This is a genomic window from Pedobacter sp. R-06 (assembly GCF_049913135.1).
Classification (GTDB): Bacteria; Bacteroidota; Bacteroidia; order Sphingobacteriales; family Sphingobacteriaceae; genus Pedobacter.
The window spans coordinates 922,741-980,411 of record NZ_CP183977.1 but is presented as its reverse complement, the minus strand read 5'-3'; the positions used below and the strand labels follow the sequence as shown (position 1 = coordinate 980,411).

Genomic DNA, 57,671 nt, shown 5'->3' with positions numbered 1-57,671 from the left:
CTATATTATAACCCATCAATGTTTGAGGATATTCCAATTTACGGCGCGCCATTGAAGGGATCGAAAAAACATCAACTTTCTCAAGTGCATTACCATTACTTAAGGTGGTCTTGTAACGGTAAAAGCCAGATTTACATTTCAGGTAAATATTTCCGGATACGTCCTCAGAAAATGCTTTCACCATGATATCGCCTAATAAGGCACCAGGAAAATACGATGCCCCGATATGCTTAAAAATATACCTTTCGGGATGATCATAGAGGATTCCTTGATTTACGGTTCCGAGCCAAAATCCTCCCTGTTTATCATAAAGCAATGTGCTGATCTCTGTATTCAGCTTACTTCCATCGGTTTTGTTTAGCAGTGGCCAATACCGTTTTTCACTACTAAAGCAATCAATTATCCAAATCCCCCTGGCGCAACTGATCGATGCTTTGCCCTTTGCATCCACAACTAAGGTATTTAAGCTATATTTTGTTTCAAGGATTTTTCTCCAGGCCTGTTTTTGAAGATCAAAGAAAAAGAACCCGCCATGGGTTCCATTTCGCAACTGATAAAAACCATTGCGCCCTTTGACCACCAGGGAAGTATTGCCAAACCTAGCGTAATCAGTATCGGGATATGCAGCTGCACTGTACAACTTACGTTTCGAACTCAGATCGTAGCACATCACCTTTCCTGTACTGTAGAAAAGATATAGCTTTTCTTCATCAGCGCTCACATCCTGCAATCTTCCCCAATCCTGCGATAGCTCAAATTCAAAAGTATGATCGCTAAGCACAAGTTTATCACCAATAAGCAACCATAGCCGCTGCTTTGTATCCATGAAGAAATTATCTATTGGCTTTGGAAAACCTATCTTTTTGAAATAACTCGCTAAATCTTGTGTATACCTCTCCTTGCGCAGATCAACCTGCAAAAGCTCTTTGTAGTCCTTTATCCAAAGTATGGAATCGCCTCTCAGATAAATCCTGTAAAAACCATCATATGTTTTTAACGGATATTTGCGTTGTGAATCCCGGTGAATATACTTAAACCCCACTCCATCGTAGATATTGATATTACCGGTGGTTTTGAAAACCATACGTCCGTCAGGTAACTGAAGCATGTAACGAACTTGGTTGTCACTCAGTCCGTGAAGAACATTAAGCGGTGTGAATACAAACTCTTGTGATTTCGCACAAGAAAACAGGGAAAGAAAGATTGAAATAAGGAAAATCGTTCGCTTCATTCTGGCTTCAAAGTTCTCATGGAATATCGGTGCAATTATGAATAAATTTAATTGAATAAGAAAATAATTTACCGCTGACGATCAGCGAATAAGAGATATAAAATGGTATTTACGCAGTATTCACCAATTTTTGTGTCATCATCATCAGCGCAATTGATTCTTAGTGCCCCGCATATTTGGGTTGAATTAAAATATTAATATTTGGTTACACGAATTTCGCAAAATAATCAATTTAAGCAATCGATTGCGTAAAAATAATTTTAGTGAGCTCCGATCATGTATAAATCCAATGGTTAGCCTTCCGATTAGCTTTTGGTTTACTCAACCAACTGGCCATAACATTTCCAAGATGCGGGAATCCAGAAGATGCCTTTAAAGACTTTAGGCTTACTTAAACTTCCTAAACTTTGTTTGTATACCAAAGCGCAGGGTATTCCGAAGTGGATTATAACCCGATCCTACCAGGTATGAAAAATCAAGGGAAAGGCTGCTATAATGAACTCCAAGACCAAGGGTGAGATAAGAGGTATTAGCTTTTTCGGGGTGCTGGTACAAGTAGCCGGCCCTGAGGTATAAAACATCCTTGAAACTCATCTCTGCGCCCGTTGATATGCCAACCTCTTTTAATTCTTCGCGAAAGCCTCCCGGGGCCTCACTGAAAGAGCCAAAAATCCCCGATGGCACCGAACGGTCAGGATCCCGGCCCTTTACTATATTCCCATCCAAACCGTAAACCGGCTGCGTTGGAGCCATCAGTTTATTAAAATCAAGCAATAATGTAAGCTTGTTCTCGCCTTCGCCTATTTTAAGTGCAGATCCTATCCTCATATTGGCGGGGAGGAAGTAAGACTGGGCGGTATTGCGATAAGTCATCTTTGTACCTATATTGGACAGGTTAACACCAAAGCTCAAAACCGCAGGACTGCCTGCCAACGTTATATCCGATTTCTGAAAAGCAGAAATATCTACAGCCAGGGCTTTTCCCGAGCCTCTGCCTCCATTAACTGTTGCTCCGCCAAAAAGGTTACTGCTGATATACCGTACATTTCCGCCAAGGGCAAAATCCGGACCAAGCTTGAGCGAATAGCCAAGATCAAATGCAGCTTCACTGGGGCTATAAACACCTAGATTCTGAAAATTTTCGTCGCTGAAATTAACATCCCCCATAGAAAAATACCTAATGGATGCAGATACTGTATTCCGCTCGTTCATCCGATAGTACCCGCTAAGGTATGAAATACTCATATCAGGGGCCAGCTGCTTAAGCCAGGGGCTATAAGAACCGGCGATGCCCAAATCCCTCTCCTGGAGAAATGCCAATGCGGATGTATTCATAACAGTAGAATTGGCATCAGGATCAAGGGCCACCCCCGCATTCCCCATTGCTCCTGATCTTGGCTGTGGCGTAATCAATAGGAATGGCACCGCAGTATAAATATTGTTCCTGGCGCTGGCATCGGTCTGGATGCCGTTTATGGATTGCCCAGACACTGTTTGATGCAAAAGAATCAGAATTAATAAAGCCCACTTTTTCGCAGGCATATTGTTTGATCGTATTTTCATAGGGTTAGATATATAAATGTAGATCGGGTGCACATTAAGTTTCGATGAGCGTTTATTATGGTTATGGTTTTCTTTATTGGGGACTATTAGCCCTATCAATGGGGTTAGGCCTACATTCGCGACATCCTCAAACTCTACAAGCCTGCCCCTAATTCCACACTATTTCCTTCCATTATATTTTTTAATTGCAGCAGATAAAAATTACGGCACCACCGTTTATGAGAATTATTTTCTATTGTTAATTGCTTGCGGGTACTGCCAGAATGGGTAATGGCAAAGTGTGCCATGTGTTGAGCGGTAAGTTATAATTTACAACCTGTTCTGCTCCTCCATTTTTGATGGCATAACGCATTATATTAGCGCTTTTTAGCTGGTAAAGTGAACGTTTTCCCATAAGTATGTAATTTAGTTGGTTATACATCAGATTTTGAGAACTGATTTCCATAAGGACACATGTTATCAACTTTAATACTTAGGTATTTAAAAAAATATTGGAATAACCAGCTCTATTTATAATACATGAAAACTTTGCTCTATTATTCGACAAACAATAGTAAATGGGAGGCAATATGCATAACAATGCTTAAAATAATAACCACTGCGCCAATGATCATTGCTTAAGTAAGCTCAGGATATTATTTTTAAATTAATTAGATCAATCAATTTTTTTCTGTGCGCCATAATAGTTAAGCAAGCAAAGCTGGTACTTGCTTTTAAAATTAGCATGCATTTTACAAGGGCTCAGTTTATATGGCCTGTTGCTTAAGGCTTATGGCTGCTTATCCCTGTAGATTCACCTCAAGACAGGCATTGAATTTGCATTGTGTCCGATTTTTATATTTCTGGTTTTCCCTATATCAGAATGGTGGTATTGAGCAAAAACGCTTCATCATTGGTTCGATTTATCCGGAGAAATGGCGGTTTTTTGAAAATGATTGTCGAAACACCCGAATTAAGTCACAGCGTTTCCCTCCAAACCTTCCCGCTTGATTCAGATCATTAATTATCAGATTAACAAATGTTTAACAAAAAAAGTCGGAGTTAGAATTAAAGGCAGGCTTAATTCCTTTAAGCTAAGGACATGGGTATGGCAGAGCCAGCTTAAACAACTAAAATAGCGATCTTAAGGAAGAGGCGCTATTTTAGTTAATTTTTATTAAGGTTTTATTACTTAAAATCACGTAGCTTCATTAAGAGCATAGAGGCCTGAAACGGATAGACCTGCCAGCTTATATACAGTTGGCTTAGAGCCTATTTTATTTTAAATTATTAGTATGTCAGTCTGTCCAAAGGACTCCTGTGGAGAGCGTTGTCGAAGACCTGTTTTTAGATATATTAAAGCAATCGACTCCGCTACTATTGACAGATCCTATAGAAAGATCGTCATTGCTGTAAAGGTTTAGTAATTCGGTAACAGAATTACTAAACCTTTACAATTGCGAGGAACTAAGCAATCTTTCATGCTAGTGATCCTTTCCATAAAGATTGCTTCGTCGGCTGAAAAAGCCTTCTCGCAATGACGATAATCTGAGGAGATTTAATCTCTTAAATTCTCCTATCATTTATATTGATTTTTATACAATAAATTGTCCCTCAGGGTGACAAAAATGTTAGATAAGTAAAATAATTGTATCAAATCTAAACAGGCTCTTAAACTATTTAACTATAACCGTTGGTTCCCGATCGAGCATAAATGGAGAATACGGCCTTTATTTTACCGTCCAATAAGGCGAATCTGTTCTGGCGGTTAATAGATAATCCTCAATTTTCTTCACAATATCAGGATGGGCAGCAGCCACATCATTGGTTTCGCCAATATCCGTTTTAATGTCGTAAAGTTCGAGTTTATGATGTCTTTTCACCCCTTTCCACCGACCATAACGCACGCCCTGCTCAAAGCCCAATTCAAAAAACTCCCAATATAGAAAGCGGTCGGTTTTAACCTTACCCCCCTTAATAACCGGATATATGCTAGTGCCGTCTGTACGGAATCCGGCAGTTTTACCGGCAATCTCTCCAAAAGTTGGCATAATATCAGGGAAATACCCCGGCACATCACTTGTTTTCGGCGCATTTTTAATAAAGGGCGCCCATGCGATAAACGGAATCCTGATCCCTCCATCGTACATATCCCTTTTGTATCCTTTAAGTTTACCGTTCGAATCAAAGAATTCGGATACCGCTTTCAGCTGACTGGTCGGCTCAGACCTTGGGCCATTATCTGATGCAAAAAACACAATTGTATTCTCCGACAAGCCACTTTTGATCAGGTAATCTTTTATTTTACCTACCGACTGGTCTAAATAATACACCATAGCCGCATAGGTCTTCATATCTTCAGGCCAGTTTTTATTCTTATAGATGGCCTGGTCTGGAACATCCAGCGGTGAATGCGGATTATTAAAGTTCAGCATTAAAAAGAAAGGCTTTTTGTTATCTTTTTGGGTTTCCAGATAAGCAAGTGCCTCATCTGTACAGATATTGGTTTCATAATAGCTTTTTCTCGCATTGGTATTTGCTTCTACCGTCAGGAGCTTGCCATTTACATAACGGTGATCAGGCCAATAGGTGCTTGCGTAAGTTGAGGGAATATTAATCAGCCATCCCGAAAATTTATCGAAGCCCCTTTGTAAAGGTGTAGCGAGCGAATCATATCCATCTACATGCCATTTTCCAACCAGTGAAGTATTATAACCGGCATCCTGCATCAGGTTTCCTATAGTATAATCATCTTTGGTAAGATTGGCCCGGTACACCACATTTTTCCCTTTTTTCCCCGCAAGTCCTCCTTGTTCGGTTGCATTGCCCCTAATGGTAGCATGCCCGGTGTTGAGGCCTGTAAGGATGGATCCACGTGAGGGTGAACAGACCGGAGCACCAGCATAAAAATCGGTAAACCGTGTTCCTTCATTGGCCAGCTTATCGATGTTGGGCGTGAGGATCTGTTTTTGCCCGTAAACACCAACATCTCCATAACCCAGGTCATCAGCCAGAATAAAAACAATATTGGGCTTTTGCCCAGCCTTTCGCTGCGCAAATATTGCTCCATTATACAGCAACGAAAAACCAATGATGATTAAACTTCTTTTGATCATTTTATTGAATTGAAATCTTATTCTTCCCATAATATACTAGTGCTAAGTTAAGTATGAATTATCATTTTATACTCCCGCCGATTATGCGGAATACGCTGGTTTATATGTTCAGCGATTATCACTGAAATCAGCGGGAAAATAGAACCGCCATTTTACTATTAACACAACATTAGTTATAGCCCGGATTTTGAGTATAAAGGCCAGGTGCAGTCTGAATTTCTGCCGCAGGCACCGGATAAATAACATAGTTCGGTACAATTTCATTAATTTTCGTAATCGCATCGGCTGCTCTCCAGGCATTAATCTGCGAAACAGCCAGGCCTTCGCGCACAAGATCGTTCCAGCGGAGCCCTTCGCCTAAAAACTCCCTTTGCCGCTCCTGCATTAAGGTCTGAATATTTACATTCGATAATGCCCCTACGCCAGCCCTGGCCCTCACCCTGTTCACAGCCGCGTCTACATCACTTTGAGTGCCTGCTGCACCATGAAGGATACACTCGGCTTTCATCAGCAATATATCGGTATAACGCAGTACGATAAAATTAATCGGCCAATCTCTTCCCGATAAGCCCTTTTTAGCCACATCAATATATTTTTTAATAAAAGGACCAGCAGTATAGGTAGTCGCTACATTGAAAGGGTATCGCACATCGGTGCCGCTTACCGTATTGGTAGTGTAAGAATTGACCAAACTTTTTGATACCGGAAAAGTACTGGCTCCATAGCCGTTCCCAAAACTGTTAGAAATTCCATTGCTTGTCCAATAAGCTACAGGCACCAAATGGGAAGGAAAACCTGCTCCGTTTAAACTCGAAGCAAACTGTACATCAAAAACAACTTCACTATTATTTTCGTTGGTGTAAGAAAATATCGATGCATAATTGGAGGCAAAACTGTAAGGACTCCCGGTAAGTACTGCATCGAACAAAGCAGCAGCCTTATCATATTCATTGCTGTTAAGGCCAGGTCCGTTTATACCATAAGTAGGTCCGGATTTAGTAAGATAAACCAGTCCCAGCAGCCCTTTTGCAGCATAAGAAGTTGGCCTTCCAAGGTCAGTCCCTGTAAAAGTTGCCGGTAAATTGGCCACTGCATACTGCAGATCAGATTCGATCAATGCATAAACATCGGCTACCGGACTACGTGGAATGCTTGCTACTTCCACAGCGCTTTTTACCGTCGATATTAATGGCACCTGGCCAAAAGTCCGTACCAGGGAAAAATAGTAGAATGCCCGTAAGAACCGGACTTCGGCGGCATACCTTGTTGCATTTGCGGCAGTGAGCACACTTCCTTTGGTTTCTAATGCTGCCAGAACAGTATTCGCATTATATATCCCGTTGAAATTGGCTTTCCAGGCAGTTGTGATAAATCCTGTTGTGGTAATACTCGGTGTAAAATTATTGATCCCGTCCCAATCGCGGTTACCATCAGAAGTCGCATTTAAGTTGTCGCTGCGCATTTCACCAAGCCACAATGCCTGACTGGGATAATTGCTCAACTGGGAATACACCCCATTTACCGCCTGAAGAAAGTCGTTATTATTGGTAAAAAAATTCTCTGTAGCCAAACTCGACTCTGGCGTTTGATTTAATTGTTTTTCGCAACTGCCCAACAGTAGTATTGCGGAGAACAGGGTTAAGTATATTTTCGTTTTCATCTTATTCTACTAAAAGCCAATGTTTATTCCTATTGAAGCTGTTTTACTTAATGGTGCCGAACCGTAATCACCTGATATTGCATAGCTGGCATCGCCACTTACGTTTGTATTCTGCGCCTCTGGATTCGCTCCCCCTTTATATTTGTCATGGGAGAAATAGTTTTCCAATGCCACAAATATCCTTGCCGAAGAAATGCCATGGGTTTTAATCAATCCCTTCAGGTTATAGCCCAAAGTAATGTTCTGTACCCGAAAGAAATCGCTGGAGTAAACCCAATCAGAAGTTACGTTTGGATAGGTATAAGTAGCGCCCAGCCTGCCCCTTGGCGCATCCGGATTGGGATCTGCTGCCGTCCAGCGGTCTCTCCATACACCAAGTACATTTGCAGTTGTACTTCCCGAAAAGTCGATTGCACGCCCCAGATAAGAAAGTATCGAACCCCCATGCTGGCCATACAGCTGTATACCAAGGTCGAAATTCCCATATTTAAAATTGTTTGTCCATCCCCAGGTATATTTGGGAGAAGGCTGTCCACCAACTACCCTGTCGGCAGCACTGATTTTTCCGTCGCCATTGGTATCAATGTATTTCGCATCGCCAGCTTTCTGTCCGGATACTTTTGCTATAGCCGGATTGGCAATATCTGCAGTTGTTAAAATTCCATCAGTTTTAGTGATGTAATAGCTAAAAGCAGGGAGTCCTTCCCTTAGCAGATATGGCGCATTGCTACCGCTATAGGCAGAAGCGATTTCGATATCGGCATGTGTTGGACCAAGATCGGTTATGGCATTTTTGTTAAAGGCAATGTTGGCATTCATCGTCCAGGTGAAATTGGCTGTTTTTACGTTTACCGTATTCAGTCCGAATTCTAATCCTTTGTTCACCACCGCACCTATATTTTGTAAACTTGTACTGAAACCACTTGCAGATAATACCGGCAGGTTCAACAACAGATCGGTATTCTTTTTATGATAGGCATCGAACGTGAAATTGATTCTGTTGGCCAAAAGGCTGAGGTCTAAACCAAGATCATAGGTGTTGGATGTTTCCCATTTCAGCGCTTTATTGGCAAGGCCCGAAACCACCTGCCCTGTAGCCGTTGTTGGTGTATTGCCTCCAAATACGTAATTCGAATTTACCAGGGTGCTTATGGCATTATAGTCGCCAATGTTGTTATTGCCCGATTTACCCCAGCTTAATCTTAGTTTTAACTCACTGATGGCCTTAACATCCTTAAGAAAAGACTCTTCTGAAACTTTCCATCCGGCAGATACCGAAGGAAAGGTTCCCCAGCGGTTTTCGGATCCAAATTTAGAAGAGGCATCTCTTCTGATGGTACCAGATAAGAGGTATCTGTCTTTAAAAGCATATTGAAGTCTGCTATAGTAAGAAAACAGGGTGTTATTAGCTGCAGTTGAAGTTCCTGTAGTAGTTACCCCTGCAGCGTTGGCAATGGCATTACTAAGGGTTTTGATGATATCGTTGGCAAAACCTCCGGCCGTTGCAAGGCTTACCCCTTCGGTATGAACTATATTGTAAGACACCCCCGCAATGGCAGAAATCTTATGGACACCGGCAATTGTTGTGGTATAGTTAAGGGTATTCTCGTTAAGAAAGTTTTGTTTCTTGGTTACCGCGTAAGAGCCCGTTGAATAAAGACCGGGATTAGTTAACAAGGCCGATGCTGCACCAACAGTAACCTGATCGGATGTATATTTTGAAGTATTTCGATCAACATTATCATAATTTACGCTCGACCTTACTGAAAGGCCTTTAACTATTTGATAATCCGCATATATCGAAGCTAATAACCTTGAGGTTTTTACCTTGTTCATTGCGGTTTCAAGATAGGCATATGGACTGATTAATCTCGGGCTCGCCCAGGTGTACACACTGTTTCCGTAAGCCCCGGAATTTAAGCCTGCCGAACTTTCAACTACCGGTACCATCTGTAAAGCATTCATGAGCTGGTTATCCTTACCCTCGCCCGGAGGTGCATTATTAACAGAATAAGATGGCGCAAGATTGATCCCGAATTTAAGCTTCTTACTCGCATTGGCCTCCACATTGGCCCTTAAACCATAATTCTTAAAATTGGAATTAATCAATGTTCCGTTTTGGTTAAGTACGTTACCTGAAATAAAGTAAGTTACATTTTCTGCCCCTCCGCTTGCTGAAACCTCATAGTTTTGATAAGGTGCATTGGTAAAGATGGCATCCTGCCAGTCTACATAATCAAGGCCGGGGTGTCCGGGCTGTGCCCATCTCGGATCGGTCATAAAAGAGGTGTTAATGGTACCTGGAGCAAGGCCTAAAATAGCGGCTCTTTCTGCATTGGTTTGGGCAGCAGTTCTCCCGGTACCAGAAGCTACCCATGCAGCGTTGGCCAGTTCTGTTGCCTGGGCAACCCACTCATCAGCACTCAGCATATCGATCTTTCTGGCTACCGAACTAATACCTGCGTTGGCATTCACACTAATTCTTGGTTTGCCCGCAACACCTTTTTTGGTTGTGATAATCACTACTCCATTTGCTGCACGCGAGCCGTAAATGGCCCCCGCAGCAGCATCTTTTAATACCTGAACACTCTCGATATCGTTAGGGTTAAGGTTGTCGAGCGGGCTGTTCGAAATACCACCGGAGGCATTCTGACTGGCGACATCCAAAGGAAACCCATCCAATACGTAAAGAGGTTCATTACCTGCCGTGATTGAGCCGGCCCCGCGTACCTGGATACTTAAGCCTGCTCCTGGCGTGCTGCTTTGCTGCCTTACCTGAACGCCGGCCATCTGGCCGATAAGCGCCTGCTCAACCCTTGATATCGGCTTCTCTTCTACTGCTTTTGCATTAAAAGTGGCCACTGAGCCTAGTACATCGCTTTTTCTTTGCGTACCGTATCCTACCACAAGTACTTCTTCAAGCTTACTTTGATCAGGATCAAGTTTTATCGAGAGCGGCTGGCCTTTATAAACCACTTCCTGTGTTTTATAACCTACATAGGTAAAAACCAAAGTAGGCTGATTTAGCTCGGTAACCATTTGAAATTCGCCGTCGGGATTTGTTGATACCACCTGAGCAGTTCCCTTGAGCCTAACGCTTACCCCGGGCAGGGGAAGATTCTTTTCATCAGTTACTTTTCCTTTAATTGTAACAGCCCGCGAGCGTAGAACTGAGATATTTGAAATATCCAAAGAACTACCTGGAAAATTATATGTTATCAAATTTGCCACAACGGCTACCTTTGAATGAGAGTGGAGGTTAGTATTTTGTCCTTCGCCGCTTCTTTTTGCCCTGGCCTGCAGAACGGATGAAATCAGAAGAATTCCCGTTAGGCAGGGCAATAAAAGTATTTTTGACAGAGGTTTATTATGCGAGTCCTTCCAGGACTTTCCGCTTATTTTCATAATTTATATTGTTTTATGCCAATCATGAAACTGAAACAAGCTTCAGCAATATGAAAAATTCCCGTGCAGAATTCATAATTTTGACATGATCATTGAATGAACTGACCGGATGCAACGCCAATTGATCTCCGGCAATGGTCGAAATCTGGGGAGAATGCAGAAACGCATTTTCCCTTATTTATATTCAGTAACTATTCTATTTTTTGCAAGCTCCTTTCTATACCTTTGGGTATTGTATTTTATCATTGATTTAGATTTATCCATTCAACATTTCGCTTCCAATTCCGGTCAGCCACGTCTTTATTTCGGTTCACATCATGTTAAGATTATACAGATGTCATGACTTTAGCGTATCTACTTCCGTTCGATTATTGCCCCTCCACATGGTCATTAAAAAAAATAAAACCAGAGAAGAGACTAAAAACTAGAGAAAACCAGGTTCAACAGCAGCAACCAAAGTTATTACAGGCTGTATTAGAGATTGGATTAACGGGATAAGTAACTGTTTCGGACATTATAATATATCAAATCTATAGTATTAGTAGACAAAATTATATTATCTTAACATAGCCTACAAACATTTAACAAATTTTACGACTTTGATAATTTTTCAACTTCCGGCAACGATGGCATAACAATTTATACGCGTAAAAATTATTCGATTCGTAAAACAATCTGTTATTATTGAATGACCTCAAGAATGGCAAAAAGAGTGCCTACGAACAGGTATTTAAAAAATATTAAAAACCACTCGCGCTAAAAGCATATATGATTTCAAAGCTGCCTTTGCGAGAGATGACAATAGCCCCCATATTTTTAAGGAGGTGTTCATCCGGTTCTTGAGGGAACTCGATATGATATTTCTGAACGATGCAGCCACGAGAGCGAGATTTCAGGGATCAGACATAGCAAAAAGAAATGACATCTCTGACCTCATAAGTCAAAAAGCTCGATCTTTTCTATCTGAAATAATGGATAGAAATATCATGGTTCAATATCAAAATTAAATGTCCATTTTTAAGTATTCAAACCCAACTTGAGGGAAGACTTAGGCTTTTTCTTCCTTTTCCCCAACCAGATCAGAAACCCTGAAACCGGAAGGGAAGCACAGATCAAAGCAGCAAAAAAAGCCAATAGCTGTGTGCCCAGACCATATATTCTACCAGTATGCATCGGAAGATTCGAATTTCTCCATTTCATGCCCAGCGTTTTCTGTGAATGCGGTAAAACATCAATTATCTTTCCAGTCCTACCATCATAAAAATAATAACTAACACCCCGCCAGCCATCCTTATTGCTTTCGATACTCACGAATGATGTCGAAACCTTGTTGGCCTCAGTCGGGATGCCGATTCCGATCTCCGACCAGTCGCCTTTTAGTTTTTTCAGCAGATCGTAATGGATGAGGTCAATTTTGTTCAATGTCGAATCACTGGCATTGATGATGGGCAGTGTCCGCGCAAAACCAGTCTTCCCTTTGTCTCCCAAAAGTTTATAAATTCCCGTCTCCCACCATTTAAAAGACCATACCAAACCTGTAATGGCAATAAGCGTCGCCACTGGCAGAACATAAAACCCCAATGAATTATGCAGATCGTAATTTACCCGTTTCCATTTTGCATTCCATTTGATTGTAATACTTTTTTTAAACTGCTTGTAGTTTTTTGGCAGCCAAAGGATAAAACCACTGATGAGCATTACAAGAAATAGAAGAATGCAGGAACCTACTACAAGGCTTCCGATAGGTTTTACCAATAACAACTGCCTGTGCAGCTGCTCAACAATATTGAAAAATTCGTAACGGACATCAATTATTCCCAGAACCTTGCCCGTGTACTGATTTACATAAACATCATTTAAGTACTCAAATTGGCTAAAGTACCAAAGATTGATCTTATCCTTTTTATTAACCTTAAAACCGGAAAATACATAGCTTTTGTTGTTTGCTGAAATCTTCACATTCGACAGGACTTTACCAGGGCCAACCGCTTGTTGTGCATTGGCAAGCAATTCAGAAACTGGCTTTGGCTGGCCGGTTTTCTGAACATAAACAATATCCCGGTGGACGGTATCAAATATCTCCTCATTGAACACATAGATGCATCCCGTGATGGATACGATCACGACAACAACTCCCGTTATCAGCCCTATCCAAAGATGGAGCCAGCCGGTAATCTTTTCGAATTTACTTTTGGCCATTAAAATGAATATCCAACCGTTAGCATATAATTCTCTGGCTGCCCCGGAAATAACCGTAGATAATCGTATCCGCCCACCCAGTGTTTTTTATTTCCTATGTTATTTGCATTTAGCTGAAGCTGGAGTTTGCCGATATTATAGAACAGCCCGGCATTAATAAGCGTGAACGATGGTAAGGTAATCTGATCTTCAGGCGAGAACTTCGCATCATAGTTCAGGTTTCTTTTATCCACATAATTTATCCCCAATGCTATACCAAAACCTTTGGCAACCCCATCAATAAAGTTATACCGCGTCCACAGATTCGCCGTGTTTTTTGGTGCGTTCGGCTTTTGGATCCCAATCTCTCCTGCTGTACCGCTTTCAAGTATCTTTGCCCTGTTGTACGAATACGATGCAATTACATTCCAGTTCGGCATAATTTTCCCAACCACATCAAGCTCAAAACCTCTTGACTGCTCATCCCCTATCTGCCTTAGTACATCAATCACTCCAGGTGTTGCATACAGCGCTCCGGTCTGCTTGATTTGATACACAGCGGCGGTAATGCTTAGTTGATCCCTGAGCCAGTTGGTTTTTGCACCAAATTCGATCATATTGCTTTTCAAGGGATCAAATGGCCCACCTGCATTTGGGTTTGATATGGTGGCAGAAGTCTGAGGATTGTATCCCTCAACATAACTTCCATAAAAGTTGATATTTGAATTAATGGCATAAACAGCGCCTAATCGTGGCAACCAGGCATGTGAATTGGCTTTCGCTTCGGTTTGAGTTTTATAATTGGCAAAATCAGTATAATATTCATAACGCACTCCAAGTAAAACCTGCAGCGCGCCAATTTTTAACTGATCCTGAATATACCCTGAGTTAAGATAATAATATGCTGGGGCAACTACAGATTGAGCAAAGAAAAGTTTGCTGTCATCCTGCATTCTCTGGGATGACAACGGGTCGTTAAGATTGAAATGCGGAACATTGGGTACTGGGTTTCCTGCAGCATCAAGGAGATACCTGCTCTTATTAGCGACCACATAGTTCGGGATAGAACCGTTGTTCGCTGCATTTCTATAACCACTTGCTGTCATCTGCGAACCGCCTACTGGCGTCTTTTCACTCCCAAAATCATAGCCTGCTACGATCTTATGTAATATGGGTCCGGTTGTAGGCGTGTAGTTGATATATCCGGAGAAGTTATCGATAAAACGCTTGCGTTTCCTGATCTGAACATTCATTCCTGCAAGATTATTGATGGGCTGGCCATTGCCATCAAGACCATAAGAATTGGAAGTACGGTGCTCGTTCAGATCTTCTGAGTATCCTGTTTTAAGATATGAAGCATTCAGGCTTAACACATCGCTTACTTTATGGGTAATCGAGATCGTTGCATTATAGGTGAGCTCATTCAGGTAATCGTTTGCGGTGTTCAGGGATAGCGACTGCGGGGTCGAATTTAAATCGAAGCTACCAAAAATCGGCTGCCCCCTATCAAGCCTGCTTTTTGAATCGGTATATACCAGATCAAAGTTTATCCTCGTTTTTTCAGACGGGACAAAGGTAAGCGAAGGCGCAATAACAAAGTTCCTGTCAAACATTAAATCCCTGAAAGTTTCTGCATTTTCATAGCCAAAGTTTAAGCGGTAAAGCAATGTGCTGTCTTTTGACGCCGGTCCGGTAAAATCGGCAAGCCCGCGGAATGTATTGAAACTTCCCATAGTCATACTGATGGATCTTCTGGTTTCATCAAGCGGCTTTTTGGTTACCCGGTTCACCACACCACCTGGACTTGCGTTTCCAAAAAGTGCAGAAGATGGGCCTTTTAGCACTTCAACCCTTTCCAGATAATTGGCGAGCGACTGTTTCCAGAAACCTGTACTTGTTCTTAGTCCGTTCAGCAACTGGGTATTGCTCTGTCCATTTACACGAAAGCCACGGATGGTTAAGTCATCATAAAAACTGAACTGATTTACTCCACTAAAGTTTTTCACTACCTCACCAACGCGCATGAGGCCCTGATCGGCAATCAATTCCTTACTGGCATATGAAACAGATTGAGGAATGTCTTTGAGTTCATTTTCAATCTTACCAATAAAGGTTGCCTTGGTTTTATAGGCTTTTTCTTTACGCCCGGTAATTTCTACCTGCTGAAGATCTGAATTTGATTCGGTCAGAACAACATTCTCATCTGTATCCCCACTAATTTCGATCGTTTTGACCAACTGCCTAAAACCGATAAAATTGAAATGTAAAATTAGCTTGCCCTGGCTCACCTGTAACCTGTAATAACCTTTGTTATTTGTTGAGGTAGTTAATTTTGTATTTTCAACACTGATGGTAACACCAGGAAGTGGGTTTCCCTGACTATCACGTACATATCCCTGCAGTTTTGCATTCTGTTGCGCAGAAGCACTGTATGAGAGGAACAAAAAGAAAAAAAGGCATAACGCCGCATGGGTAAAGGCTATCTTCATGAAATAAGGATCAAATATTATTTAGACTTATTAAAAATAAAGCCACAAACATAATATTTTTTATCTGCTTTTTAAATAAAAGAATAGAATATAGGTTTGTGGAAAGTCTATCCATCCAGTTATCTGCTGTTGACATGACATTAAGAAACATTTTCATAAGCGTGAAAGAATATTGTAAACCTATTTTATAACCTATCCGGCAAAAATCTAGTATTAGTTGACATGACTTTTTCCATTCAAATTGTTCACCAGCTATTCATAATCATCCTGGTTTTACCTGGATTGACAGGCAAAAAAAATCCGGAGTAAAAACTTATAAAAGTGTTCACTCCGGTTAGTACCCGATCAACAGGAATAGTTTTAATATAAAAGCCTTTCGTTGTTCATTGAGCCAATAGCTGATGGTTTGAACGTGAAAGGCTTTATAAGATAGATTAAAGTATACTTGATTACAGTTCACAGAAATGGCGAACCAGATGAGGTTAGATTAGAATCGAAATTAATTTTACGATACAACCCTGAATTTAAGGATTATCTATAGCCTCCGTTTAAAAGGTTGCCAAAAAATATGGCATTTAAAAATAATCGCCCTGTTCCTAACCAATAGCCCCTATAGGTAGGGTCATCAGCAAAAAGAATCACTTCTCCACTACCACTCCCTGTTGCAATGATGGCTGCCGATCCGGCTACTTTAGCAATATTAGACTTTGAAGAATAGCCATTAATAAATGGTTTTGAGGTATACTGCGCTACTGTTTCATATTTATTCGAACTTGGCAACAACAATGTTGGTCCATTCTTATTGATAAAAAGCTTACGCGAGGTTACCCCAAAGGCAATAGGATGGGTGATATCGAGATCAGATTGGAAAATAGCACCATTGATTCTTTTTGAACCTTCTACATCTTCCTGCCTTTGATAATCAAGTCTTTCGGCTAGTGGTTTTATCGGTTTAACTGCATTTTCTGCCCCATTAAGCTTTGGTTCTTTTCTGGTTTCATCGCTGACTTTTGTTGCCGTGGTAGCAGGTAGGGTTGGCAGTTCTCCCCTTCTAAAAAAAGCATCTGTTTCAGCCAGTTTCTCTTTAACTATTTCTTGTTGTACTGCCCAGGCGGTAGCGGTTTGAAAAGTAATCAGCGTGCCACCTTCAGCTACCCAGTTTTTAATTTTATCAACAGTTGCTTTGTCCCAGGCACTATAATTGCCAGCCGGTAGCACCAAAACATTATAACGGTTTAATGGTGCCCTTGCAAAACTCTGAAGATCCAGTTTGGTTACCGGAAGATTTAATTGCTGGTTTAATAAAAACCAAACCTGTCCTGCTTCCGAAGCCGTTACACCCTGTCCAAAGGCCAGTACCACTTCTGGTTTGCGCACAGCTTTAATGTTGCTACTGCCCAGATCTATACCTTCGGCACTAAAACCACTGGCAACTGCAGTAATATCAATATTGGTAGCTTTAGCTACACTATTTAATGCCGCATAAAGTGAATCGGCAGAAACATTTTGCCCAATCACCGGAATAACCAGCGAACCCGGAAGATACGCTTTTTTACCCGATGCGGTATTGGCTACAAAAGATTTAAAAGCTGTTTTTACCAATACGTTTTTTAACTGCAACTGGTAAAGTGCTTTTGTAAAATTATAATCGCTCGAATTGATCAGATACGCATAACCCGATCGCTCTCCTGATACCTTTCCTGTTTCAGGAATAATACTTTTAACTGCTGCACCTTTTGAAAATGTACCATTCAATTTTGCATATTTTAGCCCATAGGCATGGATAATGCTCCACCCGGTATTATCATAAAATATGCTGTCTTTTAAAGTATTTTCTTCAAAAATAGAATGAACAATTAAAAAATTGGGCTGTGCTGAGGGAACAATATAGGATTTACCTTTTTCAAAGGTTTTACCTTCCTGTTTCAGATTATCCGGCACCTCAAAAACCTCTACATGGTGTGCGAGCAGTAATCCTAAAAATTTCTGGGTAAGGTTAATATCATTCTTATCTCCAAATACGAATCCCTTTGCCGGGTTTTTCTGTCCTTGCGCCAAGGCATATTTAAAAAAGTCTTTTTGCACCTTAAACAGTCCTGTTTTCTCTTCAACTGCCCCTTTTATTGTCGAAAAACTCGTTGCTAAGTGATTGCGGATGGTAAATGCAAAAGTCAATGGTCCGTTGCTCGATTCCTGTAAAATACCACGTGAACTGGCCTGCTCAAAAGTGGCAGCAACAGAGCCGAAGAATTTTGGATAGGTAGAACCATAAATCGGGGAAAGATTATCGTAATTCTCTTTGGTAAAATAAAATGAACCGATATCATCAAGTGCCTTTGCATGATATTTTGCCAGTATGACCTGGTATTCGTATAAAAACTGAGGAATAATCGGGCTTTCGTGGCTTTTTGGTGTTGGTTCAAAATAGTAAGTGGCATTAGTTCCCTGTTCATGGAAATCGATCTGTACATTTGGATACCACTTATGGAAAAAAGCCAAACGGTTACGGCTTTCTACCTGAACGAGGTTAAGCCAATCGCGGTTGAGATCAGTAAAATAATGGTTGGTTCTGCCGTTAGGCCAGGCTTCCTGGTGTTCTTTATCGAGTGGATCTCCTACCGCCGGGAACGAATGATAGGCATTGTGCCAGTTGGCAGCCCTGTCTCTTCCATCCGGATTTAAGGAAGGATCGATAAAAATGACCGATGCCGAAAGCCATTTCAGCGTCTCCGCATCATTACTTGCTGCAAGGTAATAACCTGTGAGCAAACTGGTCTCGGTACTTGAGCTTTCATTTCCATGTACCCCGTAGCCTAAATTAATAATAACCGGAGCATTACTGCCCAGTACAGGTTTCGACGGGTCTACCTGGTTTAAATGTTCCTGCCTGATCTGTTCCAATTTCGCGTAGTTGGATGGGGCAGTAATGGTTACAATAATCTGCTCGCGCTGTTCGTATGTCTTACCCAAACTTTCTACATGTACGCGGTCGGATACTTTTTCCAATTGACGAAAATAAGCTACCACCTGTTCATGTCTGGTAAAATAAGTTCCGATGGGATAGCCCAGAAACTGCTCGGGCGTTGGGATTTTTGTATCGAGCGAAGTCGCTTTAGGAAAGAAATAGCTATTCTGCGCGGAGGTTTTCTGAATCCAGATGATACTTAGCACCATCAGGATTTTTGCTGTATTTAAAAATGTTTTCATTTTTTGTTGATCGAAATTTTAATAACCTGGGTTTTGTGTTACATCTGGATCAGATTGCACATCTGAATAAGGGATTGGGAAAAGCCAGAAATTTTTATTGGTTATGCCCAATACAGCCCCTGCCCTTTCGGTACGTACAAGATCGAACCAGCGGTGCGCCTCGAAGGCAAATTCAATGGCATTTTCATCTTCAATAGCCTGGATAAGAGCACTCTGTGTAGTTGCCGAAGTTACACCAACATCTGCCCTTGTCCTTACCGCGTTAAGATCAGCTGCTGCATCAACCAGTTTGTTCTGCTGCGCCCTTGCCTCTGCCCTGATCAGATAAAGTTCGGCAATCCGGATGAGGTATGATGGATCAGTACTGGTTGCCGTGGTATTATAAAGCACGCCGTAAACTGTAGTTCCGCTCCCTGCTATCAATGCATTCCGAGTCCCGCCAATAGCAGGATTATTAAGTTTTGATACAAGGGCATCTGAAGGTTTTAGGGTAAATTGCCCTCCAGCCGAACTTGGATACCACAGGTTCCAATAACTATTGCGGTCGTTTACCGAGTAGGCCAGTTCGAGTACAGATTCTGCCGTTTGAAAAGGGGCAGTAAAGAACGACTTATAGGGTTTCACTAAGGTATATTTGGTATTTGCAATGACTTGTGAGGCATAGGTTTCAGCATCAACCCATTGTTTTCTATACAGGTGCAGCCTTGCGCGGAGTGCCCTTGCAGCACTTTTCTGTGCACGGTTTCTGGTTGTTGCATCTTCCGGAAGCAATTGCTCAGCCTGAATCAGATCAGCAAGTACCTGATCGTAGGTCTGATCGAGCGTACTGCGTTTAATCCCTTTTAAAATACTAAGATCAGTAGTTGGCTTAAGCTGAAGCTGGACACCTCCCCATCCCCTGGCCAGATCGAAATAAGATAATGCCCGGATAAAATAAGCCTCACCCAGGATCTTGTTTTTTTCTGTTGCAGTAAGTAATGGATCGCTTACCAATGGTACATAGGCGATAACACTATTTGCAGAATTGATAGTCCTGTAGATACCTTGATAGGCAGAAACAGTAATTACATTATCCGTAGGAATTGCATTTTGATCAAGCTGAAGATACTCACTCAACGTTCCATTAAAAATAACGTTATCGGTTGTGATGGTACCCAAAGTAGGGTAACTCGAAGCATAATAACCTTGTAATCTGTCGTATGTCCCGATAATCGCTGCCCTCGCTGTACTTGCATCCGTAATTGAACTTTCGGTTGGAAGGGAGTTATTGGGCACTTCTTCCAGGTATTTTTTGCAGGAAGCCGATAACAGTATAACGGCCAGTAAAACTGCATTTCTAAAATATGATGTTTTCATTTTTTTTAATGTAAATCGTTAAAAGGTAACACTGGCGCCGATCTGGAATGTTCTTGGTTGTGGAACGGTGGCCCAATCGTAACCTACCGTATTTTGGTTGTTGGACTGTGAACTTACTTCAGGATCTAAGCCGCCATATTTGGTAAAAGTGAGCAGATTTGTACCCTGGGCATACACCCTTAACTTATTTACCCCAATCTTTCTCAGTGCATCTTTCGGTAGTGTGTAACCCAGTGTAAGGGTTTTGAGCCTGATGAAAGAACCATCTTCCAGGTAACGTGAAGAAAGACTGGCCACATTACCGCCATAATTATTGGCAGCACCACCATTTTGTGTCGGATTTCCACTAAAAGTGGTCAACCTTGGAATATCGGTCACATCTCCTGGTTTTTGCCAGCGATCTAACTGACGGGGCAAGAAACCAATATTGGCCTGCGTACCACCATGTACCATGAAGAAATCGTTCATGTTCATGATTTTATTTCCTTGCTGGAAGTAAAAGAAAAAGTTCAGATCAAAACCCTTAAATGTGAAATTATTGGTCAATCCTCCTGTATAATTTGGAAGGGCATTGCCCACAATCTGACGGTCGGCAGAAGTAATCGCGCCATCACGATTTAAATCTTCATAAACCGCATTACCCGTTTGCTGATCAACATAAAGCTGTTTATACAACTGGAATGAATTGGTAGAATAACCTTGCCTTAGAATAGAAATATTTCTTCCCGATGCACCAAGACTAATATCAGAAGCCAGTTTTTCGATTTTATTGTTGTTAAAGGAAATATTAAAATTGGTTGTCCATTGGAAAGCATCGGTTTCTATGTTAGTTGAATTAATACCCAATTCGAAACCTTTATTTCTTACTGCCCCATAGTTCTGCAGGTAAGAGGCAAAACCCGACCGATAGGGTACCGGAACGTTCAATAACAGATCATAAGTATATTTATTATAATAATCTGCTACAATGTTTAAACGGTTTTTGAAAATCCCAAATTCTGCACCAACATTAAACTGACGGGTGGTTTCCCAGGTTAAATCAGGGTTGGCCAGCTGCGTTGGCGCAATACCTGGCTGTTCCAGGTAATTTGCTCCCGATGACCATAAGCCCTGAGCGGCATAAGAGCCAATCCCATTCTGGTTACCCGAAAGACCCAAACTTGCCCTGATTTTCAGCTCGTCGAAAAAGTTGAGGTTTTTAATAAACTCTTCCTGACTCAACCTCCATGCAAACCCTCCAGATGGGAAATACCCCCAACGGTTATTGGTTCCAAACTTTGAGGATCCATCTGCACGGATACTTCCATCAATAGTATATTTGCCATCGTAAGTATAACTTACTTTACTGAAAAAAGAAACCAATTTCGATTCTGCGCGGGAAGCTGACCCAGAGCGCGTAGCCGCAACCGATACTGATCTCAAACTATTGGCTGCAAATCCTGTTCCAGTAGCAGAGGTACTTTCGTTCAGCACAGTATTCAAGGTATTTCCAACCAAAGCATTAATATTGTGCTTTTTGCCTTCGCCAAACGATTTAACAAAACTTAATACCTGCTCATTGGTCAATACCAGGTTCTTGTTTTCGATCGAAGAAGCAGAGCCATTAGTTGCAATACCTGCACTGATCAATGTGCTCGAATAACTGTTATCATATTCGCTACTGTTATCTATACTCCAGCTGCTACGGAGTTTTAAGCCTGGAATAAATGTATATTCACCATAAATATTCCCTATTGTCCGCCAGCCAACTGCCTTGCTATCCAGATTTTCGATCAACGCCAAATGATTATCAAAACTTCCGTAACGTGCATAAGTACCGTCGTTGTTATAAATCGGCAGATAAGATCTTGGGAAAAGCGCCGAATTGATTACCCCTGTAGGGTTATTGTCACTTCCGCTCAGGTTCCGGTCAGAACGTGTAAAATTGATACTGGTACCCACTTTAAATTTATCTGTTAAGTAATTATCGTAGTTCAACCGAGCAGAATACCGGCTATAATCGGATGGTTTTACAATAGATTCCTGGTTGAGATAACCTAAACTGATATAATAAGTACTTCTGTCTGTTCCACCCTGGGTAGCAACTTCGTAATTAGAAGTTCTCGCCGTTCTAAATAGGCCACTGATCCGATCATAAGTTGGCTGGTTCTGGGGATCTGGAAACGGAAGCACTACTGTAGAAGGATTAAGTCCATTATCGATCGCTGTATTTACACGCGATTCGTTAGTTAAAAGTGCAACCTCAGGGCCTGACGCCACTTCAAATTTATTTACTGCTGTAGACCATCCCTGAAAAGTATTGAGCGAAATATTGGCTTTTGTGTTCCGTTTCCCTCTTTTGGTGGTTACGATAATTACGCCATTTGCACCCAGCGATCCGTAAATAGCAGTTGCATTGGCATCTTTTAAGATCTGGATATCTTCAATATCAGATGGATTTAAATCAGCAATGGGATTGGACGCCGCCTGGTTACCCAATCCGGCTGTAATCGGATCAGCATTGCTTACAAATACACCGTCTATAATATAAAGTGGATCTACAGAGGCATTGATTGAATTGTTACCACGTACACGGAAGGTTATTCCTCCACCAGGAACGCCTGAATTTGATGAAACCTGTACACCGGTTGTTTTACCCTGAAGCAATTGATTAAACCCACCCGATGGCTGGTTCTGCACAACCGAACCGCTTACACTACTAATAGAGCCCGCTATATATTTACGTTCCTGTGTACTATATCCGGTAACCACAACATCATTCAGCTGACTTTGAATCTCCTGGAGACGAATGGTAACGGGACTACCATTTACCGTAACCGTTTTCTGATCGTAACCGATAAAACTGACAATCAGCGTGTAGGGGAAACTCTGGCCTGTTACAAAACTGAACCTGCCATCGGAATCTGTAGAAACCGTATGTGTAGTTCCTTTTATTTTTACCACAGCACCTGGTAGAGGGAGACTGGTAGAGGCATCCAAAACGGTACCGTTAAGTTGTGATTTGATGGTTGGGTTCACCTGAGCTATGGCCAGCGTTGACCAAAAGACGCATAAGTAGAGATAGAACCCTTTTCTGTAAAGATTTTTCATTTTTTTGTTTGGGAATGTTTGGACAAAGCACTTCCATTAACCTTTGAGGGGGCTGCATGGTTGTGATGGATTTGGATAAAGGATTTTTAGCTTAAAAACCGCTAAGATTTAGCAGCCCGCGTAGTTGCACATTCGGCAATGTTCCAGTTCTTTTACTGCATCACATTGCTCGAGGTTTAAAATTTTTCGAAAACTTCCATCCTTTTCAGTGGAAATACCTGAATGTAAAAATTGTTTCATAATTAATTTGTCTATTAAATCTATAGATTTAATAGACAAATTAAAACAATTATAAGCTCTTTTACAAGTTTAATTTCAAATGCGAAATATAAGTTCAGGTTTAAACAGAATATAATTTTATTAAAATTTAGATAAAACGCAATTACATATAGAAAAAGGCGTTTTCACCAGTTATAAGTTTTGCAAAATCCGGCAAAAAATATCCTACTTAATTGTAATAAAATAGATTGGTAACATTTTGACACTGATCTTCTAGTGGAAATATAAACTGATGTAATATTATATTCTTATATATTTAAGCCAGGAACCTGATATTATTTGTTCAGTTTCCGGAGCTTCGTCCTAATATATTTCCCTGCCGGACTAAGCATTTCAAGCTTCCATTTTCCTTTTGGAGATGCGCCAGGCATTAACAGCGCAGTTGTTTCTTTTTTATCGGTAATATTCCAGTTTGCCCAGCTCAGCTTGTTTTTCTCCATCCAAGAAAACCATTTATTGGTTTTACCGGTATCGAATACACCATCGCCATTAGCCTCGCCCACGCCCCACTCTGTTACAAAAATGGGCAGACCAGCAGAAATTGCATCATCGGCCCGCCTCATTAAAACTTCTTGATGACTTGGTTCAGACGCATAAAAATGAAAAGAATAAGCAATGTTGCTGAATCCTTTGATTGGATCTTTTGCAACCACATCTATATCCTGATCCCAATGCGGGCTACCAACAACAATTACATTTTCAGCATCGTATTTCCTGATCTCGGCAATTACCTGCACGGCATAATCCTTAACGGTTTGCCATGCTATTTTTTCTGGTTCATTATATATCTCATAAATGATATTCGGTTTCCCGGCATACCTTTTGGCCATTTTTGCAAAGAACATTTTTGATTGATTTAGATGTTCATCTGCATGGTGATCGTGCCAGTCTATCAATACATACAGATTTCTCTTAATGGCAGCATCGATTGTTCCGGTTATAAGTTTTTCTTGTTCAAGCGGATGCTGCAAATAACCGCTATCTGGCTGAACCGCCATCGACACACGCAATAAACTGATGTTAAAATCAGATTTAAGCCAGTTTACAACATCTTGGTTATAATACTTTTTCCCTCCCCAGATGCTCCATGACAAACTTATACCACGGAGCTGTGGTTCAATATTTTTACTGTTCAAGATTTTTCCACCAACAACCTTTAATGCGCCGTTCCGCTCAACCCAGTTTACGTTTTGTGCAAGGACAATGATGGTAGAAAAGGCAAAAACTGAAAGTAACATAACTCTTTTCATAAGGAAATTTGCTTAATACGGTACATTGAAGGTGTTTTATCGACAAAAAACACAAAACCAACGCATAGGTTGCTCTTGTAGTTACCATGAAGGTAATTTTGAACAGCGGCACTAATTACCATCACAAACATCTACTCAATGTTTTATATTTAATTGTTATTTATTAGCGCAAATTAACAGCACTGTTAATCCTTTTACAGTATTATTTTAACCTGCAATAAGCTAAAATAATACCATATCCGAACTAAATAAAATTTAAACAATCATTATCAAACTATTTCCATAGTCTACCCTCGATGAAGTAGGCGATTGAAAGAAATCAGTAAGTCAGCTTTTGACCTTGCCATCCAGTACTGCGAAGAAATTGTTCCCAACTTAGACTGCTTTGATTAACCTGTCGGCTCCATAACAAATCACGTTCCTTGCCAAAATAACCATACTCGACAGCATATTCTGCCATTCCTAAAATTTCCTTTACCAAAAGCTCATTTGTACCAAATTCAGGAAAGTGGCGAAGCAATGCTTCTTCTGTAAATGCGGAACTATAGATAGCCTTTTTACCTGTTACCCGAATAAATGTATCTATCATTTCCCGAGGCGAAATAATGTCGCCGATAACAGGCAAAGATTCACCTGAATACTTATCCGGATGAGAAAATATCTCTAAAACCGCCGGCCCTGTAGCGGTAAGTGGATCAACAAATGGAGCACGAAAATCCTCAGGTAAATAAATCGGAAATACAAGCGTATCTCCAACCAATTTCGGCGGATAAAATTCCATTAGATTGGTGTAGAAAAAGGCCATATAAATAAATGAGCTGGTGATTGGAAGCGTGCGGATATATTCTTCAATCATTGCTTTATCAGTAAAGTGAGGAGCAAACTTTTTTCCGTTTGTAATTTTTTCCACATTTTCCAAACTACTAAAGATAATATGCTTAACTCCTGCCTCAACTGCCGCATCCGCTAGTTGTTTACCAAGCTCCATTTCGTGGGTATGCGGTGGCATAATACTTGGTGTCATGATGAAAACGCCTTCCGATCCCCGGAATGCTTCAACGAAATCTTTCTGATATCCTAAATCAAGCGGTAAACTCAAGAGCTCAGCCCCCATTTCAGTTAAATTATGTGCCTCTGGCGAATCTACACGGCGTGTAATGCCCCGTACACGATAACGCCCGCTATGTAATAGCGTAAGTGCTGCACTGCGCCCCTGTTTACCCAAAACTCCAACAATAGTGATCAATGGCTTGTCTTTTTCTATTACCTCATTTACTTTAAAATCCGTTCTCATTTACATTATTTTATTAACTATAAAAATTATAGTTGCAAAACTATCTATAGCAACATAAATTTGCAATAACTATCCAAAAGGATAGGTTAAGACAGTAGGATGAAAACAGAATGTATTAGCGATTACGTAAAACTAAAGGAGGAAATTTATCCTTGCACGGTTAGCCTTGCGATGAGCCTGGTGGGTGGCAAATGGAAGGCTGTTATTCTTTATCATTTAAAGGATAAAGCAAAAAGGTACAATGAGCTTCGTAAAGACATACCATCTGTTACCGAAATGACATTGAGCCTGCAATTAAAGCAATTAGAAAAAGATGGTCTGGTATCAAGAAAAGTTTACGGAGATAAACCACCTATAAAAGTGATTTATAGCCTAACCGATTTTGGAAAAACATTTACCCCTATTTTAGAAGCAATTACAGCATGGGGTAATCAGATTGCTATGCAAGGAGGCGAATTTATTAAAAATCCTCTTTCAAACGGCATTTAATCTAAGGAACCCTTAAAGGTTTTGGGGCTGGGCCGGTTAGAACAATTCAATAAGCTGTAAATAGTCCTCCAAAATGATGAAAGTATTCCTGCAGTTTTACATAAATATTCAAGATTTACCCCCCTTGATTTACCAGTGTTTTTCTTTGATTCCCCTTAATACAAATGTGGCGATATCTCCCACTAATTTTGTTGGGGAATTACAGTCGCAATTGCTCAAGCCTATTATATATATGTCCTCGCTGGGGATATACACCGCCATTGTTTTAAATCCAAAGATGCTACCGCCATGTTCACGCGTTGGCGTGCCTTCTATATCGCGGATATGCCAACCGTAACCATAAGCATATTCAACCCCATTGTTCAGTTTGTAAGTGCTGAACGCCTTATTCGTTTCCTCTGCACCCAGGAGGAGATGTCGCTTCAATGCATTTTGCCATTTTAACATATCTCCCGTAGTAGACATTAATGAACCCGATGAAAAGGGTACACTAAAACTGATTATGGTTTTGTTGACATATCCTGATTCTTTTTTGTGATACCCGTACGCCCTTTTATCGATGACTTTCCTGTCACTCGCATATAATGAGCGGCTCATCCCCACTTTATCGAAAATACGTTTTTTGATAAAATCTTCATAACGCGCTCTGGAGACTATTTCTATCAGATAACCTAAAAGCACATATCCTGAATTATTGTATTCAAACTTTTCTCCCGGCGCAAAATCAGCAGGCTCGTTTTTGAAAAAATCTACCATCATTTTAGGCGTCATTTCCTTTTGGGCAATATCGGATAAGGCTTTCATTTTCGTAAAATCCTTTATTCCTGAAGTATGCGTTAGAAGATGATGTATGGTTATTTTCTCTCCATTGGGATAGTCAGATATGTACTTTGATATAGGATCTTCTACTTTAAGCCTTCCTTCCTGTTCCAGCATTAAAACCGCTACCGCTGTAAACTGTTTGGTCATAGATCCCAGCTCGAAGACATTTTCAGGGTCTAGATTATTGCCCAGCTCCAGGTTCGCTTTACCGACGGCCTTCTGATAAACCGGTTTTCCGTTTCTGGATACCATAAATACACCTCCCGGTCCGTTCAGATCGTTAAAATCCCTTGAAATCAGACTGTCAATCCCAGCACCAAGGCGCTGTGCATGTAAGGAAAGAGCTGAAGTGGTAATAAAAACCGATAAAACAAGCAGGAAAAGAGGGTACTTAAATTTTGTCATAAATAAACTGTTTTACTGCTGAGACGCCAGATAAGCATATGAGGTTACATCGGCACGCTTTCCCTGTCAGGTTGCCGCCAATAAGACTAATAGCTTAACAGGTCTAACACATTGTGTTTTTTATTTCCTAAATCCGGAAACCTTGAAGTTACTAACCAGTACCCCTGCACCGTTCGCATATTCCCAGGGTGCAGTTATATAAAAGTTTTTAGCCGCTGCAGGGCTGAACAGGACTGTATCGGCAAGCTTTACCTTGTTGAGATATACAGCCATCCGTTCTCTATCGATCGACAGGACAACATGCAGCGGGCGGTTGAGCCATGGCTCAAGATCAAAGGTCGTATTGACAAACTTTGCCGGCTTATCACTGCCTACATTGACTTGGTTGGTATCATAATAGTGCAGTTCGACGTAGGTTCCGATGTTGCTGGCATACTGACGGATACTGTTATCGCTTGCAAAACCGAATGACAGCGGTGCAATGTCCTTTATCTGATCTGCTTTTGCAATGATGTCAAAAGATAAGGTAAACCGCCGGGGGTAGTTGAGCTGGCGGGCAAATTTGTAGATTGCTTTGTCCCTTACCTCCATCCATTTTCCTTTCTGGCCTGTTACCGTTACTACTGTAGCCGCTCCGTTGGTTTTGAAACTTGTGGGAGTGGAAGCAGACCGGAATGCCGAAAAATCCTCGGCAAAAATAAGCGAGTCACCCGACAGGATATCGCTGCTGCCTGCACTACCGTTGACCTCCATCCCTTTAGAGTTGGCATTTTTGTCAATCTTTTTTTCAATGGCTTTTGTGGCTTTTTCTTTTGCCTTTTCAAGTATTCCTCCGAGCTGGGCATGTGCATTAATTCCGCATATCAGCATTATAACGAGGAGTATACTGGTATTTTTTTTATCTGTTAACATAGTGTAAGATTATTGTTTTGTTTATTTAATGCAGCTTGACCTTAACTACCTCGCCGTTTTCCTTAACTTCAACAAATTCTTCAATCCTGTCTTCATGGTCTACGGCATAGTCCTTCTGTTGATAATAATCTGTACGCCCACCATAATCGTTGTAGCCACTACCCGTATATTGATTATATTTGCCCTTAAGCGTATAATTCAACATACCCTGCAGGAAGTACCTGCCAGGCAGCATGTCGGGAAAGGTGAACTCCCCATCACTATTGGTAATCGCTTCGAGCCTGTATCTGTATGCTTGGTCGGAGAGGTAGACAAATCGTTTTTTTCTGATGTTTTCTTTATCTTTTCTAAGCTTGTACCATTCTTCAAAATAAGGCGTTACTGGTAAAAGAACCACTTTCATTTTATTAGCCAGAATACGGGGCGAGAACGGGACACTGTATCCAAGGGGATGTTTCTGCTTGGTATACGCTATTCCTTTGATAACAGCACTTCCTTTTGCCAGCATTTTTCTTGCCTGTAGGGAGTCAAATACCACTTCCGGACGGAAGATTTCAACTTTATCTTTTTTTTCCGGTTCTTTGTACTGGGCCGATACTATAGTTGTTGCCGATACTGAAAAGATACCTGCAAGGATATATTTTTTTAGCTTCATGATATTGATTTATGGGTTAATAACGGTCTGATAAGGAAGATTAAAGGTTCCACCGGTAATGCTGATTGCCTCTCCGGCCATATTTCGTACTGTTCCAGAAAAAGTCCCTCTAATGCCCGATTTACTGATCGCCTCGATTTTCAGGGTAAAGACATCATCTGCAAAAGAGGTGTTGTACAGCAGCGTGCCTTCGGGTTTTTGAATAGCGTAACGGGCGATCATTTTATTTTCTGCAGGTGTTGCATAAGTTCCTACACCGATATTACCACCGAGCCGCCAGATCTCGAAATCCAGCGAAGGCGGAACAGGGCCAGATAAGGGATAGGAAGTTTCATAACCGCCAACAACAATGTGTTCGAAGCGGTCATCATTGCCACTTCCCTGAAAATTCACGGTATGGAAATTAATCTCCTTCGTGCCAACCTTAGCCCTGAAATAGTAATCTCCTGGAACTGCGCCTCCCCCTTCATCATCTTTTGAGCATGCAGAAATGCATATTGCGATCATCATAAAACATAAGGTCGATAGTGCACAGTTAAAGAGTTTTCGCACAAAAACTGCTTTTGCTGAAAAAGCTTTTTTAAAGAATAATGTTGTCATAGTAAAATGCTGATAAAGGTATACCAGCAAAGCTATTGCATGTTACAGCGAAAAGAAATACCGGTTTTTTACCGTTTTTTTTCTACTGGTTTTTAGGTATTTTTCACCTCAGGTCAGCTAAATAACAACCGGTTGGGAATTATATCGGATATTTACATGTGGATTACCTGGGATAAACGATCTGATCTACCGGCCAGCGAAAAAACATCTCTTTAACAATGACAAAAAATTTTATATTCCTGATCTGTCTCTTGGTCTCGTTCAAATGCGCCGGTCAACAGCAGGTGCCTCTTAACGAAAAGCATTATCTCGATAGCCTTCAGCAAACGCTGCAAAAAAAAATCCCTGATAGCTCAAGAGCAAATACCAACTTTCTATTGGTAGAATATTGGAAATTCAAGGACACACTCAAGAGCAAAGCCTATCTGGAAGCCGGAACAGTTGCAGCAAAAAACGACAGGTATTTAAATGCCCTGGTTCTTTTTTATAAGGGACAGTATTATTTCAACTGGAACAAGCCAAAGGCATCGGACGCGTTTAAAAAAGCTGAAGAAGCACTTTCCCACTTCAGTACCAAAAAGGCATACGCGAAGCGAGCTGCATCCTGGTATAACTATGCCTTGATGAATATAGATAAAATGGGCTACAGTTTTATAACGAAGATCACCATGGAAAAGGCGATCCCCATTGCAGAAAAGACCGGCGACCCGAAGGTCGTGGCATACTATTACACTCAACTGGCCACTATTCTGATGAACAATTACCAGTTTTCGAAAGCGATTTCCTATAATGAAAAAGCTATCGGTCTACTGGAAAAGAAAGGCCCCGCTTCTACCGACCTTTTGTTTGCCTATCTTTCAGGGGTAAGCATATACTGTTACAATAACAAAGCCGGCAAAGCACAAGTGCTATTGGGCAAGGCACAGCAGTTACTAAAACAATACCCCTCATCCCTGAACTATCCCCTGTACTATTATAACGAATCGCTTTATTATTGTACTATTCAAGCCTTTGACAAGGCTTTGTCCAGTATAGATAAAGGAATTATATTAGCTAAAAAATATAATCAAAAACAATTATATCAGCAGTTTTTTTTTCGAAGATATGATGTTTACCAACAGCAGAAAGAGTACAGTAAAGCCCGGCAGATCTTACTCGATATCGTTAAAGAGGGCACTTTGACCGCCAAAAGCAATGACAGGGCAGCGATTTATTATGAACTGGCGAAAATGAGTGATAAGTTAAGGGATTATAAAGCGGCATACGGTTGGCTGAGCAAATATAGCAAAACCAGCGACAGCATTAATAGCGACCAGACAAAGGTAAAGATCAATGAACTGGAGGCTAGGTATAGCAGCGCGAAAAACCAGCAGAAAATACAGGCCCTGCAATCTGAAAACAAACAGGCTCAGCTGGATGCCCGCAATGACCGATTGTATAAGCTTGTACTGGGGCTGGGGTGTCTTTTTCTTATTCTTTTGCTTGCTTTCGTGCTTCTTACTGCCCGCAGCAGACGTAAGCTGGCGCAGCAAAGGGAGATCAATTACCGTCAGCAGCTGAGCGAAATGGAAAGGAAGCAAGAGCTTAAGATCACTAAAGCTATGCTTGAGGGAGAAGAGCTTGAAAGGGAACGGGTTGCAAGGGATCTTCACGATGGTCTTGGCGGGATGCTTTCAGGAGTTAAAATAGGGCTTTCAGGCTGGACGGATACCCAGCCCGGCATCTCAGACAATAAAGACCTGCACCGCATTATCAGTCAGCTAGATACCTCGGTTACAGAACTGCGCCGTATTGCACGCAACATGGTTCCTGATACCTTACTGAAGTTTGGTCTTGAAATAGCTTTAAAAGATCTATGTGAATTTTATATGCGAGATGGACTACGGATCACTTCGGAGATGTTCGGGATCCAAAAAAACATTGCGATGAATGTACAGCTCAATATCTACCGTATCGTGCAGGAACTGATATCAAATGCAGTCAAGCATGCCAATGCCGATAACCTCATCTTGCAGTGCAGCCAGAATGAAAGTACCATTTTTATTACCTTTGAAGATAATGGTATAGGCTTTGAGATGGAATCACTTAAAGATAAAAAAGGAATGGGCCTGGACAACCTTCGCAACCGAATAGCATTCCTGCAAGGAAAATTTGAGGTGCATTCATCCCCTGGAGAAGGGACAAGTATAGACATAGAACTTAAAACCAGTATCGATGAATAAGCTACTAACAGTAATAGTGGATGACCATCCCATTGTAATCGAAGGCCTGAAGACACTGCTCGGCAATGAGGGCAACCTGGAAATTGTCGGCACCTTTTCAAATGGTGCAGAACTTCTCTCCTATTTCAACAGCAACCCTGTTGACCTTGTTCTGTTGGATGTTACCCTGCCCGATATCGGTGGCATGGAACTTTGCAAGATGGTAAAGAAAGAATCCCAAGATACAATTATACTCATTGTCAGTAACCATACAGAGCGGAGCATTATTATGCAGACCATCCAAAACGGCGCCAATGGTTACCTACTTAAGAACAGCTCACTGGAGGAGCTCCGGCAGTGCATCGCTGAGGCCGTAAAGGGAAACATCTGTTACAGCAAAGAAGTAATGGAGATTATCAGCCGGCCAACAAAAAACGAATTACGCGGCATACCACAACTTACAAGGAGGGAAAAGCAGATCCTCTATATGCTGGCACAGGGAAAAACCAGCCAGAATATTGCACAGGAACTATTTCTCAGCTCTTTAACGGTAGATACCCACCGAAGGAACCTAATGCAGAAGTTTGAGGCCAAAAATGTTGCCGAACTGATAGCGGCAGGCCATCAGCAGCAACTGTTATAGAACCGATAAAACATCCTGCACCCAGACCAGCCGTATTACGATAAGAGTAACCGCTTTATATTATTTCATCCAAAATTTTCGGAATCTACCTGCTCACCAAGTTCTGCGATCCATCGGTCTAGATAAAGGTTCCGTCCGCTATGGTATTCCCATCCCGAACTCTTTCGACAATATTTAAATGATTTCCATCGAAATCGGCACGAAAACCATACACATTTTCATAGCCGTCCTGAAAAACATCAAACCAGCGGGATTATCGTTTGATAAAACTTGAGGAAGAATTAAATGTTGCAAAATTCGAAGCACAAATTGTTGAGCTCAATTCCACCAAAGGAGAAAAAGTAGATGTTGAAGAAATTCTGTACCGTACCCTAAAAACTTGATTTGCTAAGAATGGAGCTTATCTACTTATTAAACAATAAGTTAGAGCATAAAAAAACCGGAGTAAAAACTTCTAAAAGTAATTACTCCGGTCAAGTACCGATCAGCGGGAGTACTTTCAATATTTAGAAGCCTTTTTATTGCTGATTGAGCCTATAATTGATGATTTAAAAATGAAAGGATTTTTATAATTTCGAGTAAAACTTTAGAAATAACATTTTCTAAAAACCCTCACCGGGAAACTTTGAACCGAAAAAATTGATATTTAATAGAATATGATTTAAAAATTTTTAATGAAGTCATTACCCCTTTTCACCAGAAAAAACCCATCCATTAAATCCCTGGTTTACAGCTGATTTCTCCACATCTTAAAATTGGCACAAAGGGGCAATCAAATTAGTTTATGTATTTTATAGACGAATTGATTGAAATAGGCAGTTTTTCAAAAATTTTGGATTTCAATCTTATATGATACTTCTCACTGCCGGAACCAATAAGATAAGTGCACTTAGCATAAAACTGCCCAATACGGCAAGGGGAGCTACTACTACAAGCTTTATCGCGGGATCAGTTGCCCAATTTCTTATTAAAAGGGTTAGGACAACAATCATCAGCGGATGAAAAATATAAACTGCAAAAGAATAACGGGATAACCTACCAAGCAAGGGTGATGAACTATTCCATGACAACTTTGCCCAGCTCAGCAATGCAGTTAGGATAGATAGCCCTATCCATTGCTCCCACACCGCATACAACAAAGACTGCCAGTGCAAACCGCCAGAATACCACGCAACTGGCATCTTCAGTTTGAGCTGGATAACAAAAAACACTGGAAAGAACAACAAACATAACCATGCAGACCATTTAAGACATTTCCCTGTTCGTTTGGATAATTCATCAAACCATTGATTTCTACGGGCAACCAGCCCAACAACAAACAATGCGATATATTGTGGAAAATGCCCCAGTTGAAACCCCAATGGCTTAATCACCCACCCAACAGGAAACAGTATCCTAGTTAAAAAGCTCACCAGGCCCAATGAGACAGCAAACAGTAAGATGGTACTAGCCCCGGGCACAGGCAATAATTCTTTGAATGTAATTTTAATCAAACTTTGTCCCAGCACGTAGATCAAGGTAAATATCAATAAGGCAGCTACAAACCACATTACGCCAGGATCTATCCAAGTATCGTAGCCGGATAAATATTGCAGATAAGTGATATGGTTCCCATCGGCAAAATAATAAACCAGATAACTGATAAAAGGTGAAAGCACAAAAGAATAGAACAACAAAGGAATCCCGAGTCGCAACAACCGGTCGGCAATAAACTTGAGGGGTCCCTTCCTATCCAACGATGGGCTGATAAAATAGGCCGACAGCAGAAAGAAAAAGCCCATAAAGAAAGATTGGTTAATGCTAACAAAAATCGTCATCGGCAAAAGGGCAGCAAGATGGCTTGTTTTCTGTGTAAAATACCAACCATGTGAAGAGCTATAGGCAATAAATGTATGATGGAGTACCACCAGTACTGTTAACAGTAGTTTAATATTATCGATGTAAAATAGCTTGTTTAATTGTCTGGATTTTGATGATGATGACATGATTGATTTTTGTTTAAGATTGATGGATTGACCCTGAACTTATGGCAAACCTACAATAACAAAAACACATTCTTTAGCGCTTGTTGCAGGCAACAAACCTTTGTGACGGACAACAAGATTAAGTGCCATACTTTTCCTGAAGCTGTTTATACAGGTTGTTAAAATGACCTAACTGCGCCCTTGAAACCGGAACCTTTGCTCCGGTAGCATTGAAGGCAAGTAAATAGCCCTGAGCGTTGCCTGATACATTTTCGATCTGAAGCATATTTACCAAATAAGCCCTATGGCAGCGAAATAAGTTAGGATGATCGGAAACCTGCGAATCAAACCTGGTAAGGGAAATCCTTTTAAGTTCAGTATTGATCTGACCATCTTTGTAACTTGTCAGTTCAATATAATTACCTTCAGCCCTAGCAAAGAGAAGATCTGACAAATACAGATCAAAATCGTCCTGCTTAACCTGAGTTTTGATAAAGATCGGAGATGGGGGAACCATCTTTTCCTGTTCAACATACAGGGGAATAAACTGCAGAACAAATGGATCCCCCTTTTTAGATTGAAAATAGAAACTGGCTAACCTAAAAATAAAATAAAAAAGGCCGCCCGCAACCAAGCTGTTCCTTATTTCTTCCCACAAATAAAACCATGACCAATTATTTGTATTTTGATAAATGATATCACGTATCGAAAAGTTGGCAATGCCTGTTAAGAAGAGAACAATTCCTACATGTACATATTCCCAAACTAGTGCCCAATTTTTTAATTGCGACCGCTCTCTTAAATAGTTAAGCATTCTAAAATAACAATATAAGATTATTGCCGGCGACAATGCATGAAGGCCGCATATAAAAAAATAGTCTAGCTTTTGTTCTGCCGCAGAAACACCAAAAGGTTTAAACAATAAAAGAAATAACAGAATAATGCCGAAGATAATACCTGAAGTATTGAATAGGTTGCCTGAAAGGTAGCGGTTTGGATAATCGATATCCTTCTGTAAATGATTCTTGTTAATATACATTCTATAGTTTAAGCAATGCTCTTCTCACATCAAAAATATCGCTTTTTATTTAAGGCATCCAATTATTATTTTTTAACTAAGCGTTTTTACTTCACTATTTTTTTTCTGATGATATGTACTTTATCTTGAGGCAAGCATAAAGACCAGAAAAAATTTTACGGTTATAATTAAGAAATTCTAATAGAAAAGTTAACGTCAGCTTGTAGGTAAGTGGAAAAGAAATTCCCTGAATGTAATTTGATTGTTAACTAAATAGGGATCCCGTTGGGGATCCCTAAGAAAAAGTGTACCCAGCGCCGGAGTCGAACCGGCACGGTTTCCCACAGGTGTTTGAGACCAGCGCGTCTACCAATTCCGCCAGCTGGGCATTTGCTTGTTCAGCGGGATGCAAATGTATAAATTAAGCACTTAATTCGCAAATTTTATTTACTTCTTTTTATATCTGATCTGATTTGCTAAAACCTACATCGTTTAACAGATTATCTAATAACAACTGATTCAATTGTTTAACTTCTTTTTTATTCATTTTCATATCCATTGGCAGATAAACTAAATTTTGAAGTGTTAGCGCATTTGAGGTTTTTGGCGACAAACCGGTAAAACCGATCTTAACTAAACTAGACGCTTTTGAAGTGGCATCGAATCCTTTATCTCTTAATTTATCGATTAACAGTGATGGGTTAGCCACCAATATTGGAATCACCCAGTGTGTATGCCTTAAATTTGCATTACCAATAATGTGTTGCGGGTTTACATCTCGTAATAATTGGCTAGCCAGTATTTTTCGTTTATGGATATGAGATTGATTAAAATGACTCCATTTATGTTGTAGCATACACAAATTGGCATCACATGGCCTGTATTTGATTTTCTTCATTACATCCGCACCAGGAAAACCTCTGGTAAAACCAGTAATAAGCGTATCAAAGTCTTTACCAAATAGCTTGCAAAGCCAATAAGCTATGGTAAATATCCATCTTGCGGTAAGCATATTAATCAGGGTAGCATTAATTATTTTTTTGAAGTATCGATCACCTTTTTGCACCGGCAGCCTGTTGTTCAATATTTTTACCGCAGCAAATAGTTGCTCGTTTCTAATACAGAGTATCGCTCCGGTTAAAGCTGTATTCGTCTTAATTAGTCCAAAGCTGAAAAATACCACATCTGATTTTAAATTACCCTTGTAAATTCCGTCATAAGCCTGTGCACAATCTTCTATAACGATCAGATTATGCAATTTGGCTATATTAAGCAGTGCTTCGGTATCCATTATTGCACCAAATAAATGGGTAATGAGCAGCAGCTTTGTTTTGGGTGTAATAGTGGCCTCTATCTGTCCGGCGGATATACCTAGTGTATTTTTATCTATAGTTAAGGGTACAACTTTTAGATGATAGGCAGCGATGATTGCAAACATATCCGGGATGTTAATATCTGCAACCAGTATTTCATCACCAGGCTCAAGATTTAGTGCTTCTAATACAAGATGGAGACCTGTACGAACAGAAAGACAGGGCAACTGCCCTTCAGGAAACTGGGGCTGTTCCTTTTTAAAACCGCAAGCACCACCAATACAGTATAATACACCCTTAAAAAGTTCAGTAAAACGAATATCTAACCTACCTCTGGCGATCATTTGTTAAGTTAAGTGTATAAACACTAAGGTAAGTAATTGGTGTAATGGGCAATTAGTTTATCGCTCTTTTATCTTTCAATCTGCGATCTACTACAAAGGGCATAAAAGGTAAAAGTGATGCCAAAAAGATGAGAACGGCTTTACCAAACTTCCATTTTTGTTCTTGCCAAGCTAAAACTAAGGTGGCTGCATATAATACAAATAATAATCCATGTGCCCATCCCGTATATTTTACATACAAAGGAAGATCTGCAAAATACTTTAACGGCATGGCTACAAATAATAATAGCAGATAGGATATGCCTTCTGCCACAGCCACTTTACGAAAAATTGAAAGAGAACTATTCATTGATCTGATTGTTTTCTCCGAAAGTAGAACAAAGCTTTTGCCTATCAAAAACTAAAAAATGATTTTACAATTAGGTGTTCTAAAAAGGTTAAAGGCGGAAGGTTTAAGGCTTAGTGACTAATGCGATCGTCTTGCTGAACTTGTTTCAGCATCTTTCTTGCACAAATGAATTGCTTTTAACCACACCGTATACGGAAAGCGCGCAGCGTTAGGTGCTTATTCCTTTTAAACGACAATCTTCGTACCTCCGACCCCTGACTTACTTCAATAAGCGTTCCCTAATCCTATCAATATATTTCTGTCTGTAAAAATTATCCTTAATCGATGGCAGTAGTGCATCGGACGCTGTGGGATTGCTATCAAAACGACCTATCAAATCATTCAATTCGTTAGCCAGATCTTTTTCTATTGCATCAACATCTCGTTTTACCTGCGCTAGCTTTTCGGCATCCGGCTCAAATTCCAAATCCATTAAAGCCTCATTTACATCCATCATTTCCATTAAAAAAGATTGCGGCAGTTGATAACCTTCGTCTGTTTCTACAATTCCTTTTAATTCCAGCACATATTTTAAGCGTTTTTTAGCATTACTCAATGTCTGGTAAGCCTTGTTGTTCAAAGTTGACAAATCGAGTACTTCTTGCTGTTTCGCTTCGCTTTCATTGGCATAAAAATCGGGATGAAACTTTTTGCTTAAAGCATAAAATTTTGCTTTTACCGCATTCTGATCTGGATTAAACTGGATCGGTAACTCGTAAAAATCGAAATAATTGGTTGCTGGTTTAGCTTCACTCATGATGTATAAAAATTAAAAAGCCGCAGATGTTCAGATTGACTCGTCAAATCTGCGCATCTGCGGCAATTATATAAATTTGGTTTTACTTACCGAAGGATTTTAGAATATCATTACCAAAAGCAAACACCATTAAACAGATCAGGATTACAAAGCCTACAATCTGCGCCTTCTCCAGTACTTTTTCGCTTACAGGCTTACGTTGTACCATCTCAATTAAAAGAAACACTACATGACCTCCATCTAAGCCCGGAATAGGCAATAAATTCATAAATGCCAATGCCATCGAAATTAATCCTGTTAAAGTCCAGAATTTAACCCAGTCGAAAGTACTGCCATACACCTTGGCTATCCCAATAGGGCTACTGATGTTGCGCGCACTTAACTTCCCGGTAATCATTTTACCAATACCTTTTGCATTATCTACAAAAGTGCTCCATGCCATGCTGGCACCAACTGGTAAAGACTCTATAAAGCCAAAATCTACATGTGCAGTTTCAGGCATCTTTAGGTTAGGGATAATTCCAATTGTTCCCTCTTTACTTACCTTAAGTTCAAACGTTACCTCTTTGCCTTTCCGCAACGCCTTAACGGTAATGGGCTTTAACTTATTTGTAGAAACCTCTTCTTTAAACTGATCGAAGAAAGTAATCTGCTTACCATTAACGGCTAAAATACTATCGCCAGGTTTAATACCTGCGGCATAAGCAGGATATACTGGTTTCTCGAACTTTCTGCCAAACAGTTTATCAAAAAATGATGGTTTATCAGCCTTTTCATCAGGTGCACTTACCTTATCAACACGCTCCATTATATATCGCGGCGTAATAAAATTTTCTTTATCGTTCTTCGATATTTTGTTCAAAATTGTATCTGGAACGGAGATGTAAAGGGTTTTATTCTCTCTTAAGATGGTTAATTGTGCGCCATCAAATAATACTTTGCTCGATATAGCATCTTCAAATCGGATGAGTTTATTTCCATTGATGGCTAAAATTTTATCTCCATTTTTTAAGCCGATTTCTTTGCCAATTGCTCCTACAGAAATACCATTGTTTAGCTTGCCGTTAACGGTATAATTTTGTCCGATGTTGAAGGTTAACATCCAGAAGATAAAAACGCCTACAATTACGTTTACAATGATTCCACCTAACATTACGATTAAACGTTGCCAGGCTGGTTTAGAGCGGAATTCCCATGGTTGAGCAGGTTGAGCCATTTGCTCAGTATCCATACTCTCATCAATCATTCCTGCAATTTTTACATAACCACCAAGTGGCAACCATCCCACTCCATATTCAACATCGCCTTTTTTGAAACTAAAAAGCTTGAAACCCCAAGCATCAAAAAATAAATAAAACTTTTCTACTTTAATACCAAATGCTCTTGCTGCCAAGAAATGCCCTAATTCGTGTAATATTACCAATAAAGACAATCCGAGCAGCAGCTGCCCCGCCATAATCAATCCATTCATATTCTCTTATAAAATTTTTATGTTAGATGTTAAACTATACTTTTTGTTACTAATTCGCCGGCTAAGATACGGCTATGTTTGTCAGTTTCTAAATAATCACTCAATTGTGGCTTTTCAACAAAACTGATTTCTTCCATACACCGTTCAATAACCTCGCTCATCTGCAGAAAACCGATTTTAGCCTTCAAAAATGCGGCTACAACAATTTCATTGGCAGCATTTAAAATACAGGGCATATTCCCCCCTTTTCGTAAAGAAGCGAATGCCAGGTCTAAATTCCTGAATGTTTCCATGTCGGCTTTTTGAAAGCTAAAATTTGGATAATCCAGGAAGTTAAAACGCTTAAAATTGTTTTTTAGCCTATCGGGATAATTTAAAGCGTACTGAATAGGCAGTTTCATATCCGGAACACCCATTTGTGCCTTCATAGATCCATCGGTAAACTGAACAATCGAATGGATGATAGATTGAGGATGAACAATTACATCAATCTGATCTACATCAAGGTTAAACAACCATTTTGCCTCAATTACCTCCAAACCTTTATTCATTAGGGATGCAGAATCAATCGTGATTTTTGCCCCCATCACCCAGTTGGGATGTTTTAAGGCCTGCTCTTTTTTTACTATAGATAAAAAATCTTTTGTTTTGCCTAAGAATGGTCCGCCCGAAGCTGTTAAATAAATCTTTTCGATTTCATTCTGCTCCTCGCCTACCAAACATTGAAATATTGCTGAATGCTCTGAATCGACTGGTAAAATTTTAACATGGTGTTCTGTTGCCAGTTGCGTAATCAGTTCGCCGGCTACCACTAATGTTTCTTTGTTGGCCAAAGCAATGTTTTTTCCAGCCTTTATTGCAGCAATAGTAGGTTTTAGTCCTACCGACCCCATTAATGCGGTCAATACGACATCGCTGTCATCATAAGCCGCAACTTCTGATAAAGCATCTTCCCCCGCTAAAACTTTAATATCAAAAGCCGATAAAGCATTTTTTACTTCATTGTACTTGTTTTCATCACAGATTACAACAATAGCTGGCTTAAACTCCTTTGCCTGTTGAATCAGTAATTCCGAGTTCTTTAATGCAGATAGTACAACAACTTTAAATGTATCGGGATGGTCCCTTACCACTTCAAGCGCTTGCGTACCTATACTTCCTGTAGAACCTAATATGGTTATTTTCTTCAAATCTTTTAATATCGTAACGCTTAAAATTAATTAAGCATTTTATTTAATCATTTTTATTATTCACGCGTTTTTGTCATTCTGAAATGTATCTGTTGAGTCGATCGTCATCTCGACTGGAGCCCAGCGGAATGGAGAGATCTATCTAGATAGATCTCTCGACTGCGTTACACTTCGCTCGAAATGACGACTCGTGGTTAAACAATATACCTTTCCAAAGCGTCAGCCAGCTTCCTATCATTGCTCAAGCGTGGCACTTTATTCTGTCCGCCTAACTTCCCTTCACTTTTCATGTAGTTTACAAAAGCATCTTTTTGCAAAGTACGTATAATCAACGGCTGAAGGATGTTTCCTTCAATCAGGTCAAAGTAATAAATATTTTTCTTTTGCAAAGCCTCATCAACCTTTTTGCTAAAAGTAGCCATATCTTTTGGTGCAGACGAAAATTCTACAAACCACTCGTGATAAGGCAATTGGCCGGCTTCCGGATTAACCTGAGGTGCAACTGTAAATTCCGTAATTTCTACCTGTTCTTCATTGGCCACACTTAAAATTGCCTGTTCTACCTCTTCTCCTATTACGTGTTCACCAAAGGCAGATATAAAATGTTTAATCCTTCCGGTTACAACAATTTTGTAAGGGTTCTTAGAAACAAACTTCACGGTGTCGCCAATGCTATAACCCCATAAACCTGCATTGGTGTTTAAAATTAATGCATAGTTGGTATCTAGTTCGACCTCGCCAAGCGATAACCGTGTAGGATTATCATTGTAATATTCATCGGCAGGAACAAATTCGTAAAAAATTCCTGCATCGGCCAGCAACAATAGTCCTTTATCCTTTTGCGAATCCTGATAGGCAATAAATCCTTCCGAAGCCGGATAAGTTTCAATCGCATCAATTTTCTTACCGATGCTTTGCTCAATTTTTGCCCGATAAGGCTCAAAATTTACACCACCATAAATAAACAGGCTAAAATTCTTGAATATTTCAGCGATTTTCTTCCCGCCTGATTTCTCTGAAAGTTTATCAAAATACATTTGTACCCAAGGTGGAATACCCGAAATCAAGGTCATGTTTTCATTGATGGTTTCCTCAACAATGGCCTCAACTTTTTGCTCCCAATCTTCGATAATATTGGTTTCATAAGAAGGTAATCGGTTCTTTTGCAGATAAGCTGGCACATGGTGCGCCACTATTCCCGACAAACGCCCAACATTGATTCCGTGTTTTACACTTAAAACCGGACTCCCTTGCAAAAAGATCATCTTTCCGTTTACAAAACCGGCCTTTCCTGTTTCGTTAATATAAGTTAAAATGGCATTACGGGCGGCTTTGATATGCTCAGGCATTGATTCTTTCGATAGTGGAATATATTTTACACCCGAAGTGGTGCCTGATGTTTTGGCAAAATAGAGTGGCTTACCTTTCCAAAGTACGTCGGCTTCACCCGCTACTACGCGATCTACATAAGCTTTTAATCCTTCATAATCCTGAACGGGAACATGTTTTTTAAAATCAGCATAGGTTCTAATCTCAGCGAAATGATGATCTTTTCCAAATGCAGTATTTTTAGCCTCGTCAATCAGCTTTTTTAAGATATTATGCTGAGCATTTACGGCATTATGCTTCCATTTGTTAATCTGCCAAACTGCAAATGCCGCAAAGGGTTTACTTAATGCTGCTTTAAGCCCCCAACCCCCTGAAGGGGACTTTTCCTTTCTGCCGTTCTTTTCTTTTTCCATAAATTTAAATCTGATTTTTAACTCCCCTTTAGGGGCTGGGGGTTAAACGATATTATGTAAAATATCCGGGTGTTCGTCGCCTTTATACTCACTCGAAATTTTGCGGTATGCAACAGTTAGTGCTACACTAGAAAGTGGAACGATGATAAATGAACTTAAAATATTTACAATAAAAGCGATTAATGGCCATTGCAGGTAGTTTAGCAACAGGTAGATTAAATACCCTCCGCCTAAAACCACCAATAACAACAAAATCTTAGTAAAATTTCCTTTAGTAGTAGCCAAACTCAATTTGATCGAATCGAAAGGGGTTGCGCCTTTATCAATAATAAAAAACGGGAAAAATGAAATTCTTAACCAGGTAATGAAAATAGCAATAATGCCTACGGATATCGCCACATTTTTTACAATCGAAACATTAATCCCAGTATAAATAAAAGGGAAGGCGACCAAAATTACGACCAGATAAACGCCAAGGATACAACCTACAAAATAAAGGGTAGCTACCAGGAACCTTATAATTTGTTGCCTGGTTGGAAGCGTATCTACGATTTTCACATCGTTTTCCTCATCGTCCATTAAATGGAAAATGTATTTAAACAACGAAAGATTAATGGTAAAATAGAGCAAAACGAAAATAATCACCATCACAACGCTTAAAGCTTTGCTTACGTCTTTAATAAAAAAGGCCATTAAGCTAGATGCACTTGCTGTGATAAACATCAGAAAACATAGCGTAGCAATCGAGAAATAGTGTTTCTTGGTAATGCTCCATGCCTTTTGAATTACATCATTAACGGCGAACGTACTTTCTTTTAGATAATTTATCATTGTTGTTTGAATACCACACGTTTAAATAAATCCTGTATAAATCCTAAACCATAAGCAGTTAATTGGATAAATGAAGATATAATGCTCAAAAATGCAACTTTTAACGATTTATTTACAGACCATGAATGAAAAAATATCAACATAAAGTAAATCAATAAGAAGAAGTTACAAACATATGCCAATGGAGGATATATAAAGTTACACAAAATGGTGAAACCAAAGCCCAATGTAAATAAAGCTGGAAAAAAATGTACAAGTTTTAATTCTTTTGGAAAATGTTTGTAAATATTGATTCTTGCTCTCCCGAAAAAGTGTAACTGTTTGTAAAACTGACTAAAGCTTGTCCTGCGTTTATGATAAACCTTTGCATCTGGAATCAAACCGATCTTAAAGCCGTTTTCGTGAATACGGATACTATATTCTATATCCTCACCTAACCTGGTTAAGATAAAACCACCTACTTTCTCCCAGGCTTGTCGGGAAACCCCCATGTTAAAACTGCGTGGATGAAACTGCCCAACATGCTGTTTGTTTCCGCGGATTCCACCAGTGGTGAAAGGCGAAGTCATGGCATAGCTAATTGCTTTTTGTACAGGTGTGAAGCTATCATGTGCGGCATCCGGACCGCCGTAAGCATCTAAATGATGTTCGTAAAGATAATTTTTGACGATCTCAAGGTAATCGCCGGGAACAAGGATATCTGAATCAAAAATGATAAAATAATCGCCTTTGGCCTTTTCGAAACCAAAATTACGTGCAAAACCCTGTCCGGCATTCTCTTTAAAGTAATATTTAATATCCAGTTTATCTGCATAAGAAGCAACAATTGCCTTTGCATCGTTTTTCGAACCATCTTCAATAACCAAAACTTCAAACTGTAAATAAGTCTGTTTAGTTAGGGTGTTTAAAAGTTCGTCAATTTCCTGAGGACGATTGTAAAGTGGAATGATGATGGAGAAAAACATTTTTTGAGGTTGAGGGTTGAGGGGGTTAGAGGTTAGGGGCTTAGGCGGATAACCTTCCGCCTTTTAACTTTCTACCTTAATTCCTTTTCTATCAAATATTGATTTCTTTCTGGTGCGTTACGCGATAAGAGTTCTGCAATAAAACCTGCCAGGAACATCTGCGAACCAACAACAATGGCAACCAACGATAAATAAAACAGTGGTTGATCGGTTACATCGCGGTAAGGTAAACCTTGCCATATCAAATATTTCTTTTCGAATAAGATGTAAAATGCCATGATTATGCCAATAAAGAAGCTTAAAACCCCTAATGAGCCAAAAAAGTGCATTGGGCGTTTACCAAATTTACCCACAAAGAAAATGGAGAGTAAATCCAAAAAGCCGTTTATAAACCTGCTGAAACCAAATTTAGTTGTGCCATATTTACGGGCACGGTGTTCTACAACCTGCTCGGCTATTTTATTAAATCCGGCCCATTTGGCAATTACCGGAATGTAGCGGTGCATTTCACCGTAAACTTCGATGGTTTTGATCACATCGCTACGGTAAGCTTTTAAGCCACAGTTAAAATCGTTCAGCTCTATACCGCTCATTCTGCGGGTAGCCGCATTGAACAATTTTGTTGGGATAGTTTTAGTAATCGGATCGTAACGTTTCTTCTTCCAGCCTGAAATAATATCGAGCTTTTCTTCTTTAATGCGGCGGTACAATTCAGGGATTTCATCCGGACTATCCTGCAGATCGGCATCCATGGTGATGACCACATCGCCCTGAGTAGCTTCGAAACCAACGTTTAAAGCTGCAGATTTACCATAGTTCCTTCTAAACTTAATGCCTTTTATAGCAAGATTCTGAAGCCTTAATTCTTCTATCACCTCCCACGATCTGTCCGTACTACCATCATCAACCAAAATAATTTCATAGCTGAAATTATTGTCGATCATCACTTTATCAATCCATGCCGTTAATTCTGGCAGAGATTCATCTTCATTAAATAAGGGTACTACAACTGATATATCCATCTTTTAAGCATAAACCTCGCAGGTTTTAGAAACCTGCGAGGTTTGTTTAAATTAAAACGTGCAAATTTCATCAAATTAAATGATAAAACCTGCACGTTGGAAAACTTTATAAAAAATTAAACCCTATCCTTTTTAAGAATAGCTGCGCTGATTAAGCTTATAATCAAGCCAAGTAATGTATAGGCAATAGCAGCTCCAAAAGCAGTAAAAATCCACATATATCCGCGCATCATTTCAATACCTTTTATCTGTTGCTCATTACCATTCGCTTTTTCTATCGCTGCATCAGCAATTTTATCTAAAGCAGTTGGATCTAGAACTTTGTAATATAAAATGAAAAGCAAGCCTACAAACAAACCGGCATAAGCAGCTACCTTAAAACCGGTAGAAAATGCTCTTCCGTACGTAATATATCCTCCAAGCTCTTTTTTATGTGTAATCTGGGTATAAATTATCGATATAAAAAATACACCATAAGAAAGAACCATTGCAATAATTTTTTCTGCTAATGGTAAATCTGGGTTTGTTGAATCGATGCCAAGCAATTTTAACAGATAAATTAATACAATTGAATAAACTGCAAAACTTATTGCAACTTTAAAGGCCAGTGCATTGGGTTTCTTTTCGTCTTGAAGTATTTGTTGTTCCATGATAAATTATTTTAACTATTAATTGTTGTAATTAATATATAAGTAGCAGAATCGAACGATTTGTTACTACTATACTGAATTATTTCTTTGGTTGTTTCTGCGCTTCCTTCTACATCAAGGAAAAAGACCATAAAAGGTACAAATAATTCCTGCATTTCTTCACTGATATTTAGCTTGGCTGCTGTTTTGCAAATCTCTTCTACACTGCTTTCTGCCAACTGCTGGTTGCTGATCAGTTCTTCATAAATTTCGAATTCATCCTGAAACTCATCGTCCTCTACCAATAAAAATTCTTTCAGGAAATCGCCCAATTCAGGATCCAGATCTTCATCCTTACACTCTTTAATATAAAGCAAAAGATTTAAGAGTTCCGTTCCCCTATCAATGGTTTCTTCTTCAATATTTGCCCATTCATCACTTTCTAAATAGTCATCTTCCAGTTTCTGCACGTCACTGCTAAAGAAATTCACCATCAATAAATCAAAAAACACTTCGCGTAATTCTTCAAATTTAGGGTGAGAATCGAAAACGGCATCGAAAGCTGTTGCTTTATCTAAAAAGTTAATATCAAGCTCAAAAGCAGCTAATAACTCTCTTTCAAAACCGTCTACATTGGTAGCTGAAACCTCAGCATACTTGTTAATGGCTGCACTTAGTGCTTTTTTTACTCTATTATCCATAGGATCAAAGATTTTTAAGATTAAAAGATCATTACATCGATCGTCATGCTGAATTCATTTCAGCATCTATATAGTCAGGGATATAGAGGTTATTCCTAACTACCTCTCCCAATATTGATTATTATTATAAACCAAGGTTACCTTCCCGGTAAGTTCGGTACCCAATAATGGACTGTTTGCTGATTTTGAATAATTGCTTGTGGCATTATACAACCATTTTTCTGTCGTGTTAAAAACAGTAAAGTTAGCTTCAGTACCTTCTTCTATTACCGGAATAGCTAAATTTAATAATTTACGTGGATTAATGGCCAATTTCTCTGCAATTAAAGCTTTATCCAATCCAGCCTTTAATAACAGTGGCAATACGGTTTGTAAAGCGATGATACCATAGTGCGCAATTTCGAACTCAACATTTTTAAATTCGATTTCTTCCGGACGGTGCTGAGAAGTAATGGCATCGATGGTTCCGTCTTTTAAACCAGCAATTAACGCCTTTACATCTGCTTTTCCGCGCAGTGGTGGCTTAACCTTGTAATTGCTATCAAAATCGCTTAAAAGTTCTTCTGTAAATACCAGGTGATGTGCCGTTACATCGCAAGAAATCTGAACGCCATCTTTCTTTGCTTTACGAATCAATGCCACAGCCCCGGCAGTTGAAATATTACTGATGTGGATTTTGGTTTCATTATAAGATGCCAGGAAAATATCGCGGGTAATATGCATTTCTTCGGCCAATGCGGGTAAACCTTTCATACCCAAAAGCACAGAGTTTTTGCTCTCGTTAATCTGCGATTTGCCAGCTATGGATTTATTTTCGGGATAAACCATTAATAGTGCATCGAAGCCTTTTGCATATTGTAAGGCACGGCTCATAAAACCATCATCCTGCAAGGCCTTATCTCCATCAGAAAAAGCTACTGCACCAGCCTGTTGCATATCGAACAGTTCGGCAAGTTCCTTTGCCTCACGGTTCTGGCTTATTGCCCCCACTGGTAAAACATCAACCAGATTATTTTTGGCCTTATTGATGATGTATTCTACCTGAGATTTTGACTGCACAACCGGACTTGTTTGCGGCAATAAAGCCAAGCCTGTAAAACCTGCGGCTTTTGCGGTTGCGGTTAATGTTTGAATATCTTCCTTGGTTTCGAAACCCGGATCGCCAGCTACACAGTTTAGATCGAAAAAACCAGGCGTTAAGAAAGCACCCTGAGCATCAAAAACAGTTTCGTTTTTATCGGCAGTTAATTTACCTATGTTTTTAATTTTGCCATTTTCTACCCTAACATCGCATTGTTGATTATTGAATTTACTTTGCGGATCGGCAATGGCTACATTTTTAACCAGGAGATTCATATTGTTTTTTTTGTGTTGTTAAAAAATCGGATGAGCAAAATTTCTGCTGCAATAAAAATCAGCGACAAAATTAGGCAAAGTTTCCATAAAGTCTGCCCGATTTTATTGGCGCCGGCAATTAATTTAACGGCATCTTTATCGGTATCGAATATTTTCAGATTGCCTTTGTCAGCCAACTGATTGAGTTCTGTTTTGTCCAAATAATGCATATCAGATTCTGTTCTGCCATTGTTGAAACTATAAACAGCAAGTAGCGAATCTGCAAGTTTCAGGTTATAAAAACCTGCGCTTTTTATCTGATCGGCAATGTAAATCAGTGTTTTTCCATCTGCCTGGCGGATTTCAGGAATCGCCTCGAAACCATCCGCGGTAATTTTTAAGCTTTGATTTTTACCCAGTGCAATCTTTTTACCCGCCAATGCATTATCATTACCGAGATTGTAATATAAGGGCGTTTCATTTCCTCCACTCAATGCCAAACGATAAATCAGCGGCACAAAAACCGGATGACGTGCTAAATTCCCGTCACTTGTATTAAGTCCTGAAGCAGATAAATAGACCTGTCCGTTACCTACCCCATATTTAGAGAAAAACGGTTTTCTACCTGGCAATAGCATAATATCTTCTTTATTGGAGGTATTTTTCTCTACAAAAGAATAATAACGGGAAACTGCTGGAAGGTCAAGATTTTTGGGTATTTCCTCAAAAACAGTCTTGAAAATGGGGTTTTGCAGATCAATCTGATCGACTTTGGTTGGCGTGGTATTTAAACCTTGAATGGCAGGAAGCGACAAACCACTTAAAAATGAGTTATAAGTTTGAATATTGGCATCTAAATCAGGAAAAAGTACCACTGTACCACCTGCATTCAGATAGGTTTTTAACTGTTGTGCCAATCCTGTTGATGGATTTTTCAAACCGTTCAACACAATCAGACCATAACTGGCAAAATTGCTATAATTCACACTGCTTTCGGCATTCTCAGTGAGTTTATAATATCGATCGGCAGCAAACAATGCTTTAATGTAACTGCCTGCATTGGCTCCGTTAATACTGAGAACCAGAAAACTTTCATCTACCTTAAAACTGAATGACAGTGTATCATCAAAGGTCACCGGAAAATCTTTAATGCTGATTAAGCCTTTTTGCCATCCTGCATTCAGTCCAGAGAAATTCAGGGTATCTTTAACCGTTTTACCCGATGGGATGCTTACAGCACCCAATCCTTTCTGCTGGTTGTTGATGCTGAGTTTTAGAGGAATATTTTTTGCTTCTTCTTCGGAGTAATTTTTCAACTGCACAACCAGTCGTTCATTTGCGCCCGGCTGATGATTTGGAGAAAGTGCCCAAACGCTATCTATTGCAACATTCGGCAGCGTGTTGGCATTCAGTTTCAAAAATGAATATTGAATATCTGCTTTTGTATCGAGTTTACTTGTGGTGGAGATATTTTTCTGAAAATCGGAGATCAGAAAGCTATACTTATTTGCAGAACCCGTTAAAACATTCCCCTGTCGGTTTAGTATCTGTTGGAGATTACGGTTTGCTGCCGAGATTTTAACATCATCCAATGCTTTTAAAAACTCTTCTTCGTTTAACAATCGTTGATGTTTTCCTTCAAAATTATTGGTCAGGAGTTGAAAACGGTCGTTTATTCCAAAACCTTTTACCAGTACTTTTGCCCTCCGCTTGGCTTCATCGAGCAGGTTACCATCTTTATTAATGGCTTCCATGCTGTAAGAATTATCGATATAAATGCTTACTATATTATTTAAAGCAGTAGTTTTTTGGTTGTGCGCCGGGATGTAGGGCTGGGCAAATGCCAGCACCAAAAAGATAATCGCCAAAATCCGCGACAACAGAATAAGCAGGTTTTTAAGTTTTTCTTTGGAAGAATTTTGCTGTTCTACTTCTTTTAAAAGCTGAACATTAGAGAAATAAACCTTCTTAAACTTCCTGAAATTGAATAAATGAATGATAACCGGGATGGCAACCGATATTAGTGCAAAAAGAAAGCCCGGATAAAGGAAATTCATTAAAAACCAAAGATAGAAAAATTATGGAGAGTGGCGAATTACTATTGTAATAAAGTCGTCTTAATAATTAAAGCCCGGAAATTCGATATTTACAATTTTCCAGCCACCGTTATGCAATGCGAAATACAGTTTAAAAGGTCCGCTTACTATTTTCGATTGTTTTTGAATAACATCTCTATAACCTGCAACCCCTTCAACAAAGCCCATGCCCTTACCCTCGTTCATTAATTCAAAATTAACATCGATAATATCGTATCTACCACCTACATATTCATCAGACCGACCGAAAATACCTTTTAACCGACCAATGATAACATCCTTACCAATAACTTTATTACCCGGGAGAATAAAAAAATCATTCAGTTCGGCGGTAATAGCCTTCGATTGTTTAAACCATGCGTTTATAAATCTAATGGCACTATTTACGATATCAGCCTGATGGTTAAATGTGGGGGTGTTCTGCATTGTATCTTTCAAAAAATTAATCGACCAGCCAAAAGCCAGTCGATTAAAAACTTGGCAAAGTTAACTATTCTTTAGCCTTTCTCTAATTTCAGCGAGAGAATAATCGATCAATAACTTTCCATCTCTGAAAACTTCTTTCAATTCGCCATGTGCCTCTTCTTCCCAGCTGCATTGATCTTTCAATTCATAATCTCCGTTCGCATTTTTAAAAATCTGTAATAAACCCTTTGCCGATTTCTTAGTTCCATCATCGGTAATCGGATCTTTAAAGATCTCGCGACCGATGCCATCAACTTCGCCGTAGGTGGCTTTCATCGCGAAACCAAAAGTATCACGTGTATTATATTGGTAGGTGAATGAGCCGATGCCAAAAACAACATTGGTAGAGGCAAAACCTTTAGCTTTTAGTCGCTCGCAGATCTGCATAGCTCTTTCGGTAGTAATGCTATCTCCATAAATGGCACCAATCTGCGGTACTAGCTCTTTAAATCCTTTATCGTTGGTTTTTCCACCAAAAACATCCCAAAGCAACGCTATTACACCTTTTTTCTCATTTTCGTTTTTGCCATTTGGATTTCCGCAGATAATATCAACAGGATCTCCCGAATCTGGTCTAATTACCACTTTACCCGGACGGGCAATAATATCATCTTTTAAAATAGGTAAATACTCTGTCAACACTTTCCATAAATCCCAGGTATCAGAAACAATAGATACAATTCCTTTCGGGTAAACTTCTAAAATCAAACGTTTAAAGGTTTCGAGTTCTCCGGTATTGGTCCCCATACACATTACAGAGTGTTCTGTAGCAGCTACTGATCCACCAATTAACTCTTTATCTGAATCTGCATTGTAATACTCTTCTAAAAAATCGATGGCTGGAATGGTATCTGTCCCTGTAAAACTCAATAAATGCCCGGCTGCCGAAGTTACGGCAGCTTCTATTCCCCCCATGCCGCGCATAGAGAAATCGTGCCCCTGCCAGTCTACAAATTCTGGAACTGAAGAGGTATCGGCAGCATACTGATCCAAAATGGTGCGGTATTGCTTAGCTATGGTAGCAGAATTACATGGCAACCACACTACTGCTGACAGTAAGGTTTCGAAATAATTGGTCAACCAGAAAAATTCAGATTTTGTATTATACATGGTAAACATGGGTACACGCAAAGGCACTTCAGCTCCTTCTGGTAATGATTTAAAGACCATTGGAATATAACCCAGATCGTGTAAATCAGCTATATGTTGTGTACCTACCAAATTTTCTCCCAGGTAATTATTGATCCTACGGGCGTATTTTTTAAGAATTTCTTCTTTTGGCTGTTTAAAGAAATTCTGGTTAAAATCTTCAATGATGTATTTTTTGATAAAATATTGCAAGCCAAAAAGCACCACATGATTTACGTTTTCTAGCCTGCTTTTTCTTGGCGTCCAGTTAGAATAAACCAATGTGGTATTTTCTGGGTATTGTCTACGGTGGTCAACTTTATAACCGTCTGTTAATAATAATGGATTCATAGTGTCTATCTTTTAAAAATCGTAAACTATTGTATTAATATCTTTCTTTGAAATCGTTTCTTTAATAATTGGCTCGATTATTTCCCATTTCCCTCCCGCTAATCCACATCCTATTCTTGGCATGTGCACGGAAGCATTAATATCTCTTGCAAAATCTGCAACCTTTCTTAAGCCACCTTCAACGGCATCATACCTTATTGGAGCATTACCGTTTTCATCTTTAATTATTTTATGTTGACCAATTAGATTAGCTATCCATAAATCTTGTTCAACCTTTACGAACTGAACCTCTCCAAGATTGAAATTATCTTTCGATTGATACCAGGTTCTATATTTGCTTTCGGGAGCTTTCCATCTTTTCGAAATAGCCAATACAAATCCCTTTCCCCATCCACCTACATCATTACATATATGAATAATTATCTTATTTCCCTCACCGGAGGGATTGGTAGCATCACCTTTTTTATATTCAATGTCTTTCATATTTTAATTTCTTCCTTTTTCGTTTGGATACAGGCTTTGTAGAGTATCGCTTTGCCAAAATTCTTTGGTTTCGATATCCAAACAGGTTAATTTTCCGGTAAATGCAGCACCGGTATCGATATTCCAAACATTACAACCCTGCATGGGTATGTTAACATTGTAGTAAAGCGTTGGTGTATGGCCAATGTAGATTTCATGATAGAGCAATAAACGTTTAGGATAAAGTACCGAATCTTTTTTGATCCTCTTATCCATAGTCAGGGCCATTTCCCAAAGCGTTCTATCCCACGAATAATTGGAAGAATACCATTCTTTTTCAGGACCATGCATGGAAGAAAAACCTGCGTGAATAAAGAGATTGTTATGCTCATCAACGTAGTAATCTTTCAACCGTTCAAAGAAATTTAGATGTTTTTGCTGCACTGGATCAGGCATATTTTTATAGCTTTCGATGGTTGATTTCCCGCCATGAACAAACCAAACATCATCTATAATACCTTTTTCTAGCCAGTCAATACACCATGCATCATGATTTCCTTTGATAAAAATGCACTGATGGTTTTCTTCCAGTTGCATCAGGTAATTGATCACCTGTGCCGATTCACTCCATCCATCCACATAATCGCCCAGGAAAATCAGTTTGTCATCTTTTGTTATTTCTGCACGCTCGAATAGCTGGTCCAGGCCTTTTAATCCCCCGTGTATATCACCTATTACTAATGTTCTGCCCATGTTAAAATGTTATATATTCAGCGGGCACAACATCTGTAAGCCACACATTGTTATCTGATAAATAAAATTTATAGCCTGCCCTATGCATCTCTCCACTATTAATGGTAAGGATCACCGGTTTTCCCCTCCTGCTACCTACTTTACTAGCGGTTTCCTTATCGGCACTTAAATGCACATGCTGTCTGCTCATTTTTTGCAGCCCCTGCGATTTAATATCCGACAGGGACTTTTCAACTGTACCGTGATACAGGCATGCTAATGGTTCGGCTTGATTTAGATTTAATTCAACAGCAATAGAATGTCCCTGACTTGCCCTTATTTTAGTTTTATCATTATTGAAGGCAAATCTCTTTTTGTCGTTATTTTCAACAATGTACTCAAGAAGTTCAAAATCTATTCGATTATCATAGAGGTCGAATTTGGCCATTAGCTCATTAACATCTGCCCAGCCATTTTCATCAAGTTTTAGACTTATGGTTTCTGGCGAATGCCTCAAAATGTAACTTAGCAACTTACTTATGCCTTTGGTTATTTTATTGTCCATGAGCGTATGTATTTATAATTTTCAGCCTTTTGTTCAATGTATCATCATTAAAAACAAAAGGCTTTTCCAGTGGCACCATTAGATTCTCTAGTTGATGATTTTGGACAAATTCATGCTGTACTTTTACAAATGCGCTAATATCTTCAATCAACAAAATATCATCTTTGGCAAAAGATCTGATAAAATTATCTCTTAATCCGATCTGGATTGCCCTTCTTTCTTGTTTTGCTCCATAAGGATCGTGATCCGGATCCCATTGCAAACGGATATTAGAACTTTTTAACCCATTTCTCCATTCATCATTAGAAATACCTTCGGTTTGATCAAATGAAGTATAAACTGCATTTTCAAGGTAATTACGAAATGCAGATATTTTAAGGTGTATGGCTAAAGTAATTTCCTGTCCTTCTTTTGTTCCCCAGCCGCTTCTGTACATCATCCATAAAAAATTAGGCTTAATCCATGTCATTCGGTTTAAACTGAATTCACCTCCAAAAAACTGATTCTCGACTGCAAATTCTCCGATTTCTTTTCGGTAAGCTTGATAAACAATTATTTTTTCATCATCATATTGGGCCATAATATGGCATCCTGACTTTGGCCATTCTATTACTTGTTCTTTGTATTTTTTTACTGTTATTTTCATTTTGTAATTTATTATTGACTCATCTCATTGTAGATTGAGCCTCTCTTTGTAGAGCTGATAATTTTCATCGTCGAAACAAACGAAGATTACCTTTTCTATTTTTTCCTTTTCAGCAAAATTATTTACCGTGGTAATAGCAATATCTGCTGCTATATCTTTAGGAAAATGATAAATCCCTGTGCTAATATTTGGAAAAGCAATAACCTTTACATTGTTTTCTACTGCAAGCATCAAACTGTTACGGTAACACGCTGCAAGCAAAGCATTTTTTTCTTCGTTATCGCCATTCCACACAGGTCCAACCGTATGGATTACATATTTTGCGGGTAAATTGCCTGCGGTTGTAATTACCGCATTTCCGGTTTTGCAATTCCCTTGTTTATCTCTGATGGCTACGCACGCTTCTAAAATGGCTTTACCACCTTTTCTGTGAATGGCGCCATCTACCCCACCGCCACCAAGCAAAGAACTGTTTGCCGCATTAACGATTGCGTCGGCTTTAATTTCTGTTATATCGGCTTTGATTAGTTCTAAAATCATTTTTTAAATTCTTTTAATTTGCTTCTTAATGCTAAGTTTTCTGTTTTTGCAGATCTACCAGTAAAATAAGCTTTTACAATTTCTATTGTACCATTAATGTTGCCGTTAAAATCGTTCAACTCTTCTGCAGGAATCCAAAGTTCGTTATGCATTGCCCCACCTACATTTTGAACATCATACTTCTTCAAATAATCCTCATTTACTTCAAAAGCGGTTACGATGCCAATAAAACCAGAAAATTCATCATTGGTATTCCACTCCAAAGCAATTTGTTCGGCATATTGCTGGTTCATTACCGGATAAAAAATAGGCTGCCATGCTAATCTTGGAGGAAAGGCGTTAAAGCCACTTTCAGCAATGAGTTCCATTTCTTTTAAGCCAACGGGCCTGAATAATCTTATCGTTTTCATAATTATTATGATCAGATCCTGAAATGAATTCAGGATGACTATCGCTTACATTAAAGTATCTAAGGGAATTCTAAATAATATCTACCAGTTTTATCTGCGTTACCCCAACATGATCAACTTCTTTGATCGAATCAGTAGTAAAAATCTGCTCAAAGTATTTGCCTAGTTCATCAAAACCTTTGCTAAATATGCCATGACTAATCGCTAAATAAAGTTTCCCAGCATTTTTAGCCTTTAGCGCTTCTGCCAGACCAATAAATGTACCACCACCATCACAAATATCATCTACAATTAAGCAATCAGCACCAGCTAAATCTTCGGCATATACTTTAAATCCTGAAAGTTTTCCTGTTTTTACATCCCGGCTTTTTGAACACTCTACTACTTCTGTACCACCTAAAAACTCAGATACTTTATAAATTTTCTTTAATGCTCCACCATCAGGAGATATGAGTTTTACTTCTGTACCTATTTTTACAATCACCTGCCTTATAAAATCGTGATTGGAAACCGTTATACAGTTATTGAGCAAAGCTGGTGTTACTTCACTATGCGGATCGAAAACGGTAACACTTGCCAAAGCCATGGCATTAATGATATCGGCATAAACTTTCACCGATAAAGGCTCTCCAGGAATCATCACCCGATCTTGCCTTGCAGCCGGAAAGTATGGTATAAAAAGTTCAATTTCTTTTACGCCCATTCTTCTCAAGGCATCAACCGTAATACAGATCATACCTAAATCATTGAAGGAATTTATTCTTTGCGTAATGGTAACAGGAGTAGCAACATCAAAATTGTTCGAAATTTTAATGTGCGGTTCGCCACCCGCAAATAAGAAAGATTTGTATTCGATTAAGTTATTTTCGCCTAGCGGAGTAAAACTCGGATTAAGATTTAACATATATTTGCGTATTATTTACACAAATATAAAAATCATTTTTAGAATGCAAAGAATAATTTGTGTTTATTTTACACAAACCTAATATCAAATTGGAAATTTTCCTTCAAAAGCTGGTTATATTTTGTCTTATCGAAGGTAAAAAGCTTGCCAGGTCTGCCACTAGCACCCATTTTAACCACTTTATCTGTTTCTGTAACAATTCCAAAACTTAGAATTTTTTTTCTGAAATTTCGCCGGTCTATATCTCTTTCCAGAATGGTACAGTACAGATTTTCAAGATCGGAAAAGAGAAATTCCTGATCCAACAGATCAAAACCGATCGGTTGGTAAGTGAGTTTACTTTTTAAACGCCGATGTGCGAGATTAACCATTTCATTGTGATCGTAGCCCAATTCAGGAATTTGAGTAACAGGAAACCATTTCGCATCTTTAGCATCGGTATCGGCTTTTAAGACAAAATTTTTAGGATTAACCAAGGCAAAATAAGCTACAGAAATTACCCTGAAACGTTCGTCACGATTGACATCATCACCAAAAGTACCCAGCTGCTCAAGATAATTTACGGTTATACCGGCCTCTTCTTTAAGTTCGCGCTCAACTGCTGTAAGCAAAGGCTCGTCATTTAAAATAAATCCACCAGGTAAAACCCATCTATCGGCCAGTTTACCAAATCGCTGCTGAACAGCCAGCACATAAAGCGTTCCTTTTTCGTATCCAAAAACAATGGCATCAACAGCGATTTTGATATTTTGTTCGATCATCTTTCAATTTGTGTTAAAACAACACAAAGTTAATTGTTTTAACCAAGAAGATTGAAACTGTTGATTAAATTCTACCTGAACTTTTTCATCGCAGCCCAAAGTTTTTCGTCCATACCG

The 57,671-nt window shown here is 39.5% G+C and carries 47 protein-coding genes and 1 tRNA gene (2 of these 48 only partly in view); 4 read left to right on the top strand and 44 right to left on the bottom strand.

All coding sequences use genetic code 11. The features are described from left to right. The 13 genes from ACN9MR_RS04230 to ACN9MR_RS04170 all read right to left on the bottom strand — a co-directional run. Positions 1-1,108, bottom strand: the beginning of a protein-coding gene (locus tag ACN9MR_RS04230; protein ID WP_426328381.1) for a ligand-binding sensor domain-containing protein. It extends 1,355 nt beyond the left edge of the window; 1,108 of the gene's 2,463 nt are visible here — the first part of the coding sequence; the start codon lies at positions 1,106-1,108; the stop codon falls past the left edge of the window. A 510-nt stretch (positions 1,109-1,618) separates the two neighbouring features. Further along, entirely contained in the window at positions 1,619-2,794 is a 1,176-nt protein-coding gene (porV, locus tag ACN9MR_RS04225) for a type IX secretion system outer membrane channel protein PorV (RefSeq protein WP_426328380.1), read from the bottom strand. A 238-nt stretch (positions 2,795-3,032) separates the two neighbouring features. Further along, complete coding sequence (locus ACN9MR_RS04220; protein ID WP_426328379.1) at positions 3,033-3,188, bottom strand: hypothetical protein; 156 nt, start codon at positions 3,186-3,188, stop codon at positions 3,033-3,035. Between the two features lie 1,315 nt (positions 3,189-4,503). Then, the gene (locus ACN9MR_RS04215) at positions 4,504-5,919 is read right to left on the bottom strand and encodes an arylsulfatase (protein ID WP_426328378.1); all 1,416 of its coding nucleotides are present in this window, start codon (positions 5,917-5,919) and stop codon (positions 4,504-4,506) included. Between the two features lie 139 nt (positions 5,920-6,058). Beyond that, entirely contained in the window at positions 6,059-7,549 is a 1,491-nt protein-coding gene (locus ACN9MR_RS04210) for a RagB/SusD family nutrient uptake outer membrane protein (protein WP_426328377.1), read from the bottom strand. 9 nt (positions 7,550-7,558) lie between these two features. Then, positions 7,559-10,954, bottom strand: coding sequence for a SusC/RagA family TonB-linked outer membrane protein (locus ACN9MR_RS04205; RefSeq protein WP_426328376.1), 3,396 nt, complete (start codon positions 10,952-10,954; stop codon positions 7,559-7,561). 1,017 nt (positions 10,955-11,971) lie between these two features. After that, positions 11,972-13,153 (bottom strand): PepSY-associated TM helix domain-containing protein, encoded by a 1,182-nt coding sequence (locus ACN9MR_RS04200; RefSeq protein WP_426328375.1) that lies wholly within the window; start codon positions 13,151-13,153, stop codon positions 11,972-11,974. Continuing rightward, positions 13,153-15,621 (bottom strand): TonB-dependent siderophore receptor, encoded by a 2,469-nt coding sequence (locus ACN9MR_RS04195; RefSeq protein WP_426328374.1) that lies wholly within the window; start codon positions 15,619-15,621, stop codon positions 13,153-13,155. The genes ACN9MR_RS04200 and ACN9MR_RS04195 overlap by 1 nt, the downstream gene beginning before the upstream one ends. A 531-nt stretch (positions 15,622-16,152) precedes the next feature. Next, positions 16,153-18,828 carry a M14 family zinc carboxypeptidase gene (locus tag ACN9MR_RS04190; protein WP_426328373.1) on the bottom strand — a complete coding sequence of 892 codons (2,676 nt, stop codon included), beginning with the start codon at positions 18,826-18,828 and terminating at the stop codon, positions 16,153-16,155. A gap of 18 nt (positions 18,829-18,846) precedes the next feature. Further along, positions 18,847-20,184 carry a RagB/SusD family nutrient uptake outer membrane protein gene (locus tag ACN9MR_RS04185; protein ID WP_426328372.1) on the bottom strand — a complete coding sequence of 446 codons (1,338 nt, stop codon included), beginning with the start codon at positions 20,182-20,184 and terminating at the stop codon, positions 18,847-18,849. 18 nt (positions 20,185-20,202) lie between these two features. Then, the gene (locus ACN9MR_RS04180; protein WP_426328371.1) at positions 20,203-23,274 is read right to left on the bottom strand and encodes a SusC/RagA family TonB-linked outer membrane protein; all 3,072 of its coding nucleotides are present in this window, start codon (positions 23,272-23,274) and stop codon (positions 20,203-20,205) included. A 554-nt stretch (positions 23,275-23,828) separates the two neighbouring features. Next, positions 23,829-24,803 (bottom strand): glycoside hydrolase family 5 protein, encoded by a 975-nt coding sequence (locus ACN9MR_RS04175; protein ID WP_426328370.1) that lies wholly within the window; start codon positions 24,801-24,803, stop codon positions 23,829-23,831. Between the two features lie 319 nt (positions 24,804-25,122). Further along, on the bottom strand, positions 25,123-26,097 hold the full coding sequence (locus ACN9MR_RS04170) for an NmrA/HSCARG family protein (RefSeq protein WP_426328369.1): 975 nt from the start codon (positions 26,095-26,097) through the stop codon (positions 25,123-25,125). A 99-nt stretch (positions 26,098-26,196) separates the two neighbouring features. Here ACN9MR_RS04170 and ACN9MR_RS04165 point away from each other — a divergent pair, with 99 nt between their 5' ends. Beyond that, positions 26,197-26,586, top strand: coding sequence for a winged helix-turn-helix transcriptional regulator (locus ACN9MR_RS04165; protein WP_426328368.1), 390 nt, complete (start codon positions 26,197-26,199; stop codon positions 26,584-26,586). A gap of 129 nt (positions 26,587-26,715) precedes the next feature. Here ACN9MR_RS04165 and ACN9MR_RS04160 read toward each other — a convergent pair whose 3' ends face one another. The 4 genes from ACN9MR_RS04160 to ACN9MR_RS04145 all read right to left on the bottom strand — a co-directional run bounded on the left by ACN9MR_RS04160 (position 26,716) and on the right by ACN9MR_RS04145 (position 29,980). Continuing rightward, entirely contained in the window at positions 26,716-27,813 is a 1,098-nt protein-coding gene (locus tag ACN9MR_RS04160; protein ID WP_426328367.1) for a serine hydrolase domain-containing protein, read from the bottom strand. A 120-nt stretch (positions 27,814-27,933) separates the two neighbouring features. After that, positions 27,934-28,725 carry a hypothetical protein gene (locus tag ACN9MR_RS04155; protein WP_426328366.1) on the bottom strand — a complete coding sequence of 264 codons (792 nt, stop codon included), beginning with the start codon at positions 28,723-28,725 and terminating at the stop codon, positions 27,934-27,936. A 25-nt stretch (positions 28,726-28,750) separates the two neighbouring features. After that, the gene (locus tag ACN9MR_RS04150) at positions 28,751-29,380 is read right to left on the bottom strand and encodes a carboxypeptidase-like regulatory domain-containing protein (RefSeq protein ID WP_426328365.1); all 630 of its coding nucleotides are present in this window, start codon (positions 29,378-29,380) and stop codon (positions 28,751-28,753) included. 9 nt (positions 29,381-29,389) lie between these two features. After that, complete coding sequence (locus ACN9MR_RS04145; RefSeq protein ID WP_426328364.1) at positions 29,390-29,980, bottom strand: hypothetical protein; 591 nt, start codon at positions 29,978-29,980, stop codon at positions 29,390-29,392. A 218-nt stretch (positions 29,981-30,198) separates the two neighbouring features. Here ACN9MR_RS04145 and ACN9MR_RS04140 point away from each other — a divergent pair, with 218 nt between their 5' ends. The 3 genes from ACN9MR_RS04140 to ACN9MR_RS04130 all read left to right on the top strand — a co-directional run bounded on the left by ACN9MR_RS04140 (position 30,199) and on the right by ACN9MR_RS04130 (position 33,207). Continuing rightward, a complete protein-coding gene (locus ACN9MR_RS04140) occupies positions 30,199-32,202 on the top strand; it encodes a tetratricopeptide repeat-containing sensor histidine kinase (RefSeq protein WP_426328363.1) in 2,004 nt (667 codons plus the stop codon). Then, positions 32,195-32,824, top strand: a complete 630-nt coding sequence (locus tag ACN9MR_RS04135; RefSeq protein WP_426328362.1) for a response regulator — start codon at positions 32,195-32,197, stop codon at positions 32,822-32,824. The genes ACN9MR_RS04140 and ACN9MR_RS04135 overlap by 8 nt, the downstream gene beginning before the upstream one ends. 260 nt (positions 32,825-33,084) lie before the next feature. Continuing rightward, positions 33,085-33,207, top strand: coding sequence for a hypothetical protein (locus ACN9MR_RS04130; protein WP_426328361.1), 123 nt, complete (start codon positions 33,085-33,087; stop codon positions 33,205-33,207). A 462-nt stretch (positions 33,208-33,669) separates the two neighbouring features. Here ACN9MR_RS04130 and ACN9MR_RS04125 read toward each other — a convergent pair whose 3' ends face one another. The 27 genes from ACN9MR_RS04125 to ACN9MR_RS03995 form a co-directional block, all read right to left on the bottom strand. Continuing rightward, entirely contained in the window at positions 33,670-34,809 is a 1,140-nt protein-coding gene (locus ACN9MR_RS04125; RefSeq protein ID WP_426328360.1) for an acyltransferase family protein, read from the bottom strand. A gap of 118 nt (positions 34,810-34,927) precedes the next feature. Next, a complete protein-coding gene (locus ACN9MR_RS04120) occupies positions 34,928-35,827 on the bottom strand; it encodes a LytTR family DNA-binding domain-containing protein (RefSeq protein ID WP_426328359.1) in 900 nt (299 codons plus the stop codon). A 287-nt stretch (positions 35,828-36,114) separates the two neighbouring features. Next, positions 36,115-36,194 (bottom strand) — tRNA-Leu (locus ACN9MR_RS04115). Between the two features lie 69 nt (positions 36,195-36,263). Then, positions 36,264-37,463 (bottom strand): aminotransferase class V-fold PLP-dependent enzyme, encoded by a 1,200-nt coding sequence (locus ACN9MR_RS04110; RefSeq protein ID WP_426328358.1) that lies wholly within the window; start codon positions 37,461-37,463, stop codon positions 36,264-36,266. A 52-nt stretch (positions 37,464-37,515) separates the two neighbouring features. After that, positions 37,516-37,812: a DUF3817 domain-containing protein gene (locus tag ACN9MR_RS04105; RefSeq protein ID WP_426328357.1), complete on the bottom strand. Its 297-nt coding sequence runs from the start codon at positions 37,810-37,812 to the stop codon at positions 37,516-37,518. Positions 37,813-38,071: 259 nt separating this feature from the next. Continuing rightward, positions 38,072-38,608: a Fe-S protein assembly co-chaperone HscB gene (gene hscB / locus ACN9MR_RS04100; RefSeq protein WP_426328356.1), complete on the bottom strand. Its 537-nt coding sequence runs from the start codon at positions 38,606-38,608 to the stop codon at positions 38,072-38,074. Between the two features lie 82 nt (positions 38,609-38,690). Continuing rightward, positions 38,691-40,079, bottom strand: a complete 1,389-nt coding sequence (gene rseP, locus ACN9MR_RS04095) for an RIP metalloprotease RseP (protein ID WP_426328355.1) — start codon at positions 40,077-40,079, stop codon at positions 38,691-38,693. Positions 40,080-40,108: 29 nt separating this feature from the next. Next, positions 40,109-41,269 (bottom strand): 1-deoxy-D-xylulose-5-phosphate reductoisomerase, encoded by a 1,161-nt coding sequence (locus tag ACN9MR_RS04090; protein WP_426328354.1) that lies wholly within the window; start codon positions 41,267-41,269, stop codon positions 40,109-40,111. A 194-nt stretch (positions 41,270-41,463) separates the two neighbouring features. Beyond that, on the bottom strand, positions 41,464-43,011 hold the full coding sequence (locus ACN9MR_RS04085) for a GH3 auxin-responsive promoter family protein (protein WP_426328353.1): 1,548 nt from the start codon (positions 43,009-43,011) through the stop codon (positions 41,464-41,466). A 42-nt stretch (positions 43,012-43,053) separates the two neighbouring features. Continuing rightward, the gene (locus ACN9MR_RS04080; RefSeq protein WP_426328352.1) at positions 43,054-43,842 is read right to left on the bottom strand and encodes a hypothetical protein; all 789 of its coding nucleotides are present in this window, start codon (positions 43,840-43,842) and stop codon (positions 43,054-43,056) included. Beyond that, on the bottom strand, positions 43,839-44,807 hold the full coding sequence (locus tag ACN9MR_RS04075; protein WP_426328351.1) for a glycosyltransferase: 969 nt from the start codon (positions 44,805-44,807) through the stop codon (positions 43,839-43,841). Before ACN9MR_RS04075 ends, ACN9MR_RS04080 begins: the two co-directional genes overlap by 4 nt. Before the next feature lie 71 nt (positions 44,808-44,878). Next, positions 44,879-45,829 (bottom strand): glycosyltransferase family 2 protein, encoded by a 951-nt coding sequence (locus ACN9MR_RS04070; RefSeq protein ID WP_426328350.1) that lies wholly within the window; start codon positions 45,827-45,829, stop codon positions 44,879-44,881. 116 nt (positions 45,830-45,945) lie between these two features. Next, positions 45,946-46,479, bottom strand: coding sequence for a DUF4199 domain-containing protein (locus ACN9MR_RS04065; RefSeq protein WP_426328349.1), 534 nt, complete (start codon positions 46,477-46,479; stop codon positions 45,946-45,948). Between the two features lie 11 nt (positions 46,480-46,490). After that, positions 46,491-47,159 carry a hypothetical protein gene (locus ACN9MR_RS04060; RefSeq protein WP_426328348.1) on the bottom strand — a complete coding sequence of 223 codons (669 nt, stop codon included), beginning with the start codon at positions 47,157-47,159 and terminating at the stop codon, positions 46,491-46,493. A 99-nt stretch (positions 47,160-47,258) separates the two neighbouring features. Then, a complete protein-coding gene (locus ACN9MR_RS04055) occupies positions 47,259-48,515 on the bottom strand; it encodes a dihydroorotase (RefSeq protein ID WP_426328347.1) in 1,257 nt (418 codons plus the stop codon). Next, complete coding sequence (locus ACN9MR_RS04050; protein WP_426328346.1) at positions 48,512-50,551, bottom strand: BatA domain-containing protein; 2,040 nt, start codon at positions 50,549-50,551, stop codon at positions 48,512-48,514. Before ACN9MR_RS04050 ends, ACN9MR_RS04055 begins: the two co-directional genes overlap by 4 nt. Before the next feature lie 60 nt (positions 50,552-50,611). Then, positions 50,612-51,016, bottom strand: coding sequence for a hypothetical protein (locus ACN9MR_RS04045; RefSeq protein WP_426328345.1), 405 nt, complete (start codon positions 51,014-51,016; stop codon positions 50,612-50,614). A gap of 60 nt (positions 51,017-51,076) precedes the next feature. Further along, positions 51,077-52,534: a nicotinate phosphoribosyltransferase gene (locus tag ACN9MR_RS04040; protein WP_426328344.1), complete on the bottom strand. Its 1,458-nt coding sequence runs from the start codon at positions 52,532-52,534 to the stop codon at positions 51,077-51,079. A gap of 12 nt (positions 52,535-52,546) precedes the next feature. Further along, positions 52,547-53,017, bottom strand: coding sequence for a macro domain-containing protein (locus ACN9MR_RS04035; RefSeq protein ID WP_426328343.1), 471 nt, complete (start codon positions 53,015-53,017; stop codon positions 52,547-52,549). Between the two features lie 3 nt (positions 53,018-53,020). Further along, entirely contained in the window at positions 53,021-53,749 is a 729-nt protein-coding gene (locus ACN9MR_RS04030; RefSeq protein WP_426328342.1) for a metallophosphoesterase family protein, read from the bottom strand. A gap of 1 nt (position 53,750) precedes the next feature. Further along, positions 53,751-54,293: an RNA 2'-phosphotransferase gene (locus tag ACN9MR_RS04025; RefSeq protein ID WP_426328341.1), complete on the bottom strand. Its 543-nt coding sequence runs from the start codon at positions 54,291-54,293 to the stop codon at positions 53,751-53,753. Next, complete coding sequence (locus ACN9MR_RS04020; protein WP_426328340.1) at positions 54,283-54,939, bottom strand: DUF4291 domain-containing protein; 657 nt, start codon at positions 54,937-54,939, stop codon at positions 54,283-54,285. The genes ACN9MR_RS04025 and ACN9MR_RS04020 overlap by 11 nt, the downstream gene beginning before the upstream one ends. 24 nt (positions 54,940-54,963) lie before the next feature. Further along, positions 54,964-55,479 (bottom strand): O-acetyl-ADP-ribose deacetylase, encoded by a 516-nt coding sequence (locus tag ACN9MR_RS04015; RefSeq protein ID WP_426328339.1) that lies wholly within the window; start codon positions 55,477-55,479, stop codon positions 54,964-54,966. Next, positions 55,476-55,889, bottom strand: a complete 414-nt coding sequence (locus tag ACN9MR_RS04010; RefSeq protein WP_426328338.1) for a hypothetical protein — start codon at positions 55,887-55,889, stop codon at positions 55,476-55,478. The genes ACN9MR_RS04015 and ACN9MR_RS04010 overlap by 4 nt, the downstream gene beginning before the upstream one ends. Positions 55,890-55,959: 70 nt before the next feature. Beyond that, positions 55,960-56,793 carry a ribose-phosphate diphosphokinase gene (gene prs / locus ACN9MR_RS04005; RefSeq protein ID WP_426328337.1) on the bottom strand — a complete coding sequence of 278 codons (834 nt, stop codon included), beginning with the start codon at positions 56,791-56,793 and terminating at the stop codon, positions 55,960-55,962. A 68-nt stretch (positions 56,794-56,861) separates the two neighbouring features. After that, positions 56,862-57,554, bottom strand: coding sequence for an NUDIX hydrolase (locus tag ACN9MR_RS04000; RefSeq protein ID WP_426328336.1), 693 nt, complete (start codon positions 57,552-57,554; stop codon positions 56,862-56,864). Positions 57,555-57,625: 71 nt separating this feature from the next. After that, positions 57,626-57,671 carry the 3' portion of a L,D-transpeptidase family protein gene (locus ACN9MR_RS03995; protein ID WP_426328335.1) on the bottom strand. The gene runs 1,517 nt beyond the window's last position, so 46 of the gene's 1,563 nt are visible here — the last part of the coding sequence; its start codon lies beyond the right edge, outside the window; its stop codon occupies positions 57,626-57,628.

What these genes read in the sequence shown, in the direction of transcription:
- ACN9MR_RS04195 (WP_426328374.1), bottom strand. Translation starts at nt 15,621, where the DNA reads ATGAAGATAGCCTTTACCCATGCGGCGTTATGCCTTTTTTTCTTTTTG.
- ACN9MR_RS04055 (WP_426328347.1), bottom strand. Translation starts at nt 48,515, where the DNA reads ATGAATCTCCTGGTTAAAAATGTAGCCATTGCCGATCCGCAAAGTAAA.
- ACN9MR_RS04070 (WP_426328350.1), bottom strand. Translation starts at nt 45,829, where the DNA reads ATGGATATATCAGTTGTAGTACCCTTATTTAATGAAGATGAATCTCTG.
- ACN9MR_RS04075 (WP_426328351.1), bottom strand. Translation starts at nt 44,807, where the DNA reads ATGTTTTTCTCCATCATCATTCCACTTTACAATCGTCCTCAGGAAATT.
- ACN9MR_RS04135 (WP_426328362.1), top strand. Translation starts at nt 32,195, where the DNA reads ATGAATAAGCTACTAACAGTAATAGTGGATGACCATCCCATTGTAATC.
- ACN9MR_RS04175 (WP_426328370.1), bottom strand. Translation starts at nt 24,803, where the DNA reads ATGAAAAGAGTTATGTTACTTTCAGTTTTTGCCTTTTCTACCATCATT.
- hscB (WP_426328356.1), bottom strand. Translation starts at nt 38,608, where the DNA reads ATGAGTGAAGCTAAACCAGCAACCAATTATTTCGATTTTTACGAGTTA.
- ACN9MR_RS04125 (WP_426328360.1), bottom strand. Translation starts at nt 34,809, where the DNA reads ATGTCATCATCATCAAAATCCAGACAATTAAACAAGCTATTTTACATC.
- ACN9MR_RS04180 (WP_426328371.1), bottom strand. Translation starts at nt 23,274, where the DNA reads ATGAAAAATCTTTACAGAAAAGGGTTCTATCTCTACTTATGCGTCTTT.
- ACN9MR_RS04110 (WP_426328358.1), bottom strand. Translation starts at nt 37,463, where the DNA reads ATGATCGCCAGAGGTAGGTTAGATATTCGTTTTACTGAACTTTTTAAG.
- ACN9MR_RS04010 (WP_426328338.1), bottom strand. Translation starts at nt 55,889, where the DNA reads ATGAAAACGATAAGATTATTCAGGCCCGTTGGCTTAAAAGAAATGGAA.
- ACN9MR_RS04060 (WP_426328348.1), bottom strand. Translation starts at nt 47,159, where the DNA reads ATGGATAATAGAGTAAAAAAAGCACTAAGTGCAGCCATTAACAAGTAT.
- ACN9MR_RS04205 (WP_426328376.1), bottom strand. Translation starts at nt 10,954, where the DNA reads ATGAAAATAAGCGGAAAGTCCTGGAAGGACTCGCATAATAAACCTCTG.
- ACN9MR_RS04145 (WP_426328364.1), bottom strand. Translation starts at nt 29,980, where the DNA reads ATGACAACATTATTCTTTAAAAAAGCTTTTTCAGCAAAAGCAGTTTTT.
- ACN9MR_RS04040 (WP_426328344.1), bottom strand. Translation starts at nt 52,534, where the DNA reads ATGAATCCATTATTATTAACAGACGGTTATAAAGTTGACCACCGTAGA.
- ACN9MR_RS04160 (WP_426328367.1), bottom strand. Translation starts at nt 27,813, where the DNA reads ATGACAAAATTTAAGTACCCTCTTTTCCTGCTTGTTTTATCGGTTTTT.
- ACN9MR_RS04190 (WP_426328373.1), bottom strand. Translation starts at nt 18,828, where the DNA reads ATGAAAACATTTTTAAATACAGCAAAAATCCTGATGGTGCTAAGTATC.
- ACN9MR_RS04215 (WP_426328378.1), bottom strand. Translation starts at nt 5,919, where the DNA reads ATGGGAAGAATAAGATTTCAATTCAATAAAATGATCAAAAGAAGTTTA.
- ACN9MR_RS04050 (WP_426328346.1), bottom strand. Translation starts at nt 50,551, where the DNA reads ATGAATTTCCTTTATCCGGGCTTTCTTTTTGCACTAATATCGGTTGCC.
- ACN9MR_RS04015 (WP_426328339.1), bottom strand. Translation starts at nt 55,479, where the DNA reads ATGATTTTAGAACTAATCAAAGCCGATATAACAGAAATTAAAGCCGAC.
- ACN9MR_RS04165 (WP_426328368.1), top strand. Translation starts at nt 26,197, where the DNA reads ATGAAAACAGAATGTATTAGCGATTACGTAAAACTAAAGGAGGAAATT.
- ACN9MR_RS04020 (WP_426328340.1), bottom strand. Translation starts at nt 54,939, where the DNA reads ATGAAAATAACAGTAAAAAAATACAAAGAACAAGTAATAGAATGGCCA.
- ACN9MR_RS04025 (WP_426328341.1), bottom strand. Translation starts at nt 54,293, where the DNA reads ATGGACAATAAAATAACCAAAGGCATAAGTAAGTTGCTAAGTTACATT.
- ACN9MR_RS04120 (WP_426328359.1), bottom strand. Translation starts at nt 35,827, where the DNA reads ATGTATATTAACAAGAATCATTTACAGAAGGATATCGATTATCCAAAC.
- ACN9MR_RS04000 (WP_426328336.1), bottom strand. Translation starts at nt 57,554, where the DNA reads ATGATCGAACAAAATATCAAAATCGCTGTTGATGCCATTGTTTTTGGA.
- rseP (WP_426328355.1), bottom strand. Translation starts at nt 40,079, where the DNA reads ATGAATGGATTGATTATGGCGGGGCAGCTGCTGCTCGGATTGTCTTTA.
- ACN9MR_RS04200 (WP_426328375.1), bottom strand. Translation starts at nt 13,153, where the DNA reads ATGGCCAAAAGTAAATTCGAAAAGATTACCGGCTGGCTCCATCTTTGG.
- ACN9MR_RS04140 (WP_426328363.1), top strand. Translation starts at nt 30,199, where the DNA reads ATGACAAAAAATTTTATATTCCTGATCTGTCTCTTGGTCTCGTTCAAA.
- ACN9MR_RS04085 (WP_426328353.1), bottom strand. Translation starts at nt 43,011, where the DNA reads ATGGAAAAAGAAAAGAACGGCAGAAAGGAAAAGTCCCCTTCAGGGGGT.
- ACN9MR_RS04185 (WP_426328372.1), bottom strand. Translation starts at nt 20,184, where the DNA reads ATGAAAACATCATATTTTAGAAATGCAGTTTTACTGGCCGTTATACTG.
- ACN9MR_RS04065 (WP_426328349.1), bottom strand. Translation starts at nt 46,479, where the DNA reads ATGGAACAACAAATACTTCAAGACGAAAAGAAACCCAATGCACTGGCC.
- ACN9MR_RS04080 (WP_426328352.1), bottom strand. Translation starts at nt 43,842, where the DNA reads ATGATAAATTATCTAAAAGAAAGTACGTTCGCCGTTAATGATGTAATT.
- ACN9MR_RS04030 (WP_426328342.1), bottom strand. Translation starts at nt 53,749, where the DNA reads ATGGGCAGAACATTAGTAATAGGTGATATACACGGGGGATTAAAAGGC.
- prs (WP_426328337.1), bottom strand. Translation starts at nt 56,793, where the DNA reads ATGTTAAATCTTAATCCGAGTTTTACTCCGCTAGGCGAAAATAACTTA.
- ACN9MR_RS04220 (WP_426328379.1), bottom strand. Translation starts at nt 3,188, where the DNA reads ATGGGAAAACGTTCACTTTACCAGCTAAAAAGCGCTAATATAATGCGT.
- ACN9MR_RS04150 (WP_426328365.1), bottom strand. Translation starts at nt 29,380, where the DNA reads ATGAAGCTAAAAAAATATATCCTTGCAGGTATCTTTTCAGTATCGGCA.
- ACN9MR_RS04155 (WP_426328366.1), bottom strand. Translation starts at nt 28,725, where the DNA reads ATGTTAACAGATAAAAAAAATACCAGTATACTCCTCGTTATAATGCTG.
- ACN9MR_RS04105 (WP_426328357.1), bottom strand. Translation starts at nt 37,812, where the DNA reads ATGAATAGTTCTCTTTCAATTTTTCGTAAAGTGGCTGTGGCAGAAGGC.
- ACN9MR_RS04045 (WP_426328345.1), bottom strand. Translation starts at nt 51,016, where the DNA reads ATGCAGAACACCCCCACATTTAACCATCAGGCTGATATCGTAAATAGT.
- ACN9MR_RS04210 (WP_426328377.1), bottom strand. Translation starts at nt 7,549, where the DNA reads ATGAAAACGAAAATATACTTAACCCTGTTCTCCGCAATACTACTGTTG.
- ACN9MR_RS04035 (WP_426328343.1), bottom strand. Translation starts at nt 53,017, where the DNA reads ATGAAAGACATTGAATATAAAAAAGGTGATGCTACCAATCCCTCCGGT.
- porV (WP_426328380.1), bottom strand. Translation starts at nt 2,794, where the DNA reads ATGAAAATACGATCAAACAATATGCCTGCGAAAAAGTGGGCTTTATTA.
- ACN9MR_RS04170 (WP_426328369.1), bottom strand. Translation starts at nt 26,097, where the DNA reads ATGAGAACGGATTTTAAAGTAAATGAGGTAATAGAAAAAGACAAGCCA.